Origin of the sequence: Achromobacter sp. RW408, assembly GCF_003184165.1 — a bacterium.
Taxonomy (GTDB): domain Bacteria; phylum Pseudomonadota; class Gammaproteobacteria; order Burkholderiales; family Burkholderiaceae_B; genus Achromobacter; species Achromobacter xylosoxidans.
This window is the reverse complement of record NZ_QHHO01000047.1, coordinates 1-57,671: the sequence shown is the minus strand read 5'-3', so window position 1 is coordinate 57,671 and position 57,671 is coordinate 1. Positions and strand designations below refer to the sequence as shown.

Sequence of the window (57,671 nt, the reverse complement as noted above, 5' to 3'; positions counted from 1 at the left end):
GCGCAATGTCGCGCCAGTCAAGGCCATCACCGCCGAAAAGTTCGCGTGTTTGACGCCGCTGGCCGCACAACAACCCGCAAGGGTGGCGGCATAGGGCGATGCCATGGTCGAGGCGACGCAGCGCAACGCGAAGCTGGACGGATTCAGCTCGTGGTCGGCGTGCAGCACGAGCGCGCGTCGGATGATGTCGGCCGCGCCGGCCGGCACGCCCCAGGCGCGCGCCATGGTCTCGTGTATCGCAGCGCCATGCAGCTCATCGCCAACCGCGAGGATCGCGCCGGCGCGCAGGATGCGGCTGGCGTGCCTAAGCTGCTCGTCGCGGCTCAGCGCCTCGCGCACGTGCAGCCGATCCATGTTCGTGAGCAGCCATTGATGAAAGCGCGGCAGAAAGCGCTCGCCGCCCGCGCCGGCGTCCTCCGCCACATCCGCGCGGCCCGTCTCGGGCAGGCTATCCACGTCCCAAAGCAAGGCCGCCGTCTGCTCGAGCGTGGCGGTCGCGCTGAAAGCGATGGCGTCCTGGCCGCGAAACCACGGTCTGCCGGCCTTGATGGCGCAGACCTGGCTGTCCATCACTGGCAATCCGAAACTGAGCGAAGCCCGCGCGGCGCTGCCCGCGCTGCGGCCGCGATCGCGCTTGCGCGCGTATTCCTCGACCTCCGCCCTGTTGTACTGGCTGTTGCCCGTGACGGGATCGATTACGCGGCCGATGCGGCCACGGCTGACGTAGGAGTAGAGCGTGCGCAGGGATATCCCGAGCAACTTCGCCGCCTCATCGGATCCGATCAGCGGAATCCGCTTTTTTTCGCGGGATATGTGGCTTTCCATGCATTGATTCGGCGAATCTACGTTGACCCGAATAGTGTGGCCGATAAGATCGTCGAACACAACACAGCGAGGCTTCGTGCCTCGGTCCCATCAATGCGATCACGGCGGAGGAGCCCACGGCATGCGCAGCCATTCAATCATCCTGGAAACTCGAAAAACAGGCGCGGCCGCCCGCGTCGCGGACGTAAGCCTGCACGTGGCCGGCGTCGCGCCGCGGTCGAACTGGAGCTTCCTGAAGCTCATCATGGACGACGGTCGCCATGGCTGGGGCGAGCTGACGTTGCGCGCCCATGAGGGTGCGATGAGTGCCATCCTGGCACGCTTGATGCCGTCTATCCGCAACCTGACGCTGGACGAACTCGCCACGCTTTGCAAAGCCTACCCCGGCATGCCCGCAGGGCGCGCGGGCAATGCGGTTATCAGTGCGCTGGATCAGGCCAGCCTCGACCTCGCCGGCCAGTATCTGGACCTGCCAATCTGCGATCTGTGGGGCCGAGCCGATCGCACGCCGCTGCGGTCCTACGCGACCGTCAATCGCAGTGTCAGGGAACGCACGCCGGCGGGTTTTGCCCAAGCCTGCAAGGCCGCCGTCGGCGCGGGCTTCCAGGGCATCAAGATCATGCCGTTCGATGCGGTGACGCCGCGGACGGCATCGTCCGCCGAGGGCGTGGCGGAGGCCGCGCGCGCCGTGCAGCGCATCCTGGCGGTGCGCGACGCGATCGGGCCGGACCTGCCGCTGATGGTCGACTGCCACTGGCGCCTCGATGGCGACGCCGCCAGGCGCTTCATCGATGATTTGTCCGACGCCCGCCTGCATTGGCTCGAATGTCCCGTACCGGAGTCCCCCGAATGGCACGACAGCATCCGCGCGTTGCGCAGGCATGCGAACCATGCCGGCATGCGACTGGCCGGCGCCGAGAACATCATCGGCGTGGCCGGCGCATTGCCTTTCGTGGCGCAAGGGCTGTACGACGTCATCATGCCGGATATCAAGTACTGCGGCGGCTATGGCGAATTCGCCCGCATCGCCGCCTTGGCGGCCGGTCACGATATCGCCGTCTCGCCGCATAACCCTTCGGGCCCGGTGGCCCATGCGCACACCGTGCATGTGTGCGCGGCGCTCGGCATCACCGAGGCGGTCGAACAGCAGTTCGCCGAGTCGCCGTTGTTCGAGACCGGTGTGCGCGGCAACGCGTCCGTGCTGCGCGACGGCCATTTCCGCGCGAGCGCCGAACCCGGCCTGGGGATCGTCGTCGACGAGGCCATCCTGGACGGCCACCCGCCCGGCGACGTCGCGCTGTCGCTGTTCGACCCCAGCTTCGCTTGACGCACCGGACAGGGTGCAGGAGACACACATGAACGAACGACGCAAATTCCTCACAACAACGATGGCCCTGGCGGCTGGCGCGGCGCTACGGCCAGCCTGGGCGGCTGCGGGATACCCCGAGCGGCCGATACGGTTGGTCGTGCCCTATGCGCCAGGAGGCGGCTCCGACGTGCTGGCGCGCGTGGTGGCGCGCGGCCTGACGGACAGGCTGGGCGTCAGTGTGGTGGTGGAAAATCGCGGCGGCGCGGGCGGCGCCATGGGACTGGAGGCGGTGGTACGCTCGCAGCCCGACGGCTACACCCTGGTCCTGCTGTCCACCTCGCACGCCACCAACGGCGCGGTAATGCGGCTGAACTATGACGTTGTCAAGGACACCAGCGCCGTGGGGATGATCGCGTCCGGTCCCTGGTTGCTCGTAGCAGGAAAGGAAACCGGCTTCACCCGCCTGGCGGATCTGCTGCGCGCGGCGAAGGAAAAACCCGGCAGTCTGAACTACGCCAGCTCGGGCACCGGATCGTCGACGCATCTGGCCACCGAGCTGTTCGCCCGCAGAGCCGGAATTTCGGTCTCCCACGTGCCATACCGTAGCACCGGTCTGGCCTTGACCGATCTGCTGGCCGGTCGGGTTCAGTTCATGTTGGCGAGCACGGCGTCGGTGACCCCCTATGTCCGCGATGGGCGGTTGGCGGCCTTGTGCGTATCAACCGAGAACCGCAGCAGCCTGTTGCCCGATATCCCGACAGCGCCGGAGGCCGGCGTTCCAGGATTCTCCGCGACCTTGTGGCATGGCCTCTCGGCGCCAGCGGGAACCCCGGACGCGGTGGTCAGCCTGCTCAACGCACGCTTGTCCGAGGCGTTGCAAGCGCCCGCGCTGCGGGAACAGTTCGCCAGGGAAGGGCTGGAACCCAAATCCTCCACGCCCCAGGCGTTCGCCGGGCTGGTAGCCAGCGAAGTCGAGATGTGGCGAGAGGCTGTCAAGACAGCGGGTATAAAGCCGGAATGACGGGCCTTGGCGCCGAGTCTGCCGTCCAGCCCTACCCCGCAATGGCCTGGGCCAGTTGCTGAATGGACAGCGGCGCGCAGCCCTCGGCGTCGTTGCTGACCGTCACGTAGGCCGGCTGGCCCGCGCCCGTAATGCCGCGGACCGTGCGCGCCAGCGCCGTGCGCGTGGGGATGTCCTCGCTGAGGATGGCATTGAACGGATCATGCTTCTTCTGCGCGTCGGCATAACCGTATGCGCCGAACACGCGGTTCAGGTTCCAGCGGCAGACCAGCGGCCCCGGCCATAGCGCGCGCAGCATCGGCAGTTGCGCGTCGATCGGCGGCATCTTGCCATGCAGCCCCAGGCAGAAGGTGGCGCCATGCGCCTTGAGCGTGTCGACCAGCGCCCGGCCCAGCAGTTCCGGGGCGCGCACTTCCACGGCGACGATCACGGCATCATGCGCGGACAATGCCTCACGCACGGCGGCCAGCATGCGCCCCAGTTTCTCGAACAGCGATGCCGAGCGGCTCAACATGCCCAGCGGCAACGGACTCAGCTGGAACACCAGCACACCGAGCTTGGCCCCCAGGCCTTCGAGCGCCGGGCGCACGAATTCCTGGACAGCCACCGACGGGTCGAGGAAAAGCGGATTGGCCTGCCGCGTCCTGCCTGCTTCGCCACGCACCTGGGCATCGGTAACGCTGGCGGGGCATTTGACGACGAAACGGAAATCCTCATCGACCTGCCCCGCATAAGCGGCGTACTGGCTCGCCGTCAACGGCTGCCAGAACGTGCGGTCCACGCAGACCGTGCGCAAAAGCGGATGCTGGTGGTAGGCGCCCAGGCCGTGCCTGGACAGCGTGCTCGAATCATATTCGCCGTCCCAGACCAACCCTTCCCAGCCGGGGTACGACCAGGTGGAGACGCCAAAGCGCAACTGCGCCGGCAACTGCCCCGCGAGCGCGCTCCATTCCTGCCCCGCAGGCGCGGGCAGCACCCTGGCCATGCTCCGGAGGGCGGAAAGGTCGGGATTGGCACGAGACGCGGCCTGATCCGGCGTGTTGGCCGGCGGCACGGGCAGCGCATCGCCGAAAAGATCGTCTTGCATACTTGTGGTTCTGGCACGGGGATGGGCTATAGGGTACTTGAATCGCGCCGGCTCACTCGTTCACCGTCGACGCCCACACGCCGGGCTCCCGCCCCCCCCAAGGCAGGCTGCGCTCCAACTGGCCGGCCACCTGGAACAGCACATCCTCGCGGCCGGCCGGCGCAACGAACTGCATGCCAATCGGCAGGCCGGTCGCGGCGTCCTGGAACAACGGCACCGACATGGCCGGCAATCCGGCGGCGTTGAACACCGGGGTGAACGGCGAATTGCCGAAGACGCAGTCGGTCCACTGGTGGCCGTCCATCGTGTCGGCGCCGGCGGCATAGGTCCCCAACGCCGGAGCCAGTTCAGGCAGCGTGGGGGTCAGCAGCAGGTCGTAGCGCGAGAAGAACGCCGCCACGCTGCGGGTCACGGCATTGCGCAGATCGAGGGCATGGACCATCTCGATGGCGCCGATCCCGCGCCCCGTCCGATAGACCGCGAGCGTCTGCGGCTCCAGGGTTGCCAGATCGGGCCGGCGCCCCATGGCGCCCGCGATGCCGTCGATCCATGCGGCGATATTGGCGGACCACAGCACCGAGCTGGCATGCACGAACGCCTCCCAGCTGACGCCCAGCGGCGCCTCGGCCTCTTCGACCTCGTGGCCTAGCGAGGCACACAGCCGCACCGCCTCGGCCAGGCGCTCCAGGACGCACGCCTGGGTACGCCTGCCTCCCCACGCCTGCGGCATGACGCCGATGCGCAGCTTGCCCGGCTCGATGCCGACTTGCGCCAGGTAACGGCCAGCCGGCGGCGCAATCGCATACGGCTCGCCATCCGCCGCGCCGTGCACCGCGTCCAGCAGCGCGGCGCTGTCACGCACCGAACGGCTGACGCCAAGCTGGGCCGCCAGGCCGTTGATGGCCTCTTCCAGCGCGAGCCCATTGGAGACGCGGCCGCGCGTCGGCTTGAGCCCGAACACGCCGCAAGCCGCCGAGGGAATGCGGATCGAGCCGGCCGCGTCGGTGGCATGGGCCAACGGCACGATGCCGGCGGCAACCGCCGCCGCGGCGCCGCCGCTCGACCCGCCGGAGCCGTGGGCCACATTCCAGGGGTTGCGCGTCGGGCCGCACAGCGTGGATTCGGTCGTGCCACTCCAGGCGAACTCTGGCGTGGCGGTGCGCCCCAGGGTCACCAGCCCGGCCTCGCGAAAGCGCCGCATCAGCAGCGAATCGGCCGCCGCCGTGAAGCCTTGCGCCAGCCGGCTGCCGAACTCGTTTTTCCTGCCGGCCATCGCGACGCCCACATCCTTGATCAGGAAAGGGACCCCCGCGAGGGGCGAATTTCTTTCCCGCGCGGGGGCAACGTCGGCCAGGTCCGGCGACCAGCTTTCGATCACCGCGTTGATCCGCGGGTTGAGCTGCGCGCACGCTTGCAGCGCCGCGTCGGCGAGCTCACGTGGACTCACCTCGCCATGCGCGACGAGGCTGCCCAGCCCGATCGCGTCGTACTGCACGTACTCCGAGAGCTTCATTACGGTTTCCTATCGACCAGGGGTGGCATAGAATCGCCACTGAGTGATACTGATCAGTATCAACGGAACCCGAATGATGATACCGATCAGTATCATCGTCAAGCACCCATGAAAAGAAAACAGAGCGACAACCAGAACGAGGCCACTCCCGCGCCGCGCGAACGCGTGCTCGCGGCGGCCGGCGAACTGTTCTACAACGAAGGCATCCGGGCGACCGGCGTCGAGGCCATCGCCGCTCGCGGCAACACGACGAAGATGGCGATCTACCGCCATTTCCAATCAAAGGATGTGCTGGTGACCGAATGGCTGCGCCAGGTGATCGACGACTATTGGCGCGCGCTCGATGCCATCGAGGCCGCGCATCCGGACGATCCCCGCGCGCAGATCATTGGATGGGTCACCTATTTTTCGGACGAGGCGCGCGCCTGGTCGCACCGCGGCTGCGCGTTCATCAACTCGATCGCGGAGCTGCCCGATCCGGAACATCCCGGCCGCCAACTGATCGAGGAACACAAGGTGCGGCAATGGCGGCGACTGGCCAGCCTGTGCGAGCGGGCGGGCCTGGCGTCGCCTGAAGACGCGGCGAGCGAACTCACGTTCCTGTTCGAGGGCGCGCAGGTGTCCGCGCAGAACCGCTCAATCCGCGACGCCGACCGGCAGTTGCGGCGGATCGTCGATGCCGTCATCGCACGGCAGGCTACGGTTGGTCGTCGGTGAATGGAGCGGGTGAAGGGAACAAAATTTCACTTTATGAATAAATTTCAGCAGACGCTGAAATCCCATTAAGAATGAAATCTTGACCACGGCTTTCAATAAATATGGTACTTTCAGCGAATGATGAAAGAGGATCATCCAATGAAAGAAGCGGAGGCCCGGGCTGGTGAGGCGCTGCGGTGGGTCCTTGAAAAGATCCCGATCCTTCAGATAGAAGGCATCGAAGCCGAAGTCGTATCCGGTGATTGGGAGCCGGACTTGACCGCTCGGCTGCTCGTCAACGGCCAACGGCACCTGCTTATCTGCGAATACAAATCGAACGGGCAACCGCGGTACGCCCGGTCCGCGTTGCTGGAACTGCGGAACTACGTTGCGGAGCGAGCTCCCGAGGCAACGCCTGTCTTCATCGCTCCCTACATCTCGCCCGCGGTGAGGCGGTTGTGCGAAGAGAAGGACGTCAGCTATCTCGACCTGGAGGGCAACGCCCGGATCGCTTTTGGCGGCGTATTCATCGAGCGCATGGTGGCGGACAAACCGGTGGCCGAACAACGCGAACTCAAATCGCTGTTCAGGCCAAAATCGGCTCAGGTTCTGCGCGTCATGCTACGCGAACCCGACCGTGCATGGCGCGTCACCGAGTTGTCGGAAATTTCCGGCGTCAGCCTGGGGCACGTCAGTAATGTACGCACCGGCTTGATTAATCGGGAATGGGCACGCGCCTCGAACGATGGCCTCATCCTCTCGGAACCCGATGCACTGCTGGACGCATGGCGAGACAGCTACACCGCACCGTCAGGTGAACATCTGCGGTTCTACACACCCCTGCATGGCAGCATGTTCGAAAACGCGGCCCGTACCGCGCTGCGCGCTGACGACGGTCCTGGACGTGCTGCTTTCGCATCGTTCTCGGCAGCGCAGTGGCTTTCGCCCTACGGTCGTACCGGCACACAATACTTCTTCGCCGACGAGGATGGCCTACGCAAGCTTCAGTCGGCGCTGGAGCTCGCGCCTGCCGCAAAGGGCGAGAACGTGGTCATCATCGTGCCGAAGGACATGGGATTGCTTACCGACACCGTTGAACCTGCGCCGGGCGCAGTCTGCACGAGTCTGGTTCAAACCTACCTCGACCTCTCCATTGCCGGCGAACGCGGCGCCGAGGCCGCCGACCACCTGCGCAAGGAAGAGCTTTCATGGCCCAAATGAAGCCATCTCAGGAGCCACAATCGGCCGCCGAATATGACGACCGCACGACCGCGGCCGTGAAATCCGTGCTGATCGAAATCGGTCAGATACTTGGCAGCTTCAAAGGCAAGTTTGCCATCATCGGCGGGGCAGTACCCTGGTTGCTATTGGCCAACGAGGACATGCCCCACGTCGGCACGCTCGATGTGGACGTTGGTCTGGATGCAGAAACGCTCGGCGACGGTGAGTACGCAACCTTGATCGGTGCGCTTCAGAGCCACGGATACACCCAGCGCGACGGGCTTCGGCGCTTCCAGCTGGTTCGCCAGGTTCCCGCGCGAGATGACGGGGAGGCGATCGACATCGTGATCGATTTCTTGATGCCGCGCGACGCGGAGATCGTCAAGAACACCCCTCCCCTGATCAGCGACTTTGCCGTACAACGGGCCGACGGCGCTGACTTGGCGATGCGGTTCTATCGGCTGGTGGCGGTGGAGGGCCCAATGCCGGACGGAGGGACCAACCGCGTAGAGATCGCGGTGTGCTCCATCCCTGCCCTATTGGCCATGAAAGGTCATGCGCTGGCGGGCCGCTACAAGCAGAAGGATGCCTACGATATCTACTACTGCGTGCGGAACTACCTTGGTGGCATCGAAGCGCTGGCGCAAGAATGTCTCCCTCTACTGGAACACGCAAGCGGCGAGCGCGGGTTTCGACACATCGCCGACAAGTTCGATGCCTTCGAGGGATACGGCCCCACCTGCGTGAGGCGCTTCGTCGAAGACACGCATGCGCTGGGAGACCGCACACCCGAACAATGGCAGCAGGATGCATTCGGGCAGATCGATGCGCTGCTGCGCGCGATGGCGCTGCGAACTTGAGTCATGACCGCAGGGGCCAGGCACGAACCTCGCGGCCTGCCGGAGCCTCCGATCACTGCACTGAAAGACGCTGCCTTACCAGGAACTCAAACGGTAATTCAGGTTGGAGCATCATGCGAGAGAGAGGCAGCTCACGCGGATCTGGACGTCAGTAGCCGTCCTGGCATTCTTTGGAATGGAGCGGGTGAAGGGAATCGAACCCTCGTATGAAGCTTGGGAAGCTGCCGTTCTACCATTGAACTACACCCGCTCGGGTGTCGTGCCCCGGCACAAGACCGGGGCAGAGGCCAAGATTATAGCCTGGGTTTTTCCGCCCCAGGCCGTCCCTCTCAATTCGCCGTGATGCCCGCCGCCTTCACCACCTTGCCCCAGCGGTCCAGCTCGGCCTGGGTGTAGTCGCCCAGCGCCTTCGGCCCCATGAATTCCGCCTCGGCGCCCTGCTCGGCCGCCTTCTGGCGGAAGGCGTCGGTCTGCATGATCTTCTGGATTTCACCGGCGATCTTGTCCACCACCGGCGCGGGCGTGTCCTTGGGCGCGTACATGGCGAACCAGGACGAGACGATCAGGCCGGGATAACCGGCCTCGGCGGCGGTGGGCACGTCCGGCAGCGACGCCAGGCGCGTGTTGCCGGTGACGGCCAGCGCGCGCAGCTTGCCGGCGGCGATCTGGCCCAGCAGCGGCGGCGGCGTGGTGATGGTCATGTCGACGGCGCCACCCAGCAGGTCGTTCAGCGCGGGGCCTGTGCCCTTGTACGGGATGTGGGTGATCTGCGTGCCCGCCATCTGGTTGAGCAGTTCGGTGGCGACCTGCTGCAACGAACCATTGCCGGACGATGCGTAGTTGAGCTTGCCCGGGTTGGCCTTGGCGTACGCGACCAGGTCTTTCAGCGACTTGATCGGCAGGTCCGGCCGCACCACTACCACCTGGGGCGCGGACAGCACATTGGCCACCGGCGCGAAGTCCTTGATCGGATCCCAGCCGGAGGTCGGCGTGACGTGCGGGGTGATGACCTGGAAGCCGGAATACTGCAGCAACAGCGTATAGCCGTCGGGCTTGGCGCGGGCAACCGCCTGGGCGGCGATGCCGCCGGAAGCGCCCGGCTTGTTCTCGACGACCACGCTCTGTCCCAGCGCGGCGCCCAGGGGCTGGGCGATGAGGCGGGCGGCGATGTCGGTGGTGCCGCCGGGCGCGGCGGACACGATCAGCGTCACGGGACGATTGGGAAAATCCGCCTGCGCGTGGGCAGCGCCCGCGGCGGCCAGGCCCAGCGCGATGGCGCAGGCGCGTAGAACGGGAATGGATCGAAATGCGGTCATGCGGTTGTCTCCTTGCTGTTTTTGTATGAAGCGCCCCCAGGCGCGTGGTGTGAAGCAAAAACCTATGCGGCGCCGCCGGCCGGCCCGAACCGCTCCGCCAGCCACGCGGGCGGCGGATGCGCGGCCAGGCGCGGCCCGGCGCGCAACAGCGCCATGGGCAGGTCGCGGCCGACCAGCCCCGGCAGTCCGCGCAGGATGGCGAGCAGCGCTTGGAGCGACACGCCCGTGCGCACGCCCATGCACTCGAACATGTGGACCAGTTCCTCGGTGTTGACGTTGCCGCTGGCGCCGGGCGCGTACGGACAGCCTCCCAGGCCGCCCGCGGCCGCGTCGAATCGGGTGATGCCGGCCTGCCAGGCGGTGACGGCGTTGGCCAGGGCCATGCCGCGCGTATTGTGCAGGTGAACGGTGAGCGCTGTGCCCGGCAAGCGCTGCGCGGCCTGCGCGCACAGCTCGCCGACCTGGCTGGGGTAGGCCATGCCGGTGGTGTCGCACAGCGTGATGCCGCGGGCGCCGGCGTCGACCAGGCGGGCGGCCAGGTCCAGCACCTGCCCCGCCGGCACGTCGCCATCGAAGGGGCAGCCGAACGCGGTCGACAGCGAGACGTTGCAAGGCGCGCCGGCGCGTCCGGCGGCCGCCAGCACCTGGCTGAGTTCGTCGAACGACTGCTGCCGGGTCATGCGCAGGTTGGCGCGGTTGTGCGTCTCGCTGCACGACATGACCAGGTTCATCTCGTCGACGCCCGCTTCCAGCGCCCGCTCCAGGCCGCGGATGTTCGGCACCAGCGCGGTATAGATCACGCCGGGCCGGCGGCGGATGCCCTGCATCACGGCGCCGGCGTCGGCCAGGGCCGGAATCGCCTTGGGCGAGGTGAAGCTGGTGACCTCGAGGCGGGCGAAGCCGCAATCGGACAACGCGTCGATGAAGGCGATCTTGTCTTCGGTGGGCACCATGCGCGCTTCGATCTGCAAGCCGTCGCGCGGGCCGACCTCGTTGATTTCCAGGACGGGGGAACCGGTGTTCATGAGCGCATCCTCGATGCCGGATTAAGGGAAATGACGCGGTTCATGCGATCACGCCGCGCGCCCGCAGCGCCTCGCGCTGTTCCGGGCTCAGGCCCGCCGCCGCCAGCACCGCGTCGGTGTGTTCGCCCAGCGTCGGCGCGCGCTCGCGCACCGCGCCGGGGTTGGCCGACAGGCACGGAAACACCGCCGGCATGTCCACCGCGATGCCGCTGGCGGCCTCCAGGCGGGTAATGGCGCCGCGCGCCTGGTAATGCGGATCGTGGGCGATGTCGGCCACCGAATAGATGCGGCCCGACGGCACGTCGGCTTCGCGCATGGCCTGCAACACCTCATCGATGCTGCGTTCACCGGTCCAGGCGCCGATGGCCTGGTCGATCTCGGCGACGCGGCGCGCGCGGCCGTCGTTGTGCGCCAGGTCGGGATCGCGGCCCAGGTCGTCGCGGCCGATGCGCGCCATCAGCCGGGTGTAGATGGCATCGCCATTGCCCGCGATCAGCACATAGCCGTCGCGGCACGGATAGGCGTTGGACGGCGCGATGCCGGGCAGCGATGCGCCGGCCGGTTCGCGCACGGCGCCGAACACCGAATACTCGGGCAGCAGGCTTTCGCTGAGGTTGAACAGGCTTTCGTACAGCGCCGCGTCGATCACCTGGCCCTGGCCGCCACGGGCATCGCGCTGGTACAGCGCCAGCAGCACGCCCAGCGCGCCATGCAGGCCGGCGATGGTGTCGCCCAGCGACAGGCCGGCGCGCACCGGCGCGCGGCCGGGTTCGCCATTCAGGTAGCGCAGGCCGGCCATGGCTTCGCCAATCGCGGCAAAGCCCGGCTCGCGCGCCTTTGGCCCGGTCTGGCCGTAGCCCGAAATGCGCAGCATGATCAGGCGCGGGTTCAACGCGTGCAGGGTCTCCCACGACAGGCCCCACTTCTCCAGCGTGCCGGGACGGAAATTCTCGATCAGCACGTCGGCCTCGGCCGCCAGCTGGCGCACGATGTCCTGGCCTTCAGGCTGGCGCAGGTCCACGCACACGGACTGCTTGTTGCGCGACTGCGCCTCCCACCACACCGAGGTGCCCTCGTGCAGCAGGCGCCACTTGCGCAGCGGATCGCCCTGCCCCGGTGGTTCGATCTTGACGACCTGCGCGCCAAAGTCCGCCAGCGTCTTGGCGGCGAACGGCCCCGCGATGAGTTGTCCGAGTTCCAGCACGCGTATGCCGGCGAGTATCTGCCCTGCCATGTCGCCTCCCGGGCGCATCCAACCGATGATGGCCCGCAGTGTGCGTCATCGCCCGGGGCGGCGGAATGGACGATTCGGGAAGGGGGCATTCCCGGATCGAGAAAGCCCGGCGCGGCGGCCGCGCCCCGGCCGGACAGGCCAACCCGGACAGGCCAACCGATTGCCGGCCGCCACGAAGCGCTTTTTTGCGTGCGAGCCGGCCTCTAGGTCGTGCCCGGGTCCTGCGCGCCGCGCAGATGCGCCAGCAGCAGCCGCGCCGCCACCGGCAGCGCATCGGCGTCGCGCACGCCCAGCAGCAGCCAGCGGCGCGCCCAGTCGTCGGACAGGGCAATCAGGCGGATCGGCATGGAACGCGCATGCGGCTCGGCCGCCAGGCGCGGCAGGATGCCGACTCCGCGCGTGGCGGCCACCATGCGGCAGATGGCGTCGAAGCTGCGCACCTGGATGCGCAGCCGCATGTCGCGGCCCAGCCGGCCGCTCTCGTCGGCCAGGCGGGTGGCCAGCGAGGTCGCGGGCGGCAGGCCGACGTAATCGTAGGCCAGGGTATCGGCGAACGCCACGCTGGCCTGGCGCGCCAGCGGATGGCGCTGCGGCACGATCAGCACCAGCTCGTCGAGCCGGTACGGCACGGTGGCCAGCCCCGCCGCCGGCGTGCGGTCGGCGAACACGCCGATGTCGGCGCGGTTCTCCAGCACGGCGGTGACGATGTCGCTGCTGTTCTGCTCTTCCAGGTCGATGCGCACCGCGGGATGCGCTTCCATGAAGGACGCCAGGTCTTCCGGCAGGAACTGCGTCAGCGACGAGGTATTGGCGGCGATGCGCACCTGCCCGCGCACCCCGCGGGCATAGTCCGATAGCGTGCCGGCCATCTGCTCGACTTCCTGCAGCACCCGCAGGGCATGCACCAGGCAGGCCTGGCCGGCCTCGGTCAGCTCGACGCCGGCCGCATTGCGGTACAGCAGCTGGGTATCCAGCGCCGCCTCCAGGTCCGAGATCCGCTTGCTGGCCGCGCCCACCGCCAGGTGCGACTGGCGCGCGCCGGCCGAGATGCTGCCCTGGCGGGCCACCGAGACGAAAAGCGAGAGCGTGACGAGGTCGATGCGGGCGATATTCATGGCGAACGGACGGCGCCAGGCGGGCGCCGCGGCTGCACTATAGCGCGGCCCGCCCCCGTCACCGCCCCCCAGGGCGGCCGCGGGCAATAAGTCCCTATTTAATCCACAAGGCGGACTGCAGCCCGGCGGGGCTGCCACTACAATCCCGCCTATGACAACGAACAGCTTTGGGAATCCTCCCGTGAACACCCCCGCAACACCCGGCAACCCCGACGCACCCGCGCCGGTTTCCCCCCAGACCGAAGCCGCGCTGGCCAGCGCCGCGCACGCCCCCAACAGCCCGGGCGCCACCCACATCCGCAGCTTCGTCCACCGCCGCGGCCACATCACCCAGGGCCAGCAGGCCGCGCTCGAACAGTTGCTGGGCAAGTGGTCGATTCCCTACGCCGCCCGGCGCCTGGATCCGGCCGCCGCCTTCGGCCGCGAAGCGCCGACGGTGCTGGAAATCGGCTTCGGCATGGGCGAGACCACTGAAAAAATCGCGCTGGCGCGCCCGGGCGACAACTTCCTGGGCGTGGAAGTGTTCAACGCCGGCGTCGGCTCGCTGCTGCGCCGCATCGAGGATTCCAGCATCCCCAACCTGCGCATCATCCAGCACGACGCGGTCGAGGTCGTGCGCGACATGATCGCGCCGGACTCGCTGGCCGGCGTCCATATCTACTTTCCCGACCCCTGGCCCAAGAAGCGCCACCACAAGCGCCGCCTGGTGCAGCCGCCGTTCATCGCGCTGCTGGCCAGCCGCATCGCGCCGGGCGGCTACATCCATTGCGCCACCGACTGGGAAGACTACGCGGTGCAGATGCTGGACGTGCTGGGCAACGAACCGCAACTGAAAAACACGGTGGACGGCTACGCCCCGCGCCCCGACTACCGTCCCCTCACCAAATTCGAGAACCGTGGCCTGCGTCTGGGCCACGGCGTCTGGGACCTGATCTTCAAGCGAGTGGCCTGATGCTCTACCCCGCGATCGAACCCTACCGCCACGGCATCCTGGATACCGGCGACGGCCACCAGGTCTATTGGGAGCTCTGCGGCAATCCGCAGGGCAAGCCCGCCGTATTCCTGCACGGCGGCCCCGGCAGCGGCTGCTCGCCGGTGCATCGCCAACTGTTCGACCCGCAGCGCTACAACGTGCTGCTGTTCGACCAGCGCGGTTGCGGCCGTTCGACGCCGCACGCAAGCCTGGACAACAACACCACCTGGCACCTGGTGGCCGACATCGAACGCCTGCGCACCGAAATCATGGGCGCCGACAAATGGCTGGTGTTCGGCGGTTCCTGGGGCTCGACGCTGGCGCTGGCCTACGCCGAGACGCACCCGCAGCACGTCAGCGAACTGGTGGTGCGCGGCATTTTCACGCTGCGCCGCGCCGAAGTCCACTGGTTCTACCAGGAAGGCGCGTCGTGGCTGTTCCCCGACCGCTGGGAAGAGTACCTGGCGCCCATCCCCGAAGCCGAGCGCGGCGACCTGGTTGCGGCCTATCACAAGCGCCTGACGGGCGACGACCCGGCCGAGCAATTGCGCGCCGCCAAGGCCTGGAGCAAATGGGAAGACAGCACCATCACGCTGCTGCCCAGTCCGCGCCACCAGCAAAGCCACGCCGCCGACCGCGCCGCGCTGGCCTTCGCCCGCATCGAGAACCACTATTTCACGCACGCCGGCTTCATGGAAGAAGGCCAGTTGATCCGCGACGCCCATAAGCTGCGCGGCATCCCCGGCACCATCGTGCAGGGCCGCTACGACGTCTGCACGCCCGCGCGCAGCGCCTGGGACCTGCATCGCGCCTGGCCCGAGGCCGAATTCCACATCGTGCCCGACGCGGGCCACGCCTTCGACGAACCCGGCACGCTGGCGCGCCTGATCGCCGCCACCGACGCCTACGCCAAACGCTGAGGAGACCGACATGCACATCACCCTGAACGGCGACGCCCGCGAATTCCCGCTCGACACCACGGTGAACGAATTGCTCGAAACGCTGGGCTATGCCGGCAAGCGCGTCGCGGTGGAACGCAACGGCGAAATCGTGCCCAAGAGCCAGCACGCGCAAACCGCGCTGTCCGATGGCGACCAGGTCGAGATCGTGGTCGCGGTGGGCGGAGGCTGAGGCAATCGCGCCAACTCCTGCGAAAGATCGAATATCGCAAAAAGGGCTGCAGCAATGCAGCCCTTTTTTCCTCAATCTGACGGAGGGCTAGCAACCTGTTACACGTTAACCCCTCGTCTGGCGGCAACGGCGCGAGTCATAATCGTCGTTGCTGGCGTTGTCGTCGTCAGGTTGTCGTGTTGTTGTTCTAACGTTGCACAATGCCCTGCGGGGCAGAGGAGGCATCATGAACACCGCCGTCATCATCAACCTCATCATCCAGCTTGTCGCCGGCGCGGCCGGTGGCAACGGCCTGGGAAAAATGCTTCAGCAATTCAACCTGGGGCCCCTGGGCAACACCATCGCCGGCGCGATCGGCGGCCTGGCCGGAGGTTCCTGGCTGGCGCCGATGATCACCGCCGGCGCCGGCGCCGTCGCGGCGGGCAACAGCGGAATGGATCTTTCCGCGATTGCCAGCAGCGTGGTCGGCGGCGGCGTGGGCGGCGCGGTACTGACGCTCATCGCCGGCATCGTGCGCAAGATGTTCGTGGGCCGCGCGCCCTGACATGCATCGCTCTTTTTCTCACCGCAACATAGATAAAGGAAACACGATGGGTCTGCTCAATTTCATCAAGGACGTTGGAGAAAAACTCTTCGGTGCCAGCGAGGCCAAGGCGGCGACGCCGGATGAACTGAAGAAAGAGCTCGACAAGCACGGCCTGAACGCCGATGGCCTGCAGATCTCGGTGGACGGCGACAAGGTCACCGTCACGGGCGAGGCCGCCAACACCGAAGCCGCCGAGAAGATCGCGCTGGCGCTGGGCAACACCGTCGGCGTGGCCGCGGTGGACAACCAGTTGAAGGTCAAGCAGGCCGCGCCGGAAGCCAAGATGTACACGGTGCAAAAGGGCGACAACCTGTGGAAGATCGCCGAGGCGCAATACGGCAAGGGCCAGGGCGCCAAGAACACCCTGATCTTCGAGGCCAACAAGCCGATGCTGACCAGCCCCGACAAGATCTATCCGGGCCAGGTGCTGCGCATCCCGCCCCTGTCGTAAACCATGCGAACCGGCCCTCGCGGGCCAGTATCGCGGCGCAGAACCCCCTGCCTGCCGCGATGATTTGGCCAGGCGCAATGCCTGGCCATTTTTTTGGCGGAGATCCCGGAGCACGGGCCGGCGGCCATCGACAGGCCCACGGGGCGGGTCCGGCCGTGCCGCCCCCTTGCCGCGCCGCTCAGCCCTTCATGAAGCGGCCCATGCCCTTCATGCCGCCCATGGCGCGCATCATCTTGGCCATGCCGCCCTTCTTCATCTGCTTCATCATGCCCTGCATCTGCTCGAACTGGGCCAGCAGGCGGTTGACTTCCTGCACGGGCACGCCCGAACCCGCCGCGATGCGGCGCTTGCGCGAGGCCTTGATGAGTTCCGGCTTGGCGCGCTCGGCCGCCGTCATGGAATTGAGGATGCCCTCGGTGCGGCGCAGCTGCTTTTCCGCCTGGCCGCCCTGCAGCTGGCCGGCGGCCTGCTGGAACTGGGCCGGCAGCTTTTCCAGCAGCGAGCCCATGTCGCCCAGCTTCTTGACCTGGCCAAGCTGGTCGCGGAAATCGTTCAGGTCGAACTTGTTGCCCGACTTGATCTTGGCCGCCAGCTTCTGGGCCTCGGCGATGTCGATGTTCTTCTGGGCCTGCTCGACCAGCGAGACGATGTCGCCCATGCCCAGCACGCGCTGCGCCATGCGCTCGGGATAGAACGGCTCCAGGCCGTCCAGCTTTTCCGAGACGCCGACGAACTTGAGCGGCTTGCCGGTGACATGGCGCACCGACAGGGCCGCGCCGCCGCGGGCATCGCCATCCAGCTTGGTCAGCACCACGCCGGTCAGCGGCAGCGCCTCGGCGAAGGCGCGGGCGGTGTTGACCGCGTCCTGGCCCTGCATGGCGTCGACCACGAACAGCGTTTCGACCGGCTTGACCAGGTCATGCAGCGCGCGGATCTCGCGCATCATGGCCTCGTCGATGCCCAGGCGGCCCGCCGTGTCCAGGATCAACACGTCGTAATGATGGCGGCGGGCATGGTCGACCGCGTTGCGGGCGATGTCCTCGGGCTTCTGGCTGGGGTCGCTCGGCAGGAAATCGACGCCGACCTGCGCCGCCACGCTCTTCAGCTGGTCGATGGCGGCCGGGCGGTAGACGTCGGCGGACACCACCAGCACCTTCTTCTTGCCGGTCTTGCGGCCGTGCTGGGTGTGCTGGCCTTCGCTCAGCCAGCGGGCCAGCTTGCCGGTGGTGGTGGTCTTGCCCGCGCCTTGCAGGCCGGCCATCAGGATGACGGCGGGCGGCTGCACCGCCAGCGACAGTTCGCCGGAATCGGCGCCCAGGTCGCCGCCCATGAGGGCGGTCAGTTCCTTGTGGACCACGCCCACCAGGGCCTGGCCGGGACTGAGGCTGCCGGCGACTTCTTCGCCCAGCGCCTTTTCCTTGACCCGGGCGACGAAGTCGCGCACCACGGGCAGCGCCACGTCGGCTTCCAGCAGGGCCATGCGCACTTCGCGCAGCATTTCCTGGGTGTTGGCCTCGGTCAGGCGGGCTTCGCCGCGCAGCGTCTTGACGACGCGCGACAGGCGTTGAGTTAGGTTATCGAGCATGAGAGGCGTTTCCGCTTAAACTAGTTGATTGAACGGTGGCCGCAGGCGCGGATTGCGCACTGTCGGGCGGCATGCGCCCCCAGGCCCCATCCAGACAACGGTTTCTATGTCACTAGGCATTGTATTTCACACAGCGGCCGCCCTGGCGTACGCCGTGCTGGGGGGATCCCTCTGGATCCGCCTGGCGGGCGCCGGGGAAGTCGAACAAACGGGCAAGATCGCCCGTCTGTGCCTGCTGGGAGCCCTGGTTCTCCATGGAATCGGGCTGCAACAATCCATGCTGGGGGCCCCGCACCTGTTCATCGGGTGGGCGCTGGCCCTGTCGGCCGCCATCTGGCTGGGCATGGTCGTCTTCTGGCTCGAAAGCCTGCTGGTGCGCATCGACGGCCTGCAATTGCTGCTGCTGCCGGCCGCCACCCTGGCCAGCGGCCTGGCCGCGCTGTTCCCCCAGGGGCAGTTCGTGCCCCACGCCGACAATGCCTGGCTGCGCGCGCACCTGCTGATCGCCCTGGCCGCCTACGGCCTGATCACCATCGCCGCCCTGCACGCCATGATGATGGCGCTGCTCGACCGCCACCTGCACCGTCCCCTGGACGCCCCCGCCGAGCGCAGCATCATCGGCCGCGTACTGGACTCGCAGCCGCCGCTGCTGGTGCAGGAACAGCTGCTGTTCCGCATCATCTGGATCGGCTTCGTGGTGCTGACCCTGGCCGTCGGCTCGGGCTCCATCGCCTCCATGAAGCTCACCGGCCAGATCCTGCCGTTCGACCACAAGACCGTCTTCACCCTGCTGTCGTGGTTCACCTTCGGCGTGCTGCTGGCCGGGCGCCACATCTGGGGCTGGCGCGGCCGCGTCGCCCTGCGCTGGACCCTGACCGGGTTCGGTTTCCTGATCCTGGCCTACACCGGTAGCCGGTTCGTGCTGGAAGTCATTCTGCATCGAGGCTGACGTGGGCAAGCTGCTGTTCTGGATCGTCATTGTCATCGGCGTGCTGTTCGTGGCGCGCATCGCCGGCCGCATGGCCGCGGCCCGCCAGGCCCCTCCGGCCGGCGCCAAGCCCCGCGGCACGGCCAACCCGCCCGCCGCCGGCGCCCCCGAGGCCATGGTGCGCTGCGCCCACTGCGGCATCCACCTGCCACGCTCCGAAGCCCTGCTGCAAGGCGGCCGGACCTGGTGCAGCCAGGAACACGCCCGGCTGGGGCCGGCGGCCAAATAAAGGCTGGCCTGAACGGCTGGCCGGTCCGGATTCGCCGGCCAGCCAGCCCGCCATTCCGCCAGCCGGCCCAGCCTGCTAGCTAGCCAGCCAGGAGAGGCTCGCCCATCACCGGACGCACGACGGCACCGCCCCCGGTGGGCCCCGCCCTCATTCGCTCCCTTTTTTCACGCACGGCATAATGCATGTTGGATACCAACCTGCTTTCCTCCCATGCCCCTGCTTCTGGATCGACATGGCTGGCTGGCGCCGGCCCCGGGCGTTTCCCGACTGCCCTCCCCCAATTGCGACGCGCGTCCCCACGGCGCCCAGGTGTCGCTGCTGGTCCTGCACAACATCAGCCTGCCGCCCGGCCAATTCGGCGGCCCCGAAGTCGCCGGCCTGTTCCTGAACACGCTGGACTACGGCTCGCACCCCTGGCTGGAACGCCTGCGCGGCCTGAGGGTGTCGGCCCATTTCTTCGTCCGCCGCGACGGCCGCATCGTGCAGTTCGTCTCCACCGATGCGCGCGCCTGGCATGCCGGGGTGTCGCGCTTCGCTGGCCGCGAGCGCTGCAACGACTTCTCCATCGGCATCGAGCTGGAAGGCACCGATACCCTGCCCTACACTGACGAGCAATATCTGGCGCTGCGCCGGCTGACGCCGGTGCTGCGCGCGCGTTACCCCCTGGCGGCCGCCTGGGGCCATGAACACATCGCCCCCGGCCGCAAGACCGACCCGGGGCCCGCTTTCAACTGGACGCGCTTCGGGCGCGACAGCGGCTTTGCGCGGCGGCAATTGCCGCCCGCCTGACCTTACAAGGACCGGTTATGTTGAAGATCTGGGGACGGCTGACGTCCGTCAATGTGCAGAAGGTGATGCTGGCCGTGCGCGAACTGGCGCTGCCGCACACCTTCATCGAGGCCGGCGGCCCGTTCGGCGTGGTCGACACGCCCGAGTACGCCAAGATCAACCCCAACCGCACCGTGCCCGCCATCGACGACGGCGGCTTCGTGCTGTGGGAATCGAATGCCATCGTGCGCTACCTGGCCGCGCGCTACGGCGCCGGCACCCTCTGGCCCGAGGACGTCTGCCTGCGCGCCGACGCCGATCGCTGGATGGACTGGCAGACCACCGAATGGCAAGGCGCCATGGTCCCGGCCTTCCTGGGCCTGATCCGCACGCCCGAAGCCAAGCGCGACCACGCCGCCATCGACCTGTCGGTCAAGCGCAGCAACGCCCGCGCGCAGATTCTGGACCAGGCGCTGCAAGGCCGCGAGTTCATCGCCGGCCGCCACCTGACCATCGGCGACATCGCCCTGGTGTGTTCCGCGCACCGCTGGCTGGGGCTGCCGATCGAACGACCGGACACGCCGGCGCTGTCGGCGTGGTACCGCCGCGTGATGATGCGGCCGGCGCCGCAGGGGGTGTTGACGTTGCCGTTGGAGTAGGGCCATCCCGGCACGCCAGGATGGCGACGTTCATTGCCCAGGCTGCGGCGACAACCTAATGGGGGAAAGAGACCCGCCTCATTTCCGGCGGTCTTTGATCCACGCCCTGACGCGGCGCACCGACATCGTGACTTTGACGGACAACATGGCGGCGCTGAACAGCCATCCCAAAGCCGCGCCAGCCAATGCTGCCCACGACAATATCGGCTTGATATCGGGATCATCCAGACTGCTCCAACCTATCCACGCAAGCACTGGAAAAGCGAAGATCAGGCACAGGACCGGCACGAAATAGGACATGTCCACGCTTATCAAAACAAACCGTCGCCTGAACCCCGGCGTGCAGTGGAGCGTGGAGACCGGCAGGTCTTTGACAAGCTTTTTGTGTTGAACGTGAGTCACGGCGACCAGAATGATCCCCAGCGCCAGCGACAGCCATAAGAAACCGGCGCGAAACAGAGCCGGAATGGTCAGAATCGCCGTACCTGTCGATGCCGCAGTCAGCCTCTGGATCGCCCTCATGGTTGCTTCGTCGACGATGTAGCCGGGCTTGTTCCAACCCATCCTGCCGTAGTAGATGATGGTGCCGTCGTCCAGGGTTTCGAACAGCCCTCTCGGTGCCAAGTTCATGTCCCATCTCGATGGACAATTCGTCCGCAAGATCGTGGCACGACTATCTCCCGCGCCAGCCGACCCGCGCCTTGATCTTGGCAAACAGGAAGGCGAAATTTACTGCCCACGCCGCAAACGCGACGATGACGACCGACCATATCAAGGCCGGGCTCAATCGGGATGCGCCATCAAGCTTTGAAAATGCCAGGGCGGCGACAGCGGGCAGCAGAAAGATGTTAGGCACGATCAGGGCATAAGACATGCTTCTGCCGATCAACATCAGCCTCTTACCGAACCGAGGCCGTGGATATAGCGAAACCGGCAGTGTCTTGATGAGCCTGTTGTGCCGAACATAAAAGGAAACGGCCGCCGCTGCTGCAAGCAGCATCGCCGTCCAGCGATACCCCGCGGTGAACGCAGGAGAGATGCCAAAGGCCGAAGCTGCAAATAACTCCACGTACAAACGCCGGATGGAACGCATGGCGGCCTCGTCCACGTGGTATCCGAGCGCATGACCATCCCGTCTACCGTAATAGTAGATAGTCGTGCCGTCTTCCTTGGTCTCGAACAAGCCGGTGTATGTAAAACCCGAACGCATCACTATCTCCAGAACCCGTGCATCCCATATGTCTCCGTTTAACCGAAGAACAGATTGTCACCATCGAGATAGGGGTAATTGGCGCCGACCACCCCAGCTATCATCCATCCATACGGCGTGGAAGGATCGGTGTAGTTTGTATACTCAATGAATAAGTCCGCGGTTCCGTCTCCGGTCCTGTCTCCCTCCAATCGCACGGTGGATGCCCACCACCAACCGCTATCGTCATGGTGAGTAACGGGCCATTCAATTCCGTGATGGTCCTCGGTCACATATCGAAGTTCTCCAGCATGCCCGGTGAACTTGCCAGTTCCGATGAACCGCATGGCCTGATGCCCTTCGGTACTCAGATCGCCATCCAGATTTGAAAAATCCAACACATCCGGCTCGATCCGCAGCCCCCCAAATCCCCCCATATAAGCGGGTTGGTAGTATTTGAGGTTGAAATCGCGCGCTTCGCGAGCCGTGGTCAGCCCGTGGATGAACTTTGTCGTAATTTCCCCGGTGCCGGGGTCTGCGAAATCGCCATCGTTGAAGACGATGCGATTGCCGCCGCCGTGCACGACGAAGGTGTCGTTGCCGCCACGGCCAGTGAACGTCATTCCTCCAAGTACATCGCCGACAAAAATGTCGTCATGGTCACTGCCGATGACATAGTCGATATTGCGATATTCCTCCTCGCTCCATGAGCTCATAGAACCGGATTTCAACGCCACAGGTGCGTACCCACGGAGTTTCCCAAGGGCGTTCTCATGGGTGAGGAAATGGTGATTGATTTCATAGTTCTTCAGCCCAAGCGCGTTGGCCCGATCCGCTATCCACTTGTCCATGCGATCGTTGCCATTCACAGTGATATCGACACCCCATTCACTTAAGGAGAAGTCCAGCACGTTGTAGCCATCCGGATTGCCGACAACCTTGTTGGACCATTCATCGTCGTTTCCCGGCATGAACCAGTTGATTGCATCGCCGCCCACCATTTCGCTCGGAGTGTCGTCGCCGATGAACAGATAAGACTTCCCATCCTCCCCCACGAATGACTTCACGCCATTCTCCGGCTCGATGTCGGCATAGTGCACAATCTCTGGCGGCGTCCGCAGGACTGAACCATTACCGTTGGCCTCAATACCTGGGTCATCGCCACTCACAATCCTGTCTGCGACGTCCGCAAGAATTGCGGGCAGGATCGCCGCAGCATCTGGATAGTCATCCGGATGCGCGCCTATTTCCTTCATAGCCAAATAAAGCTGATAATCGGAAAAAATCGTAACGTCATCATTGAAAGGCGGTACCTCGCCTTGCGCCGGCGAGCCAGCCTCAACGTTTGCTGGAGGTGCCTGATGATCGCCTTCATCAGGTGATGGCGTTGTCGCCGTGGGGGGCTCCCCTGCGGCCGATATATGCTTTTCGGCACCAGCAAGGGCATCGTTGATGAGCTTGGCGGCCTCCCCTTTCAGTCCAAGCGTATCCAACAGCGTCGAAACGCCGATGTTGAGGGCAATGGTCGCAACGGCGGCGGGCCCCTCGATAGCAATGAGCGCACCGGCCAATCCGGCCAGCGCGCCGGCGATCATCGCGCTGACCGCTACGGATGCCACCTCCGAGCCCACTGCAACTTTGGGATCCGTGCCAGAAGCGATGTCTTTTTGGATTGCGCTCCAACTGAAGACGCTCTGCATAAAGTAAGCATGGGTACGCGCCATCGCCTTGAGAATCTTGAAGGAGGACTCGTCCAGACTGCTTTTCAGCAAGTCTTGCATGTACCCCAACACTTTTCCCGTCTCCGGAATAAGCGCATTGACCAACGGTTCCACCATCCCGCGCGTCGTCTTCGGATCGTGGTAATACCTCGATTCCTCGCTGTAGTGCGAAAAGTAATACGCTTCTTTTTGGTTGAGAATCTGCGCGATGTACCAGGCGGGAACGATCCGTGGTGTCGAGAAGTAAGACCAGCCGATGCCGTCCCACAGCCCAGACCCTAATCCACCGCCCCAACTCGGCGGCTCGGGCGGCCAAGTGCCATAAACGGTGACGGGGGCAAGCGTAGGCGTAGGCATGATGGGGCTCCTGATCGCGGATCATCAATAGCCGCCCGCAGGCACGCGGGCGACCGTCTATAGACATAAACGGTTGAGCCGCGATTTACAGTAAAAAAAGCCGCAATTCAGACCAGTTCTCAGACACGGGCCCGCGTCCCGCGATCCGGAGCATGTCGCCGCAATCGCGGAGACCCCATCTGACGCGCTACTCCACCCAGGGCGTGCTCGCCCAGATCTTCCGCAGCCGTCCATCATCCTGCTTCAAGCGTTCCTGCCACTGCGGCCCATCCAGGTAATCCATCTCGGTGAACTGCTGCTTCATCTGCGCCTGGAACTCCGGATTCGCGGCGACCTTGCCCAACGCCTGGCGCAGCTTCTCGGCGACATCCGCCGGCAAGCCCTTGGGCGCGACAATGCCGCGCTCGGAGGCGAACACCAGGTTCACGCCCAGCTCCTTGAAGGTCGGCACGTCCGGCCCCAGCGGCGAGCGCGTCTCGCTGGCCTGGGCCAGCACGCGCATGTTCTTGCCGTGGTAGGGCATGACTTCGCCCAGGTTCAGGCCGCCGATCACGGTGTGCCCGCCCAGCACCGAGCTGCGCAGCGGCCCCGCGCCGTTGTAGGGCACGTGGTTGAGCCTGGTGCCGGTCAGGTTCTGGAACAGCACCAGCGCCAGGTGATCATCGGTGCCCACGCCGGTCGAGCCATAGCTGATCGAACCCGGCTTCTCGCGCGCCGCCTTGATCAAGGCATCCAGCGTCTGGTACGGACTGTCGGCCGCGACGCTGAAGGCGCTGGGATCGCGCACCAGGTTGGCCAGGTAGGTGAAGTCGGCGGTGGTGAAGCCGGCCTTGCGTTCGATCGGCAGCGACACCAGCCCGGGCATGTTGGTCATGGCCAGCGTATAGCCGTCGGGCTTGGCGCGCGCCACGTACGACAGCGCGATGGCGCTGGACGCGCCCGGCTTGTTCTGCACCACGATGGTGGTGCCCAGCTCCTTTTCCAGGAACACCGCCAGCGAACGCGCCGTCAGGTCGGTGCCGCCACCGGGCGCGAAACCCACCGCCAGTTCGATGGGATGGTCGGGCCAGGCCCAGGCCGGCCATGCGGCGCACAGCGCGGCCACGGACAGCGCGGCGCGAGCGGCCGCCTTGCGTGAAAAGAACATGGTTGTCTCCTGTTTGGGTAATGCTGTTGTTATGCGTTGTGATTGGCCGGAAATGCCGGCCGGTCACGCGGGACGGCTGCGACGGCCGCCCCGGTTCAAACTGTTCCCTAACCGACCTTCCCCCCTTCCTGCGCCTCGCGCCACGCCAGCAGGCGCGTCACGCCTTCGGCCATGCCCACTTGCGGCTGCCAGCCGATCTGTTGTCCCGCCAGATCGTGCGGGATATGGAAAGCGCCGCCCGAGGTCAGGCGCACGGTGCCCGGAGGGTCCGGCCGGATCTCCGGTTCCAGGTCGCTCTTGCAGTAGTCGAGCACCAGCCGCACCAGTTCACCGGTGGTGATGGGCGCCGGGCCGGACACGTTCACCGCGACATCGGTCGCGTCGCTCTGGAACGCGGCGACGTTGGCGCGCGCCACGTCCGAGACGTGCACGAAGTGCTTGGTGTCGGTGCCGTCGCCGGGCAGCACGGGACGCTCGCCCTGACGCACGCGGTCATAGGTCTCCATGATGTACAGCGAATTCGCGGCGCGGTAGTGCTGGCGCTCGCCATACACGGTGGAATAGCGCAACACCACATAGTCCAGCCCGGCCTTCTGGTAGTACTGGCGGCACAGCTGCTCGCCCATGATCTTGGAGGCGCCATACAGGATCGCCGCGGGCGGCGCGCCGACGGAATGGAACGGACCGTTCTCGACCAGCGCGCCGGCGATGCCGCTGCCGTAGCCGTAGACCGCGTTGGACGAAGCGAAAACGAACTTCTTCACCTTGTTGGCGCGGCAGGCTTCCAGCATGTTCTGCGCGCCGCGGATGTTCACGTCCACCGCCTGCCACGGCGTCTGCGCGAAGCCCAGCGTCATATACGCCGCCAGGTGCAGCACGCCATCCACGCCCTCGGTCGCGGCCAGCAGGTCGGGCAGGCGCATCAGGTCGCCGCGCACCACTTTCACGCGCGGATTGCCTTGCAGGTGGGCGATGGCCTCGGGCGTGCCAAAGGCGAAGTTGTCCAGCAGGATCACCTCGCGCACGCCGGCGGCCAGCAGCGCGTCGGCGGTGTGCGAGCCCACCAGGCTGGCGGCGCCGGCGATCAGGATGCGGGCATCGGCCAGCGGCAGCGCCGCGCTTTTCTTGTCTGTCGTCATGTGATTCACAGTCCCATCGGTTGATTGTGCATGCCCCAGTACAGGCTCTTGACCTGGCTGTAGAGGCGCAGGCCGTGCAGACCTTTCTCGCGGCCGATGCCGCTGGCCTTGAAGCCGCCGAACGGCGTGGCGATATGCGATTGCTTGTAGGTATTGATCCAGACCGAGCCCGCCTCGATCTCGCGCGCCACGCGCCAAGCGCGGGCGTAGTCGCCGGTCCACATGCCGGCGGCCAGGCCGAAGGGCGTGTCGTTGGCCTGCTCGATTACGTCTTGCTCATCCTCGAACGGCAGCGCCACCAGCACCGGTCCGAAGATCTCCTCCTGGCAGACGCGCGCGCCATTGCCAAGGCCGTCTATCACCGTGGGCAGGTAGAACCAGCCATTGGCCAGCTCGGCGCGATCCGGCGCGGCGCCGCCGACCAGCACGCGGCCGCCTTCGGCGCGGCCGATATCGACATAGCCGGCGACCTTGTCGCGATGCGCGCGCGACACCAGCGGCCCCATCTGCGTGGCCGGATCATCGGGCAGGCCCACCCGCACCTGGCGCGTGCGTTGCACCAGCGCCTCCATGAAGCGGCCATAGATGGACTTCTGCACGAACAGGCGCGAACCGGCCACGCAGCTTTGCCCGGCCGAGCCGAAGATGCCCGACACCACGCCGGCCACGGCGCGGTCCAGGTCGGCATCATCGAACACAATGTGCGGCGACTTGCCGCCCAGCTCCAGGCCCACGGGAATCAGGCGCTGGCCGGCGATGCCACCGATGGCGCGGCCCGTTTCGGTGCCGCCGGTGAACGACACCATGCGCACGCCGGGATGCTTGACCAGCGCGGCGCCGACGTCTTCGCCGTGGCCCGGCAGCACCGTCAACAGCCCTTCGGGCAGGCCGGCCTCGGCGCAGATGCGCGCCAGTTCCAACGCCAGCTGGGGGGTTTCCTCGGACGGCTTGAGCAGCACCGCGTTGCCCGCGGCCAGCGCCGGCGCGGCCTTCTGCGCCTCGTTCATGATGGGCGAGTTCCACGGCGTGATGGCCGCGATCACGCCGAACGGCTCGGCCAGCGCCATCGAGAAGTACTCGCCGCGCGGCGAGGTCATCTCGTTCTGCCAGGTCTCGCAGACGGCGGCGTAGTAGCGGAAATGCCCGGCCGCGCTGTCGACCATGTTCAGGCATTCCTTCCAGGGCTTGCCGCTGTCGATCATCTGCAGCCGCGCCAGCGGCTCGCGCTCGGCGGCCAGGCGGCGGCTGATTTCGTACAGCGTGGCGGCGCGCTGGTCGGGACGCAGCTTGCGCCACGGCTGGCGCTGGAACGCGTCCCAGGCGATGGTCACGGCCGTATCCACGTCACGCGGCAAGGCGCACGTGACGCGTCCGGCAATACTGCCGTCGGCGGGATTGATGGAGGTGATGACGGCGTCGCCGTCTTGGCTGTGGCGCCAGTCGGCGCCCAGCCGGAAGGGCTTGTGGCTCGATGCGTGCATAAGGGTCGGGCAATCCAGGGGACTTCGGTAGACGCATCATCGGCCCGTCGACTATTAGGCACAATTCGATATTTTTCTTATATTCTTAGCCCATGGCTATGAATATCAAGTACCGGCCGCTCAAGGCCTTCCTGCTGGCGGTGGATACCGGTTCGTTCACCCACGCCGCCAGCCAGCTGGGCGTGACGCAGCCGTCCTTCACCGCGCTGATCCAGGACCTGGAGGACGTGCTGGGCCTGCGCCTGTTCGAGCGCACCACCCGCAGCATCAGCCTGACCTCGGCCGGGCAGGACTTCTATGCCCGCGCGCAGCGCCCCATCGCCGACCTGGAAGAAGCCTATCGCAGCCTGGCGGACCTGGCGGCGGTGCGGCGCGGCAACGTGACGCTGGGCGCCCTGCCCTCGACCGCGCTGGCGCTGCTGCCGGTGGCGGTCGGCGCGCTGCGTCAACTGCATCCGGCACTGAAAGTGCGGGTGGTCGAGGCCCACAACGACGAGCTGGTGGCCATGCTGCGCACCAACCAGATCGAGTTCGCCGTCGGCGCGCTGGCCGAGCCGGCGCCGGACCTGTCGTTCACGCCGCTGGCCGAGGATTGCTTTTGCGCCATCTACCCCGAAGGCCACCGCCTGGACAGAAAACGCGGCCCGCTGCATTGGCGCGACGTGCTGCGCTACGACCTGATCCTGCTGTCGCAAGGCTCCAATGCGCGCCAGCAGTTCGACCGCGCGGTGCGCGAGGAAACCGGCGCGCCGGCCACCGCCTTGCGCTACGACGTCACCAACATGGGCACCGCAGCCGGCATGGTGCGCCAGGGCCTGGGAGTAAGCGTTTTGCCGCGCCTGGCATTGCCGGAACTGAACCTGGCCGGCCTGCGCGCCGCGCCGCTGTGCGACGCCTCGGCCCGCCGCGCCATCGGCCTGCTGCACCGGCGCGACCGCTCGCTGTCGCCGGCCGCGCAGGCGCTGGCGGCGCAATTGGCGACGGCCATGGACGAGATCGTTCGACGGCTGCTGCCGCTGCCGCCGGTGAAGTGATCCGACGACGCGCTCCATTCGTCGACGGTCGAACGCGCATCCGCATGCCGGTGCACCCCGCCACGAACAGCGCCCCTGGCCAAACGCCAGAGCGGTCTTGCACCGAACGCGCCCCCCCCCGACTGCCGGCTCAGCCCGCCACGAACAACGCGCCAATGCGCGCCACATCGTCGTCGCTCAACACCCCGGCTTGCCACCTCAGCGTCAGCCACGCCAGCAGGTTGTCGTAACGCGCCCGGTCCAGGTCCCGCAGCGCCTCGAAGCGCTGGCGTTCGGCGTCCAGCACATCCAGATTGGTGCGCTCGCCGCCGAGCACGCTGCGCCGTGTGGCGCGCACGCGCTGCGCGGCCGCCTCGGCCGCCTGCCGGTAAGCGGTGATACGCTCGCGGCTGCTGGCGAACGTGTGGAATTGCCGCGCCAGGTCATCGAGCAACGCCCATGTGGCGGCGTCGAGCTTGTGCTGCGCTTCCTCCGCTTCAGCCAATGCCTGGCCGCTGGCCGCCGACGTGCGCCCGCCGGAATACAGCGGAATGCTGACCTCGATGCCCACGGAACCGGAGTCATAGCGCTGCCCTATCTGGTTCTCGCCGTTGGAATTGGTCAGCTGCTTGCGCGCCACCAGCCGCGCCGTGGGCAGGTGCCCCGCGCGGGCGGCCTGGTAGCGCTGGCGGCTGGCTTCAAGCAGGTGGCGCTGGGCCAGCAATTCCGGATTGCTCGCCAGCGCCAGTTGTCGCCACGCGGACAAATCGCGTCCCTCCACCGCCAGCGCGGCCAGGGCTGATTCCTGCAAGGGCGCAAGCAAATTGTCGGCCAGCCCCGGCCCGACAATCGCCCTTAGCGCATTGCGCGCGTCGCGCAGCCGGTCCCGCGCCTCGATCTCCTGCGCCTGCACCACGTGCGCACGCGCCTCGATCTCCAGTTGATCCGTGCGCGTGCCCTGCCCCGCCGCGACAAAGCGCGCGCTGCGGCGCGCGTCCTCTTGCAATGAGCGCTCCTGCGACTGCGTCAATGCCAGGGCTTGCTGCGCGTACAGCACGGCGGTGTACGCCTGCAACAGGCGCACGGCAAGCGCCTGGCGCGCGCGCTTCAGCGTCAAGCCGCCCGCTTCGGCACGCTCGCGCCCGGCGCGGTACTGCGCAAACGCCGCCGCGTCGAACAGCGGCTGGCTCAGCGTGAACCCCGAGGCATAGCTGGCGTAGCGCGAGCGCTGCTCCAGCGCGCCCCAACGCGTCTGCTGCCGCGACGTCGTATCGTTGCGGGCACGGCTGTAGTGATAGCTCAGGTTCGGCAACAGGCCGCTGCGCCCCAATGCCGCCTCCTCGGCGTCGGCCCGTTCGCGCGCACGCGCCGCCTGCCACGTGGGATCGGACGCCAGCGCCATCGTGTACGCCTGCTGAAAATCCAGCGCCTGCGCCGCCCCCGATCCAGGCATGAACACCGCCACCATCAACATCCATGCCGCCGCGAGCCTGCCCTGCCAGCGCTTCATGCGTCACCCCACGCCAGCCGCGCGCGATCGAGCAGGGGCTTGAACAGATAATTCAGCAGCGAACGCTCGCCCGTGCGCACGAACACCTCCACCGGCATGCCGGCGCGCAACGGCGCATCGCCGATGCGCCGCAGCTGGCCCGGCGCCACGTCGGCGCGCAGGCGATAGTAAGGGCGGCCGTTGCGGTCATCCTCGAACCGGTCCGCCGACACCAGCGTCACGGTTCCCTCCAGCCGCGGCGTGCTGCTGGCATCGAAAGCCGTGAACATCAGCTCAACCGGCAGGCCCGCGCGCACCTTGTCGATGGACTCCACCGGCAACCGCCCCTCGACCACCAGCGGCACGTCCTCGGGCACGATCTCCATCAGGCGCGAGCCGGGCTGCACCACGCCCCCGACCGTGTGCGTGGCCAGCGCCACGACGGTACCGCTGACCGGGGCGCGGATCTCGCTGTGCGCCAGGTCGAATTCGGCCGTCGCCAGTTTCTGCGTCAACTGCTCGCGCTGCACGCGGGTTTCCGCCAGATCGGTGCGCACCTCGCGCTGAAACGCGTCGCGACGCTGCTGGCCGCGCAGCGCCAGTTCCGCGATCTGCTGGCGTGTCTGTCCCAGGGCGCCCAGGTCCGAGGCCAAGTCGCCGTCCAGTTGCGCGAGGCTGCGCTCCAGTTCCAGCACGCGGTTGCGCGGCACGTAGCCTTCGCGCGCCAGGTCGCGCAGGTTGCCCAGCTGTTCCCGCAGCAGGGCGCGCTGCGTGCGCTTGTGCGCCAACGTCGATTCCAGGCCACCGGCCAGGGCCCGGCTGCCGGCCAGCGTGGCCTCGATGCCGGCCAGTTCGCCCGCCAGCGCCGCGCGGCGGCTGGCGAACAGTTGGCGCTCCATCGCGTAGGCGGCGGCCGCTTCGGCATTCGCCTGCGCATCGGGCGGCGCAAGATCATCCCGGCCATCGCGCTCGGCCAGCAGGCGCGCTTCGCGGGCCATGACGGCCGCCTGCTGCGCGCGCAGGCTCCGCGCCTCGCCACGCACCCGGGTATCGTCCAGCCGTACCAGCGCCTGGCCGGCCCGGACCGGGTCGCCTTCAGCCACCAGCAAGGCGCTCACCACGCCGCCCTCGATACTGTCCACCGCCTGCCGCTCGCCGGTCACGACGACGATGCCGGGCATCGCCACACCGTTGTCCAGCGGCGCCCACGCCGCCCACGCCAGGAAGCCACCAAAGCCCAGCGCCAGCACCCACCAGCCGAAGCGGGCCGACCAGCCGCCGTTCTCGTCAGCGTCCGCTACCGGCTCGGCCTTGTCCAGTTCGGGCCGCAGCACCACCACACGATTGCCGGCGCGTCCCGTCATGCCTTGCCTCCGAAGATCAGCCCTGAAAACGCGCCGCCGGCCAGGGGGTACACCTGCGCCACGGCCCCGCCAGGGCGTGCCTGCGCCGGTGGAGCTGTCCCGCCGGAAGCCGCCGCGCCCGCCGTGCTGGCCGTCGCCGCCGGGCGGTTGCCCGCCGCGGAGGTCGACGCCGAGGGCGATGCCATCGTCCCTGACGCGCTCTCAGGCGGCGGCCGCAGCACCTCATGGGTTGCACCGAAGCGCTGCGCTTGGCCATCGCGCAACAACAGCAGGTGCGTCGTTGCCGCCAGCACCTTGGGCCGGTGCGTCACCAGCACCACCGTCGCGCCCGCCTCCCGCAGCCGGCCCAGCGCATCAAGCAAGGCCTGCTCGCCGGCGTCGTCCAGGCTGGCGTTGGGTTCGTCCAGCACCACCAGGCGCGGCGTCCCGTACAGCGCCCGCGCCAAGGCGATGCGCTGGCGCTGCCCGCCCGACAATCCCTGGCCACCGGTACCGATCGGCGTGTCATAGCCACGCGGCAAGGCCAGGATCATGTCGTGCGCGCCGGCCATGCGGGCAGCGTCGATCACGCGTTGGGCCAGTACTTCGCCATCGCTGTCCGGGGTGGGAAAGCGCGCGATGTTCTCGGCCACCGTCCCGGAGAACAGTTCCACGTCCTGCGGCACATACCCCAGCCACTCCCCCAGCCGCCCTCGCTCCCATTGCCGCAGGTCGGCGCCATCCAGGCGTGCCGTGCCCAGGCGGGCCGGCCAGACACCCGCCACCAATCTGGCCAGGGTCGACTTGCCCGCGCCCGAGGGGCCAACCACCCCCAGCACCAGCCCTGGCTCCAGCGAAAGCGACACGTTCACCAGCGTCGGCTGCGCCGCGCCCGGCGGCGTCACCGTCACGCCCTCCAGCCGCAGCGCGCCCTTTGGCTCGGGCAGCGTCAGGCCCGCGGCTGGCGCCGGATACGTCGCCAGCAACTCCTGCAAGCGCCGCCACGCCAGCCGCGTGCCGGCCCATTGCCGCCAGGCGCCGATCACCTGATCGATCGGACTGAGCACGCGCCCCATCAGGATGGAACCCGCGATCATCATGCCGGCGCTGACATGGCTCTGCAGCACCAGCCACGCGCCCAGGCCCAGCACCAGCGATTGCAGGGCCATCCGCACCGTCTTCGACACGCTCGCGATCACCGCCGAGCGCTGGCTGGCCATGCCCTGGCGCCGCACATAGCCCACATGCAGCCGCTGCCAGCGCGCGCGCAATCGATCCAGCATGCCCATGGCCTGGATGGCCTCGGCATTGCGCAATTGCCCGTCCGCCTCCACGCCGGCCCGCACCGACAACCCGCCCGCCTCGGCCAACAGCTTGCGCGACACCTGCTCGTTGAGCCATGCCAACGCCACCAGGATGATGGTCCCCGCCAACGCCAGCGTGCCCATCCAGGGATGGAACAGGAACATCACCAACAGGAACAGCGGAAACCACGGCGCATCGAAGAACGCGAACACGGCGCTGCCGGTCAGGAACTGACGCACCGTATTCAAGTCGCTGACCGCCTGTCCGGCGTTGGCTGGCACACCCGCAAGGCCGCGCCGGAACGCCGCTTCATGCACGCGCCCCGCCAGCGCCGCGTCAAAGCGCGCGCCGATCTGGATGATGACGACGCCGCGCGCGTAATCCAGCGCGCCCATCAACGCGAGCAGCCCGACGATCATCAGGCTCAGCATGACCAGCGTGAAGACATTGCCGGACGCCAGCACACGGTCGTACACCTGCAGCATGTAGAGCGACGGCGCCAGCATCAACAGGTTGGCGGCGACGCTGAAGGCCGCCACGCTGACCCAGCCGGTGCGAAAGCGCGCCAGGAGCGATTTGATCTCCAGGGCGCCCACGTCCTGTGCCGCAACTGTACGCGTCTGGTTTTGCCGCATTGGTTTTCCTAGCCCGGATGACTGCCGGGACACGCAGAATGAAGAAACAAAAAGACGGTCGCGACGGGGGATAGGCCCGCCGCGACCGTGACCCACGCGCCCGAGAAAGCGCGGGGAAACTCGCGGGTGGGTTACGCCGCCAGGGCCAGATCGGTCTCGGTGGCGAGGTTGTGGCCGACTAGGTCGGCGATGGATGTGTGCATATCCATCCCGTTCTGTTCCAAGGCTTCGACCAAGCCTCCGTTCGTGATGTGGCTGATCTTGTCTGGCGTGCCAACAACCGAACCGTTCATCAGGCCCCAAACGATGTCATGCACTTCATTGCCTCGTCCATCGGCAACATCACCCTCGATAGGCTGATCGAAAGTAAATGTAATGAGCGGATCGACCACATGTCCGGCTCCGTCCAGGCCACCGCCCAGGGTGATGGAATCCAATGAACCCCACACTGTGTGCGCGGTCGGGCCGTCACCTGCGTGGCCGCTGTAAGGAGGGAAGAAGTAGTGCAGATCACCCGAAGCCACGAAGGCGTAGTTGGCGACCGTTTTGCTGACATAGCCATAGTCAGTGCCGTTGAAGGCGTTGCCGCCGAAGAATCCGCCCTTATTGGGAACGCTGGTGTGCTCACCGGCAACCCCTCCATTCTGGAACGCGTCCAGCATGAGCTCCAACGAACTCTCCGTTGTGATACCCGTGGGAAGGTGGCTGATATCGATAAAGCTTACTTGTGCAGACATTGTCATGCTCCGTTTATTACCAATTGCCGGGGTGAATCCCCGACCCAAAAAAGCGCCGCACTATGCGTGCGCCGCACATGCGAAGAATCCGCATGTCTCTTTCTCGGGATAGGCATGCGCCCCCCCGAGCGATTACTTGCCTAAAAGCGAACCTCCATGCCTAACGCAACAGAGCGCCCCGGCGCGAATGTGCGTGCCATCGCATCGGAATATCCGTCGACATACATTCGGTTGGTGATGTTCTCGACTGACGCCATAAGCTTGACGTTGTCATTGGCTTGATAACTGGCATACCAGTCCCAAGTCGTGTACTTGAACCAAACCTGGGAGCGGCCAGAATCGCGGTTGTACCAACCGTCACCGCTGTAGTTGAATCTCACGCCAGTATCCAGCTTGCGCTCCAGCAAGCGCACGCCGACCAGCAGCGTGCCTTTATCCACCGGCTTGGCGATCGCGCTGTTGAAGACGAAGTTGTCGCACACGACCTGATCATCAGCCCAAGCTCGCCACGATTCATACCCGCGCGCGAGGGCTGTCTGATGCTCGACCGGATAGCTTCCATCTGCATTCGGGCGGTCGAATTTGTTTTCGCCAGACCCCAGGAAGTAAAGGTCTTCGCAGAACTTGTTGGGGCCGCCTAGATAATGGGTATAGCTCGCCCCCCCATAGATCCAGCCAGCCTCATAACGCCCTTCAAATTCCAATCCGCGGAACTTTGTGCGGTTGCGGTTATTGACGAAGGCTGTTGTGCCGGGCAATGGCAATCTTTCCAGGTTGGAGCCGGGCAAAATGACGTCCATAGACGAAAAAAGGTAGTTATCCGCCCTCGTGTCGAAGTAGCCCGCCTTTAGCGATAGACTGTCGCCATCCAACGCGACGTCCTGGAATATGGTGTTGGCGCCTACCTCCCAGGTCCGTGAGGTTTCCGGCTCTGCATTCGGATTGGGGTAGATGGAGGCAAATCCATCTCTAGGATGATTGCCCACCATCAGCATTTCGTTGATGGCGGGAGGCCTCCAGGACTTACCCCAGCTACCGTACACCTCCAGCCAATTGGTTGGCCGAATCGCTCCGGACAACGCGGGCAACAGCATCCCGGCACTGCGACTCACGTCGTAGTCATACAAGGCGTTCTGGTCGTCGAGGTCTTCAGGCTGAAACTCCTTTTCGTAGTCAGAGGATCTACGGCCGCCAGGTATGTAGAAGTTCTTCGTTCTTCCACGTTGATCGACGTACTTCGGCACATCGGCCCACCAAGCAGCGATGGCCGATTCGTCGCCAGCTAACGCCAAACGGCAACCTGGCCCGTAAACAGACTGAACTTGGCTGCGCGGGTTTTCGTTTGGTGCCAGCGCTGGAAAGGCGCCATAAGCGCACATTTCTTTTGCAAACTTATCGAGCCTGGATAGGTGGACTGTCTGTTTGCCGGGAACTTGCGTCTTTCCCTTGAGTCCGTAGCGTTCGTAACGAAGGCTGGCAGATACGGTGAAGAAATCGTCTTCGAGCTTCAGTTCTGTGAAGATGCTGCCCATGCTGCGACGACCTTGGGGATTGAGCGCATCCTTACCTGTAGTGCCAATGGGACGCACCTCGCGACCATCGTGATTCCAGCGCTGGTTCGAAGTTGTATGGTCAGTGAAATACTCTACGCCGTAGTTCGCACTGAGCGTTGTCGCCCCGAACACGAAACGCGATGTGTTGTCGAGCTGAAATCCTTGGGTCTTGGTGGACAGGCGATTGTTTCGGCCCACACCGTACTGCCTGCAAACGTCGAGTGCGTAGGGAGTTTTATCGGGCTTCTCACAAGCGCCGCTATCCCAATACTCCTTATCAATATTCTCTCGGATCTTTGTTGCGTCTGTGAATCCGCCATCAAATCTGGATAATGGATAGGTTGGCATCGTGTAATTCTCAACATTGGTTTCGACGCCATAAACCTTCGCTTTCAGATCAAGTAGAGGGTTGTCCACCGGCTTGATTTTGTAATCGAGGGCGTAGCTGTTTGACTGGGCCTTCGAAGTTCCCATCTTGCGCCAAGGAGTGCCGCTCTCCTGTACCGACGTGTCGGCATCAGTGGTGTAGGAGTAGCCGACTCGCGTGCCAACGTAGCTGAACAACAGCGACTGATCATCACTCAGTTTCCAGCGTGCCTTAAACAGACCGGAGTCCTGTTCTTGAGCGGCGAACTTCACATCGTTGAATTCAATCTTTCCGCCGTTGAACCACACTGAATTCTGGCCCTCGATACCTCCGCGCGCGCCAATCCGATAATCCCCAATCGACCGCCGCGACACCGCCGCCAGCACTTCCAGGTTCTCACCCGCGCGCGCCGCGCCCGCCGCGCTGCCGATGAAGTTGGTACCGTTCCCCTGATATCCCATCCCGGACGTGCCGCGCAGCTTCAGCCCGATATCCCTGCCTTCGCGCAGCACATCCCCAAAATCCAGCGTCCGAAAATCCACGCTCCCCGCCATCGCGCCGGTGCCATGCACCCCACGCACCACGCCCCGCTCCACCTCTACCTCGGACAGCAGTTCCGAATCGACATACATTTCTCCATTGCGCTGCATGTGCCCGTTCTGCACGAAGTCCTGGCGCATGCCGTCGATCATCATGTTGACGCGGCCGAAGTCCTGCATGCCGCGGATGTTGATCGACAGGCCGGGGTTCTGGCGGTTGACGGCGCTGGCGACGCCGGGGGTGTCCTGGATGAGTTCGGCGGCGTGGCGGACCGGCACGCGGTCCATTTCTTCACGCGTGATGATGCTGACGGCGCGGGGCGCTTGATAGACACGCTCGTTGACGGTGTTGCCTTGAACCACCACTGGTTTGAGCGAGTACACCTGGGAACGACCGCCCGGGCCGTTATCGACCAATTGAAAGCTCAGGCGTCCGCTGCCTTCTGAAATCCGATAGCCGATGGGGCTGTTGCCGAGAAGATGCTTGAGCCCGGCGATGAGGCTGTAGGTACCCTGGGTGGCGACGCTGGTGTACGAGGAGAGATCGACATCGCCCACGTAGAGATCGACGCCGGCTTGCCGGGCGAACGCCAGCACCGCTTGCATCATTGGCTGGGCCGAGATGTCGAAGGCGCGCGTCTGGCGGATGGCTTCCTGCTGACGGTCGGGCTGTCCCGATGCCACCGGTTGCGGTTGAGCCCACACCGAGGCAGCGTGTGGCATCGCGAGCATCCCCGCGCACATCATTCGCCGGGCCAACCTCGCCTTCATCAATCTTCTCTTCACTTTCGTCTCTGGTTTCAGCCGATGCAAACGCGCATCATTACCATTAACGTTTGAGAATCGAACTACAGTAAAAAAAGTTCGGAAAAGACAGTTGCCAGAGGGAGAGCGGCGCGAAGGCGTCCTGACTTGGTCTTACTCAGGGCCGTGCATCCGAGCCGAGCGTATCTCGCGGCGGCCGGTGATTTACCCGGCCAGTTTTTCCGCCGCGGCTTGCAGCCCGCCGAGAATGCCGTCCGCGAGCGCTTCGGGAAATCCGGTTGGAATCAGTTCGCTGACGGTGCGTATCACCTGCTCGGTCCGGGCTACCAGGTCGTCGATCACGAAACGCGCGTCGCGCCCGTCCGGCGTGACGACGCCATGCTCGGCGCCCAGCGCCAGCCAGTGTCTGCGTTGAATGTCCTGCATCTTCCAGTGCGGATTCCTGGTGCGCACGGCCATGGCCATTCTTGCCTTGAACGGCGACAGCTGATTCGCGCGCGCTCCCATGACCGGGTAGGCGGACAGCACATCGTAGAGCGGCGCAAGCTCGTAGGCGCCGCCGGGGCGCAGGAAGATGCTGAAGTTCTTGGCGTGCCCATCCGTGGCGCGCAGCATCCAGAAGATAACCTGTGCCTGAAAGAAGATCCGCCGATCACGGTCAGGGTCCAGGGACGTGGACAGCAGCCTCATGATGAGCCCCATGCCCGGCCCGCCATCCGCCTCGTATTTCAGATGCGGCGGTGTGCCCGTCGCCTGGCACATGTCTTCCTGCGGCAGCCGCAGCAGCCCAGGTTGCCCCGTCGACCGACGGGCCCAGCGCCGGTCGAAGCGCTCGACGGCCAGCACTTTCATGTCCTCGAACAACAGCGGTTGCGTGCGGGCCACCGGCAGGCCGTAGGCGCGCAGGATCTCCGAGCATAACCATTCGTTCTCGACTGACTCGCTCATGTCATACTGAAGATTGCCGACCCGGCCCAAGGGCATTTTGAGGATGTGCGAGGTCGGGGTCGCGCCATGTGGCAGGCACCATCGGCCATCGAACCACAGCAAAGCCGTCTTCTCCTGGGCGCCCGCGATGGAAATGCGGAAGTCGTCGGTATCGGCGGCGCCGGCGCCGCCGAAGGGCGTCGGCGCAAGGGTGTTGCGCAGTACCTGCGCCACTTCGGCCTCGCTCAGCGGCGTCGCGTTCAGCACGCGCGCGTCCTGGGGCGGCGTGGCATCAGGCAGCACCTGCAATGCGCCCGCGCAATCGCGGCCCACTTCGGCAAGCAGCGTGAACGCATCGGTTGCGGTCGCATGGAATCGCCGCGCGACACGCTCGCGGATTTGCCGGCTGTCGGGCAACAGGTTCTCGAAGTAGGTGCGAACCGCACCCCCCCGATGCGGCGGGTTGCCGGGCGTGAAGGGAAGCGACAGCGATAGCGGCCTGCCTTGATCGGCGCTGACCCAGGCGTCGGCGTATTGCAGGATGTCGCCAGCGCGGGGCTGCACACTCCAGGTGCCGACCATGACGCCGTTCATCCAGAGGTGCAGGGACTGTGTGTGCGAGCGACGCCCCATGGCTCACCAGTCCTGATCGGACACCTGCCGGCTTGCCAGCGGTTCCTCGGGTTCGCGCAACACCAGTTCCACGCCCAGGATGCTCAGCAATTGCAGGAGCCGATCCGCACCGACCTTTTCCGCGTTGCGCTCCAAGGCGGAAAGCGTCTGTTGCGTGATACCCAGCCGCAAAGCCGCGGCGGCCTGGGTCAGCCCAGCCTTTTTTCGGAATGCCTGAAGCAATGCCGGCAATTGCTCCGCGGTGCGTACGGTGTAGTCGGCCATACACGTCTCACGCTGTTTTTCAGGTTTACAAAGCATAGGCTGTAAACGGTTCATACGCAATATAGGCTGTATTTCAAATATACAAATCATGATTTGTTTTTTGGATTTACAGCATATGATTTGTATTCGGAAATTCAGTACAGCACCGTCACTCCTGGCAACCGCAGCTGCGCAAGCCGCATCTCGCCACATAGCGTGGCCAATGCGCCGTCGAGGTTATCAAGATGGAACAGCGCATTGACCGGCCTGCGCGCCGCGGCGCGGTTCGCCAGGATCAACAGGCCCGGCCGGAAATTGCCGATGCGCTGCAGGACCTGCCCCAGGGATTCGCCTTCGAAGAGGAGATAGCCCTCGGCCCAGGCCGCGCCGCGCGCGGGTGCGACGGCGCTACGCTCGATGCCATGGGCGCGGCTGAAAGTGGCGCTGTCGCCCGCCGCCAGCACCGCGCGCGCATCGCCCGAGGCGGGCGGACGATCCAGCGCCACCTCGACACGATGCTGCAACACGCCGATCCAGCCATGCCCGGCATCGCGGCGACGCACGGCATAGCGCGTGCCCAGCGCGGTCATGCTGCCGCCGGCGGTCGCCACCACGAATCTGCGCGGTTCGTCCGTGCCCGTGGGCGCAGGCGCAAACACCGCTTCGCCGCGCAGCAGCCGTACGCGGCGCGTCGTGGCATCGTATTCCACGTCGAGCGCGCTGTTGCTGCCCAACAGCACATGGCTGCCATCCGGGAGATCGAAGGAGCGGATTTCGCCGACCGCGCTGCGGTAGTCGGCCAACCAGGGCGCCACGGCATCCGGAGCACCGGCCGCGCCGGCGACCACCAACGCCACACCTGCCATCACGACCGCGCGGCGCCACGGCGCCATGGGTTCCGACCGCCACCACGACGCAGCACAGGCACGCCAATGCGAGCGGCGCGGCCGGGGCACCGGCTGCACGAACAACGGCAGGCCGCGGCACTCCCCCGCCAATGCCCAGACCCTCTCGGCATCGGCCAGGGCCGGGCCGTGGCGCGCGTCGCGCGCCAGCCAGCGGTCCAGCCGGCGTTGCTCGGCCGGCGCAAGCGCGCCGGCGGCCAGGCGCAACGCCCACTGGCTGGCCTGCCGGCGCAGGCGTCGTTCGCGGCCGGGGCGGCTCAAGGAGTACATGATGGGATCTTCATAAACAAGATAAACGGCCCAGCCACGAAATACAGTAAAAAAAGTCGCGGATGCGGGCGTTCAAGGGTCGTCTCCCAAGCGTTCGCGCATCAGGTCCAACGCCATCGCCAGGTGCTTCTGCACCGAGCTGGGAGAGATATCCAGGTAGCGGGCGGCCTCCGCGTGGCTCAGGCCCTCGACGCGGCAGAGCTGGAATATTTGCCGCGTGCGCACGGGCAGTTCCGCCAGGGTGGCGGCCAGCCGCGCCAGTTGCCGGCGGACGTGCACGTGTACGTCGGGCGCGGTGCGCAGGTCGCGCATATTTTCCAGGAGGTCGTCCGACACAGCATCGGTGTGGGACTGGTGATGATTGCGGCGATGGTCGATCAGCAGGCGGTTGGCGATGGCGTACAGATAGGCCAGCACGTTGTCGGACGGCAGCTCGTCTTCCTGCGCGACGATGCGGGCGAAGCATTCCTGCACCAGGTCGGCGCTGAGCTCGGCTTCGCCAGTCTTTAGGAACAGGTAACGGCGCAGCCGCTCGGCATGGGCGGCATACAGGCGCTCGACATCAGGTTGGGGCGCCACTTGCTCGTCGCCGGGGATCTACTCACTCGTGATGAGCGTCATTGATGATTGAGCAAGAGACTAGCACCGATAAGGCGCCCTGCCGGTGGCGGCGGCATATGGATTGGTCGGAGATTTGACCGAGGTTGGCATTGCCGGCGGACGCCGCGCGCCGCTTGCCAGCGGTCGCCCATTGTTGGGCAGCGTGCTGCGCTACGTGGCGGCGTCGCGCGGCTTGGCGGGCGCGCCCTGCACCTTCCATCCCAGTTCCGCCGAGATGCGCGCCGCCGCCTCCTTGACCACGTCGACCATGTCGCGCATGCGATCCAGCGACATGTACGGCACCGTGCTGGACACGCTGATCGCGGCGACGATGCCGCTGGAGGCATCGCGCACCGGCGCCGCCACGCAGCGGATCGACGGCTCGTTGTCTTCCAGGTCGAAGGCATAGCCGTTGGCGGCGTAGTCGCGCATGCGGTCGCGGAAGGCCTCCCAGGTCTGCCGGCCGCCGGGCGCGCGCGACGACACCGGCGCGCCGACGCGATGCAGCGCCTTCCATTGCGGTTCGTCGGCATCCAGCAGAAGCGCCTTGCCGACGCCGGTGGCGGCCAAGGGCATGCGGTGGCCGACGCGCGAACGCATCTCCAGCCCCTTCTTGCCGGGGATCTTTTCCAGATACAGCACTTCGTCGTTGTCGCGCACCGCCAGGTGAATGGTGTCGCCGGTGTCGGCCGCGAGGCTGTCGAGATACGGCCGCGCCAGCGTCGCCATGGGGAAGGCTTCGCGCGCCTGGAAACCGAGTTCGATCAGCTTCGGCCCCAGCACGTAGCCGACGCCAGGCAGCGAGCGCAGGTAGCGCTCCTGCACGAGGCAGCTGGCGAGCCGGTGCGTGGTGCTGCGCGCCACGCCGATGTGGGCGCAGATGTCCTTGAGGTCGCGCGCGCCCGCGGCGACGGCCTGGATCACGCCCAAGCCGCGCATCAGGGTCTGCGTGCCGGCGGGCGCCGCGGCGTCGGGATCGTAGGCGGGGGAGACGGTCGAAGAATCGGGCATGGACAAGGCTGGCGCTGGGAGTCGGATATGGGGAGCGGGAATCGAAGCTTATTCCCTATATATGGGATTTAATTCTATATTTTGAGATTTTTCAAGCGCTGATCTAGAATTTTTCCCAGCCCGACTGACGCCGCCCCGGCGCCATCGCGGGCTTGACGACAACAAGGCCGGCCAGGTCCTGCAAGCCCGCGAATGACGCGCCCTTTGCGCGCCCTCGCCCGCAGCGCGCCGCCGCCCCGAGACGAGACAGATTCTGATGACAACCGGATCGCCTGCCCGCGCGGCCCTCATAGCGCTGGACTGGGGCACCTCTTCGTTGCGCGCCTATCGCCTGGATGGCGCCGGCCGCACGCTCGATACCCGCCACCTGCCGTGGGGCATCATGCGCCTGCCGCAACCCTTGCAGGACGGCGCCGCCACCCCGAGCGGCCAATCGGGTTTCGAACTGGCTTTCGAGCAGGCCTGCGGCGACTGGCTGCGGGCCGAACCGCAGCTGCCGGTGATCGCCTGCGGCATGGTCGGCAGCGCGCAGGGCTGGCAAGAAGCCGCCTACCTGGACGTGCCGGTCGACCTGGCACGCATCGGCACCCTGCTGACGCGCGTCGAGCGCAACGGCGCGACGCCGGTGCACATCGTGCCCGGCCTGATCCAGCGCCACGGCCTGCCCAACGTGATGCGCGGCGAAGAAACGCAGGTCTTCGGCGTGCTGTTCGACCAGGCCGGCGACCCCGCCGACAGCGTGCTGATCGGCCTGCCCGGCACCCATTCGAAATGGGTCAACGCGCGCCGCGGCCAGGTCACCCACTTCGATACCTTCATGACCGGCGAGGTCTATGCCGCGCTGCGCGGCCACACCATCCTGGGCCGCACCATGGTCGAGGCGCCGGCGTCCGACATGGCGGCCTTCGAGCGCGGCCTGAAAGTGGCCGGCGTGCCGGCCGGCCGCGCCGGCGTGCTGTCGACCATCTTCAGCACCCGCGCGCTGGGGCTGACCGGCGAGCTGGCCGGCGTGTCGCAGGCCGACTACCTGTCGGGCCTGCTGATCGGCCACGAAATCTCCGCGCTGGCCGACATGCTGCGCCTGCAGGGCGACCAGCCGCGCATCGTGCTGTGCGGCGACGATGCGCTGTGCCAGCGCTACATCCTGGCGTTGCGGCACTACGGCCTGGGCACGCCGCAACTGGCGCAACACGCCACCGAACGCGGCCTGTGGCATCTGGCCGTCAGCGCCGGGCTGGTGCCCGCCGCGCCTTCTTCCGAGACCACACCATGACCCATACCGGACTGCAAACCGCCATGGCCCATTGCGGCCTGATCGCCATCCTGCGCGGCATCACGCCCGCCGAGGCCGCGCCCATCGGGCGCGCGCTGTACGACGCGGGTTTTCGCCTGATCGAAGTGCCGCTGAATTCGCCCGAACCGCTGGCCAGCATCCGCGCCATGCGCGACGCGCTGCCGGCCGACTGCCTGGTGGGCGCCGGCACGGTGCTGGATCCCGATGACGTGGCCCGCATCAAGGACGCCGGCGGCGAGCTGATCGTCATGCCGCACAGCGACCTGGCCGTGGTGCGCGCCGCCAAGGCGGCGGGCCTGGCGTCGTGCCCCGGCGTGGCCACGCCGACCGAGGCTTTCGCGGCATTGGCAGCCGGCGCCGACGTGCTCAAGATGTTCCCCGCCGAACAGCTCGGCCCGGCCGTGCTCAAGGCCTGGCGCGCGGTGATGCGTCCGCCGATCGCGCTGGTGCCGGTGGGCGGCATCACGCCCGACAACCTTTCCACCTACGCCCAGGCGGGCGCCAGCGGCTTCGGCCTGGGCTCCGCCTTGTACAAACCCGGCCTGTCGGCCAACGAAGTCGGCCAGAACGCGCGCGCTTTCATCGCCGCCTGGCAACGCGCCTATCCCGCCCAGGAGACCCAAGCATGAAGATCACCAAGCTCACTACCTACATCGTGCCGCCGCGGTGGTGCTTCCTGAAGATCGAGACCGACGCCGGCATCGTCGGCTGGGGTGAACCGGTAGTGGAAGGCCGCGCCCACTCGGTGGCCGCCGCCGTCGAGGAACTGTCGGACTACCTGATCGGCAAGGACCCGCGCAACATCGAGGACCACTGGACCGTGCTGTACCGCGGCGGCTTCTACCGCGGCGGCGCCATCCACATGAGCGCGCTGGCCGGCATCGACCAGGCGCTGTGGGACATCAAGGGCAAGGACCTGGGCGTGCCGGTGTCGCAACTGCTGGGCGGCAACGTGCGCGACCGCATCCGCGTGTACTCGTGGATCGGCGGCGATCGTCCGGCCGACACCGCCGCGGCCGCCAAGGGCGCGGTCGAGCGCGGCTTCACCGCCGTCAAGATGAACGGCACCGAGGAACTGCAGTACATCGATTCGTTCGACAAGGTCGAGAAGTGCCTGGAGAACGTGGCCGCCGTGCGCGACGCGGTCGGCCCCAATGTCGGCATCGGCGTGGACTTCCACGGCCGCGTGCACAAGCCAATGGCCAAGGTGCTGATGAAGGAACTGGACCCGTTCAAGCTGATGTTCATCGAAGAGCCGGTGCTGAGCGAACACTACGAGGCGCTGAAGGAACTGGCGCCGCTGACGTCCACGCCGATCGCGCTGGGCGAGCGCCTGTTCTCGCGCTGGGACTTCAAGCGCGTGCTGGCCGACGGCTACGTCGACATCATCCAGCCGGACCCGTCGCATGCCGGCGGCATCACCGAAACGCGCAAGATCGCCGCCATGGCCGAGGCCTACGACGTGGCGCTGGCGCTGCACTGCCCGCTGGGCCCGATCGCGCTGGCCACCTGCCTGCAGATCGACGCCGGTTGCTACAACGCCTTCATCCAGGAACAGAGCCTGGGCATCCACTACAACGCCGCCAACGACCTGCTGGACTACGTCAGCAACCGCGAGGTGTTCGCCTACGAGAACGGCATGGTCGCGATTCCGCAGGGCCCCGGCCTGGGCATCGAGGTCAACGAGGAATACGTGAAAGAACGCGCGGCGGTCGGCCACCGCTGGCGCAACCCCATCTGGCGCCACGCCGACGGCAGCTTCGCCGAGTGGTAAGCCGGTAGAAAAAAGCGAAAGAGGAGACCCCCTTGACCACCGCCACCCACCCGGGCCTGCAAAGCGCCCAGCGGCCGACGCGCAGCCGCTATCTCATCATGGTGATGCTGTTCATCACCGTCGTCATCAACTACCTGGACCGCAGCAACCTGTCCATCGCCGCGCCCGCGCTCAAGGACGAGTTCGGCCTGGACACAGTGCACGAAGGGCTGATCCTGTCGGCGTTCGGCTGGACCTACGCCGCCATGCAGATCCCCGGCGGCTGGCTGGTGGACCGCGTGTCGCCGCGCGTGCTGTACGCGGCCGCGCTGATCCTGTGGTCGGCGGCGACGTTCTTCATGGGCTTTGCCGGCAGCTTCGTGATCCTGTTCGTGCTGCGCCTGGCGGTGGGCGCGCTGGAAGCGCCCGCCTATCCGATCAACAACCGCGTCGTCACGACCTGGTTCCCGGAAAAGGAACGCGCCACCGCCATCGGCTTCTACACCTCGGGCCAGTTCGTCGGCCTGGCGTTCCTGACGCCGGTGCTGGCCTGGCTGCAACATCATTACGGCTGGCACATGGTGTTCGTCAGCACCGGCCTGCTGGGCATCGTCTGGGGCGTGCTGTGGTACCTGATCTACCGTGAACCGCGCCAGTTCAAGGGCGCCAACGCGGCCGAGATCGAGCTGATCCAGAAAGGCGGCGGCGTCGTGGACCTGGACAAGCGTGTGACCGAGAAGAAGGCGCCGTTCAACTGGAACGACCTGGGCCTGGTGATGAGCCAGCGCAAGCTGTGGGGCGTGTACCTGGGCCAGTTCTGCCTGACCTCGACGCTGTGGTTCTTCCTGACGTGGTTCCCCACCTATCTGGTGAAGTACCGCGGCATGGACTTCATCAAGTCGGGCTTCCTGGCGTCGGTGCCGTTCCTGGCGGCGTTCATCGGCGTGCTGTGCTCGGGCGTGCTGTCGGACTTCCTGATCCGCCGCGGCGCCACCGTGGGCCTGGCACGCAAGCTGCCCATCATCCTGGGCCTGCTGATCTCGACGTCGATGATCGGCGCCAATTTCACCGACTCGACGCCATGGGTGATCTTCTTCCTGGCGGTGGCTTTCTTCGGCAACGGCCTGGCGTCGATCACGTGGTCGCTGGTGTCGGCGCTGGCGCCGGTGCGGCTGCTGGGGCTGACCGGCGGGGTGTTCAACTTCGTCGGCAACCTGTCGTCGATCTGCACGCCGATCGTGATCGGCTTCCTGGTGTCGAAGGACAGTTTCGCGCCGGCCATCGTGTACGTGTCGTCGCTGGCGCTGCTGGGCGCGCTGTCGTACATCCTGCTGGTGGGCAAGGTGGAGCGGATCGAGGCCTGATCCGCACGCACCGCCGTAGCCTATGCGAAGGGCGCCCACGTGGGCGCCCTTCTGCTTTGGGTTGTCGTTTTTGCCGGAGTTCCGCGCGAGAATGGCGATATAATCACGTTATGTTATATCATATCTAACGATAGTCATTCCCACTGGAGTCCGGAAGGCCTGCCCAGGCGTCATCCGCGCTCCGCCCCCTCCCCTCGATTTCCCGGCATCTTCGGACGAAGAAGGACTTGCAGTGCTCGAAGCCATCGGCCTGACCAAACGCTACGGCGACCAGATCGCGCTCCACCCGCTGGATTTGCGCATCGAGCCGGGCGAGATCTATTGCCTGCTGGGCGCCAATGGCGCCGGCAAGACCACCACCATCAACCTGTTCCTGAACTTCATCGCCCCCGACGGCGGCCAGGCGCTGATCCATGGGCTGGACGTGACGCGTGAACCGCTCGCCAGCAAGCGCCACGTGGCCTACATCCCCGAACAGGTGAACCTGTACGGCACCCTGAGCGGGCTGGAAAACCTGCGCTACTTCGCCACGCTGGCGCTGGGCGAGGCGCCGCCGCGCGCCCGGCTGCTGGAACTGCTGGCGGAAGTCGGGCTGGACCCGACCGCGGCCGACAAGCGCGTGGCCGCCTATTCCAAGGGCATGCGGCAAAAGGTGTGGATTGCCGTGGCCCTGGCCAAGGACGCGCGCGCGCTGCTGCTGGACGAGCCCACCTCGGGGCTGGACCCGTCGGCCGCCGCCGAGTTCACCCGCCTGCTGCAACGCGCCGCCGAACGCGGCGTGGCCATCCTGGCCACCACCCACGACCTGTTCCATGCGCGTCAGACCGCCACCCGCGTCGGCATCATGAAACGCGGCCGGCTGGTCGAAAACCTCGACGCCCGGCAGATCGGCGACGTCGATCTGCAGGCCTTGTACCTGGCGCACATGAGGACCGAGGCATGATCCTCCTGATCGCCCTCAAGGACCTGCGCGAACGCCTGCGCGACGGCCGGCTCTACTGGGCCGGCGGCATCGTCGCGGTGCTGCTGATGACGGCGCTGGCCGTGGGCTACCTGCATCAGCAGGAGGCCCGCGCCGAACAGGCCGCGGCCCAGAACACCGATTACAGCGACTGGCTCAAGCAGGGCGCGCGCCATCCGCACGATGCCGCCCACCAGGGCATGCACGTCTTCAAGCCCGACACCACGCTGGCGCTGCTCGATCCCGGCATCAATCCGTATATCGGCAGCACCGTGTGGCTGCAGGCGCACCGCCAGAGCGAGGTGAAGTTCCGCCCGGCGCAGGACGCCACCGGCCTGCAGCGCTTCGGCGACCTGTCGGCCGCCTGGATCCTGCAGGCGCTGGGGCCGCTGCTGGTGATCGTGCTGGGCTTCAACGCCTTCTCGGGCGAACGCGAACAGGGCATCCTGCGCCAGACGCTGAGCCTGGGCGTGGCGCCTTGGCGCCTGCTGTGGGGCAAGGCCACGGCGCTGGCGCTGAGCCTGGGCCTGCTGCTGGTGCCGGCCGCGCTGGCCGCCATCGTGGCGGTGTGGCTGGCGGGCGGCCGGGCCGATGCGCTGTGGCGCTTCGGCGTGCTGGCCGGCGGCTACGCGGTGTACCTGGCCGCGTTCATCTTCGTCACGCTGGGGGTGTCGGCCGCCGCCCGCTCCTCGCGCGTGGCCATCACGGTGCTGCTGGCGTTGTGGATCGCCAATACGGTGATCGCCCCGCGCGTCATGGCCGAGCTGTCGCGCGGACTTTATCCCAGCCCCACCCGCCTCGAATTCAACCAGGCCTTGCAGGATGACCTGAAAGCCACGTCGGACCGCGTCTGGATGCAGGCCTTCGGCACGACCGAGCGCTGGAGCCGCGACGTACCGCTGAACCAATGGGGTCTGGCGCTCAAGCTCGACGACCAGTCCAGCTACGCGGTCTACGACCGCCATTTCGGGCACCTGTGGGACACCTGGGAACGGCAGCAGGCCGTGCAGGAATCGGCCGGCTGGCTGATGCCGCTGCTGGCGGTGCGCGCCCTGTCCGCCGCCATGGCCGGCACCGACTTTGCGCACCACCGCGATTTCACCACCGCCGCCGAACAACAGCGCCGCGTGATCCAGGACATCGTCAGCGCCGACCTGGTGGCGCACGCCGACACGCTGGAACACCAGCATTTCTCGTACCAGGCCAATCCGTCGCTGTGGGCGCGCGTGCCGCCCTTCCGCTACCAGCCGCCCGCGGCCGGCTGGGCATTGCACCAGGCGCGCCTGAGCCTGTTGATGCTGGCCGCCGCGCTGCTGCTGAGCGTGGCCTTCGCCTGGCGCGCCGTGGCCCGCCAGACCGCCCTGTAGGAGACTTCCGGTGCACGATACGCAATTTCGCCGCTTCGGGATGGTCCTGCGGCACGAACTCCGCCTGCTGACGCGCGAGCGCGCGCTGTGGCTGTGCGGCCTGTTGTTCCTGCTGCTAGTGGCCTACGCGGTCTTCAACGGCCTGCTGCAGACGTCGCAGCGAGACGAGGCCCAGGCCGCGCTGGCGCGCGCCGATGCGCACAACCGCGCCAGCCAGCTGGCGCAGCTGCAGCGCATCATGGACGGCAGCGAGACCCCCACGCCGTTCGGCAACCCCGCCAGCCCCGCCAACATGGGCGGCGGCCTGGGCGCGCACTACGCCATCATGCCGAGCGTGCCGCTGGCGCCGGTGGCGCTGGGCCAGACCGACCTGTTCCCGTCGCAATTCAAGGTGACCTACGACAGCAAGGTCAACTTCATCCACAACAACGACATCGAGAACCCCTGGCACCTGCTCAGCGGGCATTTCGACCTGGCGTTCGTGGTGGTCTACCTGCTGCCGCTGCTGATCTTCGCGCTCGGGCACAACCTGCTGTCCGGCGAAAAGGAAGACGGCACGCTGCGCTTGCTGCTGTCGCAGCCGCTGTCGCTGCTGACCCTGATCAGCGGCAAGGTGGTCCTGCGCGCAGCGGTTCTGTTGGGCGCCGCGGTGCTGCTGCCGGTGGCCGCCCTGCTGATCGCCCGCCCCCAGGCGTTGCAGGCCGCCAGCGCCACGCTGTGGTGGGCGCTGCTGGTCGGCGCCTACGCGCTGTTCTGGTTCGCGGCGGTGGTCGCGGTCAACGCCTTTGGCAAGTCTTCCGCCGCCAACGCCATGATCCTGATGGTCAGCTGGGTGCTGCTGGTCCTGGTGGTGCCGGTGCTGCTCAACCTGGTGGCCGCCTACGCCAGCCCGGCGCCGTCGCGCGCCGAACTGGCCACCCGCACCCGCGTGGCCACGGCGCTGGCCATGCGCGACCACGCCGCCCTGCTGTCGACCGACTACGAGCACATGGACAAGCCCGACGCCCTGATTCCACGCGATGGCCGCCTGGAAATCACCGGCCGTCCGCTGGGCCACGCCCGCGTCGAGCGCCAGGTGGATGCGGCAATGCAACCGGAGCTGGATCGCTTCGACGCGCAGATGGCGCGCCAGCAGGCGCTGGTGGCGCGCTACAGCGTGCTGTCGCCGGCGGCGGTCGCCTTTGAAGGCATCACCGCGCTGGCCGGCACCGGCCAACGCCGCCACGCGCATTTCATGCGGCAGATCGACGCCTACCACCGCGCCTGGAAGGACTTCTTCCTGCCCCGCATCGAAGCCAGCCGCGCCATCACGCCCGCGGACTTCGCCGCCATGCCGGTATTCCAGTGGCGGGAAGAGGATCCCGCCGCCGTCCGCGCCCGGGCCGCGCGCGCGCTGCTGCAACTGCTGGTGCCCGCGGCGCTGCTGCTGGCCCTGGCCGGCTGGCGCCTGCGCCGCTACCGCGTGGTCTAGAGACAGGTTTTTCACCCCCCATCGAGTTTCGGGAAAGCGTCATGAGAAGAGTCGTATCCACCGCCGCCCTCGCGGCATGCACCGCCGTGCCCAATGTCCAGGCCCAGGAGGCCCAGGCGCGCGAGGCCGAACTGCCCAGCATCCGCGTGGAAGCCGCCAGCGACGCGGACAGCCTGCACCTGGACAGCCGCAGCAGCAGCGCCTCGCGGCTGGGCCTGACATTGCGCGAGACGCCGGCATCGGTCGAGATCGTGTCGCAACAGGCCATGCGCGAGCGCGGCGCCAGCACCCTCAGCGAAGCCCTGCGCGGCGCCACCGGTCTGGCCGGCGGCGGCCCGCCGTCCTCGCCCACCACGCTGTCCTCGCGCGGCTTCACCGACATCCTGTACCTGTACGATGGCCTGCGCATGTCGGGCGCGGGCTCGACCAACCGGGTCGAAGACACCTGGAACTACGAACGCATCGAGGTGCTGAAAGGCCCGGCGTCGGTGCTGCAGGGCGACAGCGCCATCGGCGGCATCGTCAACTTCCAGACCAAGCGCCCCGATCGCGACAACCCTTCGCGCGAAGCGATGTTCTCTTACGGCAGCTACGGCAGCACCCGCACCGGCATCGGCCTGGGCGACAACTTCGGCGAGACCGGCGCCTACCGCATCGACTACAGCCACAACGACAGCCGCGTCGGCACCATCGACCGCAACAGCAACAAGCTCGACCACCTGACCACAGGCATCGCCTTCGACGTCGCTCCCGCCACCCGGCTGGACCTGTCGTTCGACTATTCGCGCGACACCGGCCACGCCTACTGGGGCACGCCGCTGATCCCGCGCAGCCTGGCCAAGGATCCCACTGGCGTGGTCAGCACGCCCGATGGCCGCGTGCTGGACCGCGCCCTGGCGCGCAAGAACTACAACGTGCTGGACGACCGCAACGAGGCCGAATCCTATTGGCTGCGGGCGCGCGTCACGCACCGCTTGACGCCGTCGTGGACGCTGCGCAATGAATTCGCGATGAACAAAGTCGACCGCCTGTGGAAGAACTCGGAATCGGCCACCTTCAGCGCCCCCGCGTCGATCGACCGCGACCAGACCATCATCACGCACCACCAACGCTATTTCATCGACCGCTTCGACGCCAGCCATGACGGCACCATCGCCGGCCTGTCGAACAAGTTCGTGATCGGCGGCGAACTCAGCAAGACCACGCTGGACAGCGAGCGGCGCTTCTCCAACCGCTCCGCCGCCACCGCGGACGCGCTGCGCGTCTCGCTGTGGAATCCGGACGTGGGCTACTTCAACGATGACCCGGCGCTGATGAGCGGCCCCGGCAACCGCACCGATTTCACCACCGACGTGCGCGGCGCCGCGCTGTTCCTGGAAGACTCGCTCAAGCTGACCGAGCGCTGGACGGTGGTGGGCGGCTACCGCTACGACCGCATCCGCGTCGACCGCGGCGTCACCGACCTGAATGCCGGCACCCGCAGCGCCTTCGGCACGCGCTACAGCGCCAATTCCATGCGCCTGGGCACGGTATACGACGTAGCGCCGTCGTCGTCGGTCTACGCGCAGTACACCAATGCCACCATCCCGGTGGGCTCGCTGTTCCTGCTGTCGCAGTCCAATGCCTCGTTCCCGCTGGCCAAGGGCGAACAATGGGAAGCCGGCTTCAAGCAGAGCCTGGGCGACGTGGAATGGACCGCGGCGGTCTACCACATCAAGCTGGAGAACGTGCTGACGCGCGACGCCAACGACCCGCGCGTGACGGTCAACAATGGCCGCCAATCCTCGCGCGGGGTGGAATTGTCGGCCGACTGGCGCATCACGCCACAGCTGACGCTGTCGGGCAACATCGCCGCGCTGAACGCGCGCTTCGATTCGCTGACCGAGGCCGACGGCACCTCCCGCGTGGGCAACACCCCGCCCAACGTGCCCGAGCGCGTCGCCAACCTGTACGCCACCTACCGCTTGAAGGACGTGCCGATGGACTTCTTCGTCGGCCTGAACCACACCGGCAAGATCTACACCGACAACGCCAACCAGGTCCGCATCAACAGCCACACCACGGTGGACGCGGCGGTCAGCTACCGCATCCGGCCGGCGCTGATCACTTTCCGCGTGCGCAACCTGACCGACAAGCTCTACGCCTACTACGGCGGCCGCGCCACCAGCCAGGTGCTGCTGGCGCCGGGGCGCACGTACGAACTGGGCGCGACGTTCGAGTTCTGACGTTCAGCAGCCTTGCACCGCCAGCTTGCGCTGGCGCTGGTTGGCGGCGCGTTGCCACAGCACCAGCCCCAGGCCGGCCGCGGCGATCACCGCGCCGGCCACCGGCACCGCGGCGTAGCCCAGCCCGGCCGAGATCACGCCGCCACCGGCCGCCGCGCCCACCGCGTTGCCCAGGTTGAAGGCGCCCACGTTGACCGACGACGCCAGGCCGGGCGCGTCGGTCGCGGCGCGCATCACCCGCATCTGCAGCGGCGGCACCACGGCGAACGTGCCGAAACCGAAGATCAAGAGGCCGATCGCGGCGCCCACCGGGGTCTGCGCCAGCCAGGGGAAGGCCAGCAGGTCGGCGATCACCAGCACCAGGAAGGCGATCAGGCTGCCATCGAGCGAACGGTCGGCGAAGCGACCGCCCGCGGTATTGCCTATGGTGAAGCCCAGGCCGATCAGCACCAGCATCGCCGTCACGAAATTGGGTGATGCGCCGGTCAGTTCCGCCAGGGTCGGCGCCACGTAGGTGTACAGCGTGAACATCGCGCCCGCGCCCAGCACCGTGGTCCACAGCGCCACCAGCACCACCGGGGTCTTGAGCACCGCCAGTTCATGACGGATATCCGGACGCCGGCCGGCCTCGCCGGCGGGCAGCGCGAACCACAGCGACAGCATCGCCACCAGGCCCAGGACCGACGTGGCGGCAAACGACATGCGCCAGCCGATCACCTGGCCCAGCCAGGTCGCGGCCGGCACGCCGCCGACGTTGGCGATGGTCAGCCCCAGGAACATGGTCGCCACCGCGCTGGCCTGCTTGTGGCGCGGCACCACGCTGGCGGCCACCAGCGAACCCAGGCCGAAGAAGGCGCCGTGGTTCAGGCTGGTCACCAGGCGCGCCAGCAGCAGCGTGGTGTAGTTGGGCGACAGCGCCGACAGCAGGTTGCCGAGCGTGAAGATCGCCATCAGCACGATCAGCGCCTTGCGGCGCGACCAGCGCGACAGCGCCAGGGTCATCAGCGGCGCGCCGAGCATCACGCCGATGGCGTAGGCGCTGATCAGCATGCCGGCGCTGGGGATGGACACCCCCACGCCGTCGGCGATCACGGGCAGCAGGCCCATGGGAGAGAATTCGGTGACGCCGATGCCGAAGGCACCGACGGCCAATGCCAGCAATGGCAGGCCGGCTTTCACCGGCGGGGTTTCATAGGTAGACATACGGGTTCCTTGGTTGGGTGCGCCGACCAGGGAATCCAGAAGCGTCGCGGCGAAGGCCGGAGCGTGGGGCGGGTCTGATCGGAAGACAGGCGGCCAGTATGACGGGTATACCCTTACGGAAAAAGCGACTAAACGGGGAAAGACTTTTGACCTGGAGTCATGAATGACGTGGGGGGTTCGAGAGAGGAACGCGCTCGGCCCGTCAACGCCACACGTTTTATGCGCGCGGATTGCACAAGAAAATTCCCGCTCGGTAATTCTTTCGACGGAAATCGCGTTGTTCATCAAGAAATTACCGAGCGGGAATATGCGTCGAGGACAACAGGGACCGATTGCACGATTCCATCCCCAACGAGGTAGTCCGGCCACAACCGCCGCTCGCCAATGAAAAAGGGCGCCCTCGCGGGCGCCCTTTTCCTGCCTTCGTACCGCCGCGCTTACTTCAGCAGCAGCGCGTTCAGCCGCTTGACGAACGCCGCCGGGTCGGCGATCTGCGCGCCTTCGGCCAACAGGGCCTGGTCGAGCAACAGGCGGGCCCATTGGTCGAACTCGCCGTCTTCGGCGGCGCGGATGCGGGCCAGCAGCGGGTGTTCCGGGTTGATTTCCAGCACCGGCTTGACGTTGGGCGCTTCCTGGCCGGCCGCCTTCAGCATGCGCAGCAGGTGCGGGCTGAGTTCGTTCTGGCCCACCACCACGCACGCCGGCGAATCCACCAGGCGCAGCGTCACGCGCACTTCCTTGACCTGGTCTTCCAGGGTCTTTTGCAGGCGCTCGACGAGCGGCTTGAAGTCCTCGGCCACTTCGGCCTGGTGCTTCTTTTCTTCCTCGTCGGCCAGCTCGGCCAGGTCCAGGCCGCCCTTGGCCACCGACACCAGCGACTTGCCGTCGAATTCGCGCAGGTACGACAGCATCCACTCGTCGACGCGGTCGGACAGCAGCAGCACCTCGATGCCCTTCTTGCGGAAGATTTCCAGGTGCGGGCTGTTGCTGGCAGCGGCGAAAGTGTCGGCCGTGACGTAGTAGATCTTGTCCTGGCCTTCCTTCATGCGCGCCACGTAGTCAGTGAACGACACGGTCTGGGCCTGGTCGCCGGTGTGGGTCGAGGCAAAGCGCATCAGCTTGGCGATGCGTTCCAGGTTGGCGTGGTCTTCGCCCGCGCCTTCCTTGAGCACCTGGCCGAATTCCGACCAGAACGTGGCGTAGTCTTCCGGCCTGTTTTCGGCCAGGTCTTCCAGCAGCGACAGGATGCGCTTGGCCGAGCCTTCGCGGATGGCGCGCACGTCGCGGCTTTCCTGCAGGATCTCGCGCGACACGTTCAGCGGCAGGTCGGCCGAGTCGATCACGCCGCGCACGAAGCGCAGGTACGACGGCAACAGTTGGTCGGCATCGTCCATGATGAAGACGCGCTTGACGTACAGCTTGACGCCGCGGCGGCCGTCGCGGTCCCACAGGTCCATCGGCGCGTGCTTGGGCACGTACAGCAACTGGGTGTATTCGCTGCGGCCTTCGACGCGGTTGTGGGTCCAGGCGAGCGGGTCGTCGTAGTCGTGCGACACCGTCTTGTAGAACTCGCGGTACTGTTCCTCGGTCACATCCGCCTTGTTGCGGGCCCACAGCGCGTTGGCCTGGTTGACCGTTTCGAGTTCGTCCTTCTTGACCTGTTCGCCCTTTTCCGAATCCCACTCTTCCTTGGCCATGCGGATCGGCAGCGAGATGTGGTCGGAGTAGCGGCGCAGGATCTCGCGCAGCTTCCAGCCGTTGAGCAGCTCGTCTTCGTCGGCGCGCAGGTGCAGCGTGACGTCGGTGCCGCGCGTGGCCTTGTCGGCGGCGGCGATGGTGAATTCACCCTGGCCGTCGGACTCCCAGCGGATCGCGTCGGTGGCGCCGGCGCGGCGGCTGACCACCGTGACCTTGTCGGCCACGATGAACGAGGAATAGAAGCCCACGCCGAACTGGCCGATCAGCTGCGCGTCCTTCTGCTTGTCGCCGGTCAGCTGCGAGAAGAACTCGCGCGTGCCGGAACGGGCGATGGTGCCCAGGTTGGCCACGGCCTCTTCGCGCGACAGGCCGATGCCGTTGTCGGAAATCGTGATGGTGCGCGCGTCCTTGTCGTAGCTGACGGTGATGGCCAGCTCGCCATCGCCTTCCAGCAGCGCCGGATTATCGATGGCCTCGAAGCGCAGCTTGTCGCAGGCGTCGGATGCGTTCGACACCAGCTCGCGCAGGAAGATTTCCTTGTTGCTGTACAGCGAATGGATCATCAGGTGCAGCAGCTGCTTCACCTCGGCCTGGAATCCCAGGGTTTCGGACGTGGCGGTTTGGCTCATCGTTGTATGAAAAGTCGGAAAATTAGGGACAAAAGAAAGCCGGATGGCGGGGCGCGCAGCCCAGGCGGTTTCCGGGAAACCCTGTTGTGATGGGGGCCATCCGAAATATTTCAAGACCGGGAAATCGCCGGCCCGCCCCAGCCCTGCCGGCGAACACGAAAAAAGGGGAACCGAACGGGCAAGGATGCGCCGCCCGGCACATCAGAACAGGGAGAGCAAGCCGCGGCGATAACGCGTCTTTGCCTCCAGCACCTCGTCGAACGCGGGCACGGCCAGCGTGCCGCCGTGGACCAGCTTGCGGATGTCATCCGCCTTGATCTGCCGGGTCTGCTGCGACCGCAACAGGAAATCCGCCGCCTTGTGGTCCAGGATGCGGTAGATCGGGCTGTAGATCAGCTGGGTGGCGCCCAACTCGTCGAGATAATAGAGCGCATCGCCGTGGCGCCAGACCGAACCGAAGCCGTGATAGACATCGCCCAGCTTGGTCCACTGGCCCGTCGGCGCGTCCTTCATGCGCAGGACCAGCGTGGAACGGGACATCAGGCCGCCCCCGCCGCGCGAGCGGCTCCACACCTCCTTGCTCTTGAGAAACAGCAGCTGCCTGCCGTCCCAGAACACGTACGGCGACAGCGCCGTGAAGCCGCCCGCCGCGAACGGATCGTCGCCGGCGCGCTCCACCTGGCGCTTCTCGCTGTCATAGAAGTAGATGCCGTCCTTGCTGGCGAACAGGGCGTGGTGCACGTGCCGTCCCGGCTCGTTCAGCAGCCGGTACGGCGCATGCGCCGCGTCGAACGCCAGCGCGCCCAGGTACACCATGCCATCGCGCCGGTCATAGAGATAGGGCTGGCGGTGCAGGTTGCCCACCATGAAGGTATAGAGCGCCGGATCATCCGACAGCGGCAATGGCGTTTCCCGGTAATACACCCGGCTGCCATCGGCGAAGAAGTCGTTGCCCGGCCGCGTTTCACCGCCCTGGATCGCCGCGATACGGCGCAGCCGCGACGGGTCCGCCCGCGGCATTTCGCGGCCCTCGTAGAACACGCGCGCGCCGTCGGTGGCCAGTTGGCGGTCGAGCAAAGGGCGATACGGCTGGGCGCTGGCCGGCAGGGCCAGGAACGGGTACAGGTAAGTCTGCGGCTTGTCGCCCTTGCCGGCGCGATACAGGATCTTCTGCCAGACCTCGTCCAGCCCGCCGAGGTCGCGGTTGAGTTCGGACGCAAAGTCGCAGAAATAGGTGATGGCGCCGTCGCTGAAATAGCTGTTGCCCAGGTAGCGCGTCAATCCGGGCCGCATCCCAGGCAGCACGCGGTTGCCGCAATACACGTGGCGGCTGTCGCGCGCCGCCTGCCGGCCGTCGTAGCGACCGGTGTCGAACGTCTGCAGGCCGGCCGGGTCGGCCTCGGGCATCCGGTAATAGCCATTGCTGGGCACGGCCGCATAGACCTCGCCCTGGTAGCGCTTGTAGATACTGCTGCCGTAGGACTCGCCACGATCGATGGCGGCGAAATTGTCGCCGTCGTCGATCAACCAGAACAGCAGGCACAGCGGCAGGATGGCGATCAACAGGACCAGGCCGATCACGATCCCTCTGGTGCGCTTTTGCATCGATTCCCGGGCCGGCGGCCCCTGGTTGGCGGACAGGAATTCTATCAAGCCTCCTGGCGGCCCCGCGGCGGTCGCGGTGCGCCCGGGGGTCTTCCCCGCTAAAATCCCGCACTTTCCTCCCCTACCCCCGCCCTGGCCGA

At 66.5% G+C, this 57,671-nt stretch carries 50 protein-coding genes and 1 tRNA gene (1 of these 51 running past the window's edge); 23 read left to right on the top strand and 28 right to left on the bottom strand.

What is annotated here, in order from left to right:
* On the bottom strand, positions 1-885 hold the 5' portion of the coding sequence (locus DK459_RS16555) for a citrate synthase family protein (protein ID WP_123767372.1). Its footprint begins 369 nt before the window's first position; the window shows 885 of its 1,254 coding nt (coding positions 1-885); it begins with the start codon at positions 883-885; its stop codon lies off the left edge, out of view.
* A gap of 61 nt (positions 886-946) precedes the next feature.
* Between DK459_RS16555 and DK459_RS16550 the strand changes: the two genes are divergently transcribed.
* Together DK459_RS16550 and DK459_RS16545 are read left to right on the top strand one after the other, a co-directional pair.
* Positions 947-2,152 carry a mandelate racemase/muconate lactonizing enzyme family protein gene (locus tag DK459_RS16550; RefSeq protein ID WP_054516382.1) on the top strand — a complete coding sequence of 402 codons (1,206 nt, stop codon included), beginning with the start codon at positions 947-949 and terminating at the stop codon, positions 2,150-2,152.
* Positions 2,153-2,180: 28 nt separating this feature from the next.
* Entirely contained in the window at positions 2,181-3,155 is a 975-nt protein-coding gene (locus DK459_RS16545) for a tripartite tricarboxylate transporter substrate binding protein (RefSeq protein WP_006385769.1), read from the top strand.
* A 31-nt stretch (positions 3,156-3,186) separates the two neighbouring features.
* Here DK459_RS16545 and DK459_RS16540 read toward each other — a convergent pair whose 3' ends face one another.
* A complete protein-coding gene (locus tag DK459_RS16540; RefSeq protein WP_110134911.1) occupies positions 3,187-4,242 on the bottom strand; it encodes a DUF72 domain-containing protein in 1,056 nt (351 codons plus the stop codon).
* Positions 4,243-4,294: 52 nt separating this feature from the next.
* Positions 4,295-5,755 carry an amidase gene (locus tag DK459_RS16535; RefSeq protein WP_024070486.1) on the bottom strand — a complete coding sequence of 487 codons (1,461 nt, stop codon included), beginning with the start codon at positions 5,753-5,755 and terminating at the stop codon, positions 4,295-4,297.
* 108 nt (positions 5,756-5,863) lie between these two features.
* Between DK459_RS16535 and DK459_RS16530 the strand changes: the two genes are divergently transcribed.
* The 3 genes from DK459_RS16530 (at position 5,864) to DK459_RS16520 (ending at position 8,532) form a co-directional block, all read left to right on the top strand.
* A complete protein-coding gene (locus DK459_RS16530) occupies positions 5,864-6,472 on the top strand; it encodes a TetR/AcrR family transcriptional regulator (protein ID WP_024070487.1) in 609 nt (202 codons plus the stop codon).
* 138 nt (positions 6,473-6,610) lie between these two features.
* Positions 6,611-7,672 carry a hypothetical protein gene (locus DK459_RS16525; RefSeq protein ID WP_006385765.1) on the top strand — a complete coding sequence of 354 codons (1,062 nt, stop codon included), beginning with the start codon at positions 6,611-6,613 and terminating at the stop codon, positions 7,670-7,672.
* Entirely contained in the window at positions 7,660-8,532 is an 873-nt protein-coding gene (locus DK459_RS16520) for a nucleotidyl transferase AbiEii/AbiGii toxin family protein (protein WP_006385764.1), read from the top strand. Before DK459_RS16525 ends, DK459_RS16520 begins: the two co-directional genes overlap by 13 nt.
* Positions 8,533-8,708: 176 nt before the next feature.
* Here the strand turns inward: DK459_RS16520 and DK459_RS16515 are convergent.
* From DK459_RS16515 to DK459_RS16495, 5 genes are all read right to left on the bottom strand, one after another.
* Positions 8,709-8,782 (bottom strand) — tRNA-Gly (locus DK459_RS16515).
* A gap of 79 nt (positions 8,783-8,861) precedes the next feature.
* Positions 8,862-9,848, bottom strand: coding sequence for a tripartite tricarboxylate transporter substrate binding protein (locus DK459_RS16510; protein ID WP_006385763.1), 987 nt, complete (start codon positions 9,846-9,848; stop codon positions 8,862-8,864).
* Between the two features lie 62 nt (positions 9,849-9,910).
* Positions 9,911-10,873: a hydroxymethylglutaryl-CoA lyase gene (locus DK459_RS16505; RefSeq protein ID WP_024070490.1), complete on the bottom strand. Its 963-nt coding sequence runs from the start codon at positions 10,871-10,873 to the stop codon at positions 9,911-9,913.
* Between the two features lie 40 nt (positions 10,874-10,913).
* Positions 10,914-12,107 (bottom strand): CaiB/BaiF CoA-transferase family protein, encoded by a 1,194-nt coding sequence (locus DK459_RS16500; RefSeq protein WP_047991943.1) that lies wholly within the window; start codon positions 12,105-12,107, stop codon positions 10,914-10,916.
* A gap of 203 nt (positions 12,108-12,310) precedes the next feature.
* Positions 12,311-13,222: a LysR substrate-binding domain-containing protein gene (locus DK459_RS16495; RefSeq protein ID WP_110134910.1), complete on the bottom strand. Its 912-nt coding sequence runs from the start codon at positions 13,220-13,222 to the stop codon at positions 12,311-12,313.
* A gap of 181 nt (positions 13,223-13,403) precedes the next feature.
* On the opposite strand from DK459_RS16495, the gene trmB reads away from it, so the two are divergent.
* The 5 genes from trmB (at position 13,404) to lysM (ending at position 16,363) form a co-directional block, all read left to right on the top strand.
* Positions 13,404-14,174 carry a tRNA (guanosine(46)-N7)-methyltransferase TrmB gene (gene trmB / locus DK459_RS16490; protein WP_006385759.1) on the top strand — a complete coding sequence of 257 codons (771 nt, stop codon included), beginning with the start codon at positions 13,404-13,406 and terminating at the stop codon, positions 14,172-14,174.
* Positions 14,174-15,115, top strand: coding sequence for a prolyl aminopeptidase (pip, locus tag DK459_RS16485; protein ID WP_110134909.1), 942 nt, complete (start codon positions 14,174-14,176; stop codon positions 15,113-15,115). The genes trmB and pip overlap by 1 nt, the downstream gene beginning before the upstream one ends.
* A 10-nt stretch (positions 15,116-15,125) precedes the next feature.
* Positions 15,126-15,326 (top strand): sulfur carrier protein ThiS, encoded by a 201-nt coding sequence (gene thiS / locus DK459_RS16480; RefSeq protein WP_006385757.1) that lies wholly within the window; start codon positions 15,126-15,128, stop codon positions 15,324-15,326.
* Between the two features lie 226 nt (positions 15,327-15,552).
* A complete protein-coding gene (locus DK459_RS16475; RefSeq protein WP_006385756.1) occupies positions 15,553-15,870 on the top strand; it encodes a hypothetical protein in 318 nt (105 codons plus the stop codon).
* Positions 15,871-15,916: 46 nt separating this feature from the next.
* Positions 15,917-16,363 carry a peptidoglycan-binding protein LysM gene (gene lysM, locus DK459_RS16470; protein ID WP_006385755.1) on the top strand — a complete coding sequence of 149 codons (447 nt, stop codon included), beginning with the start codon at positions 15,917-15,919 and terminating at the stop codon, positions 16,361-16,363.
* A gap of 178 nt (positions 16,364-16,541) precedes the next feature.
* Here lysM and ffh read toward each other — a convergent pair whose 3' ends face one another.
* Entirely contained in the window at positions 16,542-17,948 is a 1,407-nt protein-coding gene (ffh, locus tag DK459_RS16465; RefSeq protein WP_006385754.1) for a signal recognition particle protein, read from the bottom strand.
* A 106-nt stretch (positions 17,949-18,054) separates the two neighbouring features.
* On the opposite strand from ffh, the gene DK459_RS16460 reads away from it, so the two are divergent.
* From DK459_RS16460 to DK459_RS16445, 4 genes are all read left to right on the top strand, one after another.
* Entirely contained in the window at positions 18,055-18,897 is an 843-nt protein-coding gene (locus DK459_RS16460; protein ID WP_006385753.1) for an inner membrane protein YpjD, read from the top strand.
* Between the two features lies 1 nt (position 18,898).
* Positions 18,899-19,165 (top strand): PP0621 family protein, encoded by a 267-nt coding sequence (locus tag DK459_RS30620; RefSeq protein ID WP_020926208.1) that lies wholly within the window; start codon positions 18,899-18,901, stop codon positions 19,163-19,165.
* Between the two features lie 210 nt (positions 19,166-19,375).
* Positions 19,376-19,954 (top strand): 1,6-anhydro-N-acetylmuramyl-L-alanine amidase AmpD, encoded by a 579-nt coding sequence (gene ampD, locus DK459_RS16450; protein WP_054513676.1) that lies wholly within the window; start codon positions 19,376-19,378, stop codon positions 19,952-19,954.
* Between the two features lie 17 nt (positions 19,955-19,971).
* Entirely contained in the window at positions 19,972-20,592 is a 621-nt protein-coding gene (locus tag DK459_RS16445; protein ID WP_006385751.1) for a glutathione S-transferase family protein, read from the top strand.
* A 78-nt stretch (positions 20,593-20,670) separates the two neighbouring features.
* Here the strand turns inward: DK459_RS16445 and DK459_RS16440 are convergent, their stop codons facing one another.
* The 6 genes from DK459_RS16440 to DK459_RS16415 all read right to left on the bottom strand — a co-directional run bounded on the left by DK459_RS16440 (position 20,671) and on the right by DK459_RS16415 (position 27,626).
* Positions 20,671-21,222: a hypothetical protein gene (locus tag DK459_RS16440; protein WP_070541137.1), complete on the bottom strand. Its 552-nt coding sequence runs from the start codon at positions 21,220-21,222 to the stop codon at positions 20,671-20,673.
* 43 nt (positions 21,223-21,265) lie between these two features.
* Positions 21,266-21,802: a hypothetical protein gene (locus tag DK459_RS16435; protein WP_054499917.1), complete on the bottom strand. Its 537-nt coding sequence runs from the start codon at positions 21,800-21,802 to the stop codon at positions 21,266-21,268.
* Positions 21,803-21,840: 38 nt separating this feature from the next.
* The gene (locus DK459_RS16430) at positions 21,841-23,859 is read right to left on the bottom strand and encodes a hypothetical protein (protein WP_110134908.1); all 2,019 of its coding nucleotides are present in this window, start codon (positions 23,857-23,859) and stop codon (positions 21,841-21,843) included.
* A 187-nt stretch (positions 23,860-24,046) separates the two neighbouring features.
* Positions 24,047-25,006, bottom strand: coding sequence for a tripartite tricarboxylate transporter substrate binding protein (locus DK459_RS16425; RefSeq protein WP_110134907.1), 960 nt, complete (start codon positions 25,004-25,006; stop codon positions 24,047-24,049).
* Between the two features lie 107 nt (positions 25,007-25,113).
* Complete coding sequence (locus DK459_RS16420; protein ID WP_049055069.1) at positions 25,114-26,145, bottom strand: NAD(P)-dependent oxidoreductase; 1,032 nt, start codon at positions 26,143-26,145, stop codon at positions 25,114-25,116.
* 5 nt (positions 26,146-26,150) lie between these two features.
* Entirely contained in the window at positions 26,151-27,626 is a 1,476-nt protein-coding gene (locus tag DK459_RS16415) for an aldehyde dehydrogenase (RefSeq protein ID WP_024070504.1), read from the bottom strand.
* A 98-nt stretch (positions 27,627-27,724) separates the two neighbouring features.
* On the opposite strand from DK459_RS16415, the gene DK459_RS16410 reads away from it, so the two are divergent.
* Positions 27,725-28,660 carry a LysR family transcriptional regulator gene (locus DK459_RS16410; RefSeq protein ID WP_006385745.1) on the top strand — a complete coding sequence of 312 codons (936 nt, stop codon included), beginning with the start codon at positions 27,725-27,727 and terminating at the stop codon, positions 28,658-28,660.
* 130 nt (positions 28,661-28,790) lie between these two features.
* On the opposite strand, the gene DK459_RS16405 is transcribed toward DK459_RS16410, so the two are convergent.
* From DK459_RS16405 to DK459_RS16360, 10 genes are all read right to left on the bottom strand, one after another.
* A complete protein-coding gene (locus DK459_RS16405; protein ID WP_006385744.1) occupies positions 28,791-30,149 on the bottom strand; it encodes a TolC family outer membrane protein in 1,359 nt (452 codons plus the stop codon).
* Complete coding sequence (locus DK459_RS16400; RefSeq protein ID WP_024070506.1) at positions 30,146-31,492, bottom strand: HlyD family type I secretion periplasmic adaptor subunit; 1,347 nt, start codon at positions 31,490-31,492, stop codon at positions 30,146-30,148. Before DK459_RS16400 ends, DK459_RS16405 begins: the two co-directional genes overlap by 4 nt.
* Positions 31,489-33,411 (bottom strand): type I secretion system permease/ATPase, encoded by a 1,923-nt coding sequence (locus tag DK459_RS16395; RefSeq protein WP_024070507.1) that lies wholly within the window; start codon positions 33,409-33,411, stop codon positions 31,489-31,491. Before DK459_RS16395 ends, DK459_RS16400 begins: the two co-directional genes overlap by 4 nt.
* Positions 33,412-33,542: 131 nt before the next feature.
* Positions 33,543-34,148, bottom strand: coding sequence for a heme acquisition protein HasA (locus tag DK459_RS16390; protein WP_053500861.1), 606 nt, complete (start codon positions 34,146-34,148; stop codon positions 33,543-33,545).
* 140 nt (positions 34,149-34,288) lie between these two features.
* Complete coding sequence (locus tag DK459_RS16385; protein WP_233256814.1) at positions 34,289-37,378, bottom strand: TonB-dependent hemoglobin/transferrin/lactoferrin family receptor; 3,090 nt, start codon at positions 37,376-37,378, stop codon at positions 34,289-34,291.
* A 198-nt stretch (positions 37,379-37,576) separates the two neighbouring features.
* Complete coding sequence (locus DK459_RS16380; protein ID WP_110134906.1) at positions 37,577-38,932, bottom strand: type II toxin-antitoxin system HipA family toxin; 1,356 nt, start codon at positions 38,930-38,932, stop codon at positions 37,577-37,579.
* Positions 38,933-38,935: 3 nt separating this feature from the next.
* Entirely contained in the window at positions 38,936-39,196 is a 261-nt protein-coding gene (locus DK459_RS16375) for a helix-turn-helix domain-containing protein (RefSeq protein WP_006385738.1), read from the bottom strand.
* Positions 39,197-39,330: 134 nt separating this feature from the next.
* Positions 39,331-40,350 (bottom strand): FecR family protein, encoded by a 1,020-nt coding sequence (locus DK459_RS16370; RefSeq protein ID WP_110134905.1) that lies wholly within the window; start codon positions 40,348-40,350, stop codon positions 39,331-39,333.
* Positions 40,351-40,422: 72 nt separating this feature from the next.
* Entirely contained in the window at positions 40,423-40,929 is a 507-nt protein-coding gene (locus DK459_RS16365; RefSeq protein ID WP_006385736.1) for an RNA polymerase sigma factor, read from the bottom strand.
* Between the two features lie 192 nt (positions 40,930-41,121).
* Complete coding sequence (locus DK459_RS16360; RefSeq protein WP_053499578.1) at positions 41,122-41,961, bottom strand: IclR family transcriptional regulator; 840 nt, start codon at positions 41,959-41,961, stop codon at positions 41,122-41,124.
* Positions 41,962-42,217: 256 nt separating this feature from the next.
* Between DK459_RS16360 and DK459_RS16355 the strand changes: the two genes are divergently transcribed.
* The 8 genes from DK459_RS16355 to DK459_RS16320 all read left to right on the top strand — a co-directional run bounded on the left by DK459_RS16355 (position 42,218) and on the right by DK459_RS16320 (position 52,396).
* Positions 42,218-43,234, top strand: coding sequence for a 2-dehydro-3-deoxygalactonokinase (locus DK459_RS16355; protein ID WP_006385734.1), 1,017 nt, complete (start codon positions 42,218-42,220; stop codon positions 43,232-43,234).
* Positions 43,231-43,884 carry a 2-dehydro-3-deoxy-6-phosphogalactonate aldolase gene (locus tag DK459_RS16350; RefSeq protein WP_110134904.1) on the top strand — a complete coding sequence of 218 codons (654 nt, stop codon included), beginning with the start codon at positions 43,231-43,233 and terminating at the stop codon, positions 43,882-43,884. The genes DK459_RS16355 and DK459_RS16350 overlap by 4 nt, the downstream gene beginning before the upstream one ends.
* Positions 43,881-45,029: a galactonate dehydratase gene (gene dgoD / locus DK459_RS16345; protein WP_006391563.1), complete on the top strand. Its 1,149-nt coding sequence runs from the start codon at positions 43,881-43,883 to the stop codon at positions 45,027-45,029. Before DK459_RS16350 ends, dgoD begins: the two co-directional genes overlap by 4 nt.
* Positions 45,030-45,061: 32 nt before the next feature.
* Complete coding sequence (locus DK459_RS16340) at positions 45,062-46,372, top strand: MFS transporter (protein ID WP_024070516.1); 1,311 nt, start codon at positions 45,062-45,064, stop codon at positions 46,370-46,372.
* A gap of 232 nt (positions 46,373-46,604) precedes the next feature.
* Complete coding sequence (locus DK459_RS16335; RefSeq protein ID WP_110134903.1) at positions 46,605-47,315, top strand: ABC transporter ATP-binding protein; 711 nt, start codon at positions 46,605-46,607, stop codon at positions 47,313-47,315.
* Positions 47,312-48,700: an ABC transporter permease subunit gene (locus tag DK459_RS16330; RefSeq protein WP_020926189.1), complete on the top strand. Its 1,389-nt coding sequence runs from the start codon at positions 47,312-47,314 to the stop codon at positions 48,698-48,700. The genes DK459_RS16335 and DK459_RS16330 overlap by 4 nt, the downstream gene beginning before the upstream one ends.
* Before the next feature lie 10 nt (positions 48,701-48,710).
* Positions 48,711-50,171 (top strand): ABC transporter permease subunit, encoded by a 1,461-nt coding sequence (locus DK459_RS16325; protein WP_024070518.1) that lies wholly within the window; start codon positions 48,711-48,713, stop codon positions 50,169-50,171.
* A 41-nt stretch (positions 50,172-50,212) separates the two neighbouring features.
* Complete coding sequence (locus DK459_RS16320) at positions 50,213-52,396, top strand: TonB-dependent siderophore receptor (protein WP_024070519.1); 2,184 nt, start codon at positions 50,213-50,215, stop codon at positions 52,394-52,396.
* A 3-nt stretch (positions 52,397-52,399) separates the two neighbouring features.
* Here the strand turns inward: DK459_RS16320 and DK459_RS16315 are convergent, their stop codons facing one another.
* The 3 genes from DK459_RS16315 to DK459_RS16305 form a co-directional block, all read right to left on the bottom strand.
* Positions 52,400-53,599, bottom strand: coding sequence for an MFS transporter (locus tag DK459_RS16315; protein WP_110134902.1), 1,200 nt, complete (start codon positions 53,597-53,599; stop codon positions 52,400-52,402).
* A 437-nt stretch (positions 53,600-54,036) separates the two neighbouring features.
* A complete protein-coding gene (gene htpG, locus DK459_RS16310) occupies positions 54,037-55,926 on the bottom strand; it encodes a molecular chaperone HtpG (protein ID WP_110134901.1) in 1,890 nt (629 codons plus the stop codon).
* A gap of 201 nt (positions 55,927-56,127) precedes the next feature.
* Positions 56,128-57,531 carry a DKNYY domain-containing protein gene (locus DK459_RS16305; protein ID WP_058207648.1) on the bottom strand — a complete coding sequence of 468 codons (1,404 nt, stop codon included), beginning with the start codon at positions 57,529-57,531 and terminating at the stop codon, positions 56,128-56,130.
* Positions 57,532-57,671 lie beyond the last annotated feature (140 nt).

Bases quoted from the DNA above. Each gene is read 5' to 3' on its own strand.
- DK459_RS16550 (WP_054516382.1), top strand. From the start codon at position 947: ATGCGCAGCCATTCAATCATCCTGGAAACTCGAAAAACAGGCGCGGCC.
- DK459_RS16545 (WP_006385769.1), top strand. From the start codon at position 2,181: ATGAACGAACGACGCAAATTCCTCACAACAACGATGGCCCTGGCGGCT.
- DK459_RS16540 (WP_110134911.1), bottom strand. From the start codon at position 4,242: ATGCAAGACGATCTTTTCGGCGATGCGCTGCCCGTGCCGCCGGCCAAC.
- DK459_RS16535 (WP_024070486.1), bottom strand. From the start codon at position 5,755: ATGAAGCTCTCGGAGTACGTGCAGTACGACGCGATCGGGCTGGGCAGC.
- DK459_RS16530 (WP_024070487.1), top strand. From the start codon at position 5,864: ATGAAAAGAAAACAGAGCGACAACCAGAACGAGGCCACTCCCGCGCCG.
- DK459_RS16525 (WP_006385765.1), top strand. From the start codon at position 6,611: ATGAAAGAAGCGGAGGCCCGGGCTGGTGAGGCGCTGCGGTGGGTCCTT.
- DK459_RS16520 (WP_006385764.1), top strand. From the start codon at position 7,660: ATGGCCCAAATGAAGCCATCTCAGGAGCCACAATCGGCCGCCGAATAT.
- DK459_RS16510 (WP_006385763.1), bottom strand. From the start codon at position 9,848: ATGACCGCATTTCGATCCATTCCCGTTCTACGCGCCTGCGCCATCGCG.
- DK459_RS16505 (WP_024070490.1), bottom strand. From the start codon at position 10,873: ATGAACACCGGTTCCCCCGTCCTGGAAATCAACGAGGTCGGCCCGCGC.
- DK459_RS16500 (WP_047991943.1), bottom strand. From the start codon at position 12,107: ATGGCAGGGCAGATACTCGCCGGCATACGCGTGCTGGAACTCGGACAA.
- DK459_RS16495 (WP_110134910.1), bottom strand. From the start codon at position 13,222: ATGAATATCGCCCGCATCGACCTCGTCACGCTCTCGCTTTTCGTCTCG.
- pip (WP_110134909.1), top strand. From the start codon at position 14,174: ATGCTCTACCCCGCGATCGAACCCTACCGCCACGGCATCCTGGATACC.
- thiS (WP_006385757.1), top strand. From the start codon at position 15,126: ATGCACATCACCCTGAACGGCGACGCCCGCGAATTCCCGCTCGACACC.
- DK459_RS16475 (WP_006385756.1), top strand. From the start codon at position 15,553: ATGAACACCGCCGTCATCATCAACCTCATCATCCAGCTTGTCGCCGGC.
- lysM (WP_006385755.1), top strand. From the start codon at position 15,917: ATGGGTCTGCTCAATTTCATCAAGGACGTTGGAGAAAAACTCTTCGGT.
- ffh (WP_006385754.1), bottom strand. From the start codon at position 17,948: ATGCTCGATAACCTAACTCAACGCCTGTCGCGCGTCGTCAAGACGCTG.
- DK459_RS16460 (WP_006385753.1), top strand. From the start codon at position 18,055: ATGTCACTAGGCATTGTATTTCACACAGCGGCCGCCCTGGCGTACGCC.
- ampD (WP_054513676.1), top strand. From the start codon at position 19,376: ATGCCCCTGCTTCTGGATCGACATGGCTGGCTGGCGCCGGCCCCGGGC.
- DK459_RS16445 (WP_006385751.1), top strand. From the start codon at position 19,972: ATGTTGAAGATCTGGGGACGGCTGACGTCCGTCAATGTGCAGAAGGTG.
- DK459_RS16440 (WP_070541137.1), bottom strand. From the start codon at position 21,222: ATGAACTTGGCACCGAGAGGGCTGTTCGAAACCCTGGACGACGGCACC.
- DK459_RS16435 (WP_054499917.1), bottom strand. From the start codon at position 21,802: ATGCGTTCGGGTTTTACATACACCGGCTTGTTCGAGACCAAGGAAGAC.
- DK459_RS16430 (WP_110134908.1), bottom strand. From the start codon at position 23,859: ATGCCTACGCCTACGCTTGCCCCCGTCACCGTTTATGGCACTTGGCCG.
- DK459_RS16425 (WP_110134907.1), bottom strand. From the start codon at position 25,006: ATGTTCTTTTCACGCAAGGCGGCCGCTCGCGCCGCGCTGTCCGTGGCC.
- DK459_RS16420 (WP_049055069.1), bottom strand. From the start codon at position 26,145: ATGACGACAGACAAGAAAAGCGCGGCGCTGCCGCTGGCCGATGCCCGC.
- DK459_RS16415 (WP_024070504.1), bottom strand. From the start codon at position 27,626: ATGCACGCATCGAGCCACAAGCCCTTCCGGCTGGGCGCCGACTGGCGC.
- DK459_RS16410 (WP_006385745.1), top strand. From the start codon at position 27,725: ATGAATATCAAGTACCGGCCGCTCAAGGCCTTCCTGCTGGCGGTGGAT.
- DK459_RS16405 (WP_006385744.1), bottom strand. From the start codon at position 30,149: ATGAAGCGCTGGCAGGGCAGGCTCGCGGCGGCATGGATGTTGATGGTG.
- DK459_RS16400 (WP_024070506.1), bottom strand. From the start codon at position 31,492: ATGACGGGACGCGCCGGCAATCGTGTGGTGGTGCTGCGGCCCGAACTG.
- DK459_RS16395 (WP_024070507.1), bottom strand. From the start codon at position 33,411: ATGCGGCAAAACCAGACGCGTACAGTTGCGGCACAGGACGTGGGCGCC.
- DK459_RS16390 (WP_053500861.1), bottom strand. From the start codon at position 34,148: ATGTCTGCACAAGTAAGCTTTATCGATATCAGCCACCTTCCCACGGGT.
- DK459_RS16385 (WP_233256814.1), bottom strand. From the start codon at position 37,378: ATGAAGGCGAGGTTGGCCCGGCGAATGATGTGCGCGGGGATGCTCGCG.
- DK459_RS16380 (WP_110134906.1), bottom strand. From the start codon at position 38,932: ATGGGGCGTCGCTCGCACACACAGTCCCTGCACCTCTGGATGAACGGC.
- DK459_RS16375 (WP_006385738.1), bottom strand. From the start codon at position 39,196: ATGGCCGACTACACCGTACGCACCGCGGAGCAATTGCCGGCATTGCTT.
- DK459_RS16370 (WP_110134905.1), bottom strand. From the start codon at position 40,350: ATGTACTCCTTGAGCCGCCCCGGCCGCGAACGACGCCTGCGCCGGCAG.
- DK459_RS16360 (WP_053499578.1), bottom strand. From the start codon at position 41,961: ATGCCCGATTCTTCGACCGTCTCCCCCGCCTACGATCCCGACGCCGCG.
- DK459_RS16355 (WP_006385734.1), top strand. From the start codon at position 42,218: ATGACAACCGGATCGCCTGCCCGCGCGGCCCTCATAGCGCTGGACTGG.
- DK459_RS16350 (WP_110134904.1), top strand. From the start codon at position 43,231: ATGACCCATACCGGACTGCAAACCGCCATGGCCCATTGCGGCCTGATC.
- dgoD (WP_006391563.1), top strand. From the start codon at position 43,881: ATGAAGATCACCAAGCTCACTACCTACATCGTGCCGCCGCGGTGGTGC.
- DK459_RS16330 (WP_020926189.1), top strand. From the start codon at position 47,312: ATGATCCTCCTGATCGCCCTCAAGGACCTGCGCGAACGCCTGCGCGAC.
- DK459_RS16320 (WP_024070519.1), top strand. From the start codon at position 50,213: ATGAGAAGAGTCGTATCCACCGCCGCCCTCGCGGCATGCACCGCCGTG.
- DK459_RS16315 (WP_110134902.1), bottom strand. From the start codon at position 53,599: ATGTCTACCTATGAAACCCCGCCGGTGAAAGCCGGCCTGCCATTGCTG.
- htpG (WP_110134901.1), bottom strand. From the start codon at position 55,926: ATGAGCCAAACCGCCACGTCCGAAACCCTGGGATTCCAGGCCGAGGTG.
- DK459_RS16305 (WP_058207648.1), bottom strand. From the start codon at position 57,531: ATGCAAAAGCGCACCAGAGGGATCGTGATCGGCCTGGTCCTGTTGATC.